The sequence below is a fragment of the Actinoplanes rectilineatus genome (genome assembly GCF_000962825.1).
GTDB lineage: Bacteria > Actinomycetota > Actinomycetes > Mycobacteriales > Micromonosporaceae > Actinoplanes > Actinoplanes rectilineatus.
Genome location: NZ_JZKF01000004.1, coordinates 1 through 56,578, shown reverse-complemented (window position 1 = coordinate 56,578; position 56,578 = coordinate 1). Strand labels below are relative to the sequence as shown.

The window sequence follows — 56,578 nt, the reverse complement described above, 5'->3', positions numbered from 1 at the left end:
CCAGCGCGAGGCCGGCGAACTTCTCGTAGGTCAAGACGGCCAGATCGAACTGCCCCTGCAGCAGCGCGGGAACGTCGTCGGCGGTCTCCCCAGTGGCCCGGATGGTCTGCAGCCCAATCGGCCCGTACGTGCGAGAGAACCTCGCGTACTGCTCGTTCACCAGCGCGCGCGTCGGCAGCAAGAACACCGACCGGCCGCCCAGTTGCGCGGCGCGGATCGCAGCAAGTTCACCGATCATGGTCTTGCCCGAGGACGTGGGGGCCGTCACCAGGAGGTTCTCCCCGGCTAGCAGCCGGCCCTGATTAATGGTGTCGACCTGGAGGTCGTTGAGCGCGTCGATTCGCGCCGCCCACGCGTCCAGAACCGCCTGAGGGATCCCGTGATCACGCAGGCTCGCGAGTTCCCGGGTGACCGGGGCGAGGACCGACGACGGGAACTGCGAGGAGTAGAGCGGGCCGGTATCGACGAAGATCGGCCACATCAGTTCCCCGTCCACCTGGCCGCGCAGGCTGGGATCCTGCTCCGCGGCGACAGTGCCGGACGCCTTTGCCTTGACCTCTCGGGTCACGAACGCCAGCAGGTCATAGAGGCGCAAGTGCTCACTGCTGCCTGCTGCGGCTTCGCCGAGCAGGGCCCGCAGCAGGTGGTAGGTGAGTAAACCGTGTCCCAGGTGCGGGTCCTCCCACGCCTCCTGCTCGCCGGTTGCGGCGGCGAGGATCAGCCGGCCGGTGCCCGCCATCCGCTCCAGCCGCGCGTCGGTGGATTCGGGCACGCCGTGCACGGCCCCGCGCGGCACCAGCGGTGAGTTGAGGACTTTCGCGCCCGCGCCGCCGGCAAAGCAACAGTCCAAGATCACGATCAACTGCCGCGCCGGGATCGCGCTGACCAGGTCGATGAACTCATCGAGCGGTAGCGCGGTCGAGGGCAGGTTGTTCGGGTCAGCGTCGTGGGTGACCAACTCGTGGGTGGTGCTGCCGTGGCCGGAGAACGAGATGACCACGATGTCGTCGGCGGTGCTGCGGGTTCGCAAGTCCGTGAGTGCGTCGACGAGGGCGGTGCGGGTCGCGTCACGGTCCAGGAGCAGCGTGGTGCCGGCATCGCCGAGGTTGTCGGAGAAGACAGCGTGCAGGGCCTTGGCGTCGCGAGCCGCTGATGCGAGCCGGCGTACTGTCTTGAAGCGATACTTGTTGATGCCGACGAAGAGACCATGAAACTGCCGGGCCGAAGCCGCAGCCGGTGTGCCCGACATTCACGCCTCACGTGTAAAGGAGTTCGTATTCAATTCAGGCGGACGCAGCTATCCGTCGCTCCGCTGCCGCACGCGCACACAGTCCTCGTAGAGGACAGCGGACAACCCTACCAGGCCACACGGCTACCGCCATGTCGCGGTACGGACAGCGCAATGGGACCCAATTTCGTGAAATTGCCTCGCGAATTTCGTTGCGGATCGAATGCAGTCGAGAATCCGATGGCGAAACGCAAAGATGCTGGCATGGTCCAGAAGCGACGCGATGGTGGACAGCACCATCGCGCCAAGCAGCAGATTCATTGGCAGGTCATCGACGCCGCCTTGGCCCCCTTCACCGCGGCCTCGGTGCGCGCGGTCCTTGCTGCGGCGATGGACGCGCCCGGCGCCGCACCGTGGGCGGCGCACCTCGCCCCGCTGTGGCTCCGGAGCCTGCGCCGGCCGCCCCGCGGCGACGTCGTTGCCAGCGCCGAGCACGTGGATCAACTCGCTGCCGCCGCGTTATACGCCGCCCCGGATACACCAGTTATGGCGTCACGGCCGCCGAACGATCCTCGCCTTTGCGTCGAATTCAGCGTCGGTGCTCGCCGCTGGCGCATCCATCCCGGCGATCACGAGCACCCCACGATGACGCTGCGACGCATGGCTGCGACCGCCCGCGCAGTCGACGAGGACGCCCTTCCGATCTTTGGGTTCAGTTTCACCGACGCCATTGAGGTCATTCTCGCCCACAGCCACCGCTCGATGACGGCCCTCGCGGTGTCCTGGCCAGCGCCCGAGAAGGGCGGCGCCGTACCGGGGCCTGGACTGGTGATCAGCGCTGCGCAGATCGAAGCAGCCGCCGAGGTGCAGGCAATGACGCCCGCCGAGCTGACGCAGCTGTGCAGCAACCCGCAGCACGCTGCGGCGGCACTCGCGTGGTTGACCTGTGACGCCCACAAAGTACAGGTGTTTGCGTTCACGCCGGCGCTGGGCGCGGTGCTGTTCGTCCGTAGCGCTAAGGCCACCATCGGGGTCCCAGCGAGTCTGACACTGGATGCGCTGGTCGCCGTCGGCGAGGCGATCCTGCGCCGCGTCGGCGGTCGGGCTCTGCCTCGGCAGCGGATTCAAGCGCTGACGCTGGCCCATGCAACTCACCTCTACTCGAAGACGGTTGTGGACCGGTCCGCGGAACTCCCGTCGCTGGAGGCGCCCTTCGTAGCCGGGCCACGGACGTTGATCACGCTCACCAGTGCGCTGACCCCGTCCACCCTGAGCGAGGCTCTCGACCATGCGGCCGACCGGCTCCGCGAGTACGCAAACGGTCATCAGGACAAGACCCGCGCGGACGCGGTGAAGATGGTGTTGTTCGGCGGGCCGCTGGCGCTGGGATTCCAGGCCGTGACCGATGTAGTCCTCGTCCACGTCGAAGAGCTGGTGGAAATCCTTGCTGACACCGGCGGCGACTGGACCGCAGTGGAACATTTCCTCGAGGATCTCGGCTGTCATAACGGCTTCGAGCGGGTCGAGTTTCTCGACCTGCTGGACGTGTGGGCGGCCTGGCGGTGGCACGGCCGGCTCGGTCCCGTTCCGGTCGAGCAAGACGCGATCCTCCAAGTGGCTCCCGACGATAGAGATGCCACTTGGGGCAACGCCGCCGCTTGGGAACCAGTCGATGCGGTCCTGACTGCGGCCCGGTTGCCCCCGCACCATGATTGGCCGGTCGGCGGCCTCACGCCGTCAGTCGGCGCGGACCTGTTCACCATGGCGGACGCCGATATGGCCATAGTCGGGGTTGATCCGCCAGTCGTCATCCAGCTCGACGCCTCCGACGGACAGGCGTTCGGCGTGGACCCAGACGCGATGCTCGGACTGGCCGACGGCGTCCGCCACAGCCTGTCCGGTCATCCGGAAACCGCTGAGCACGCACGCCTGGCCGATGGTGTCCCGCTGCGCATCGTCGTACGGCTTATCAACGAGGGCCCCGCAGGCAGCGAGAACGACCCTTGGGTACGCGTCGCTGCCGCTCCCGAGCATGCCGTGGTGGAGATCGGCTTCGGCGTGGGCGTGCTGGAGCAGTTCCTCGGCGACGGCATGACCGGACACCACACCGTGGGAGCCGCTCTGCACGAGATCATCCGCCGAGTCCGGGTCGAGCGAGGCGAAAGCTCGGGTCCGTCAGCAGAGGATTTTTTGGAGGGATGGCAGTCGACCGGACCGATCACCACGTTTTACACCCGCGCCGAAAGCCTGCCGCGGATGGCACCCGTCGACACGCTGCCCCGCACTGAGGCCGTGCGGGTACGCGCCATGCACCGCGTTTTCGACGTTATCCACCAGCGGAACCTCTCGGGAACATTCACCGGTGAAGAGGCTCATCGGCTGTGCCAGCAGCAGCTGATTCCCGCTATCGAACAGCAGCTGATCGACCAGCTCACCAGTGCCGAACCCGGCCTGCTGCGCCGGCTGGCGGTCCGGCTCAACGCCGTGCACGCCAGCCACTTCCAGCGTACTCGCCAGGTCGCGTATGCGCTTACCCGCCCGTGGGCGGCCAACTGGCATCACCTGGCCCGCGATAACGAGGCCATGATGAACGTCCGCGCAGCGGAGATCCTCTTCGAGTTCGCGCTGGCGCAGCCGCCCTGCGGCGACCGGCGCGCCGACGCGATGGCCGCCGCCGAACTCACCGCCTTGACTGAATTTCTGCTCACCGTGACCAACCTCGACCACGGCTACGAGCTTCAGTTGCACGACCTGCGCATCGACGTCCTGGCAGACGGAACGTTTGCCGTCCAGGCGATAGACGAGCCTGAAGGCGACCGGCAACTACCGGGCGTCGACATCGAGGCGTATCACCGGGCCTTGAGAGACGAGGAAATCGCCGCTGCGGCCCGCATCCCAACGCCCTTCCCAACTGCCGTCCCGGACAAGAACGGAGGGTCACCGTTTCGAGACAACGATCGGACGCCTGTCGACTACCGCCCGACCCGTGACGATCTGCCGCCCTCCCTGCGCACCGTCGACGATCACCTCGCTGCCGGCATGGACAGCATTCATGCCGTCCTCGGTGTCGCCGTGGACTGGCCGACCGGTGACGACGGTATCGCGGTCACCAGCGTCACGAATCTCATCACCGAAGCGATCTCCTGGTCGGGACTTCCCGAGGAACAGATCCGGGCTGCACTCGACACCCTCACGCTTAGCCCGGACGATCTGCCGGGGTTCCGGGACCGCGCATATCTCGAGGTCGAGCGCCGCGAAAACCGGAGCCCACTTCGGCCGCTACCCCTCATTGGCCGGGAAGTATGGATCATGCCCTGGGCCGCCCTCGCGACACAGCGTCTGCATGCCGCCTACTTCGGCAATTCTCGTCTGCCTTATCCCGACGCCTCGGTCGCCCCGCAGGCCACGCAAGCGATGGGGATGCACCGCAATGCGTCCAACATCGCGTTGGAGCACGAGGTCGAAGCGATCGTCAACTCTCTGGGTTTACCGCACCGGTTCCAATTCACCCAGAACCAACTAGCTGACGCGGGCATCGCCGATCCGGTCGGCGAGATTGACCTCCTCATCGCCGACCCGGCCACGCAGCGGCTGTGGCTCTGCGAGGTCAAGGACCCGATCGCCGCTTTCAGCCCAGTGACCCTACGAGTGCACGTCGGCAAATTCCTGCGGCCCCGCATGGGCCACGTCGCCAAGCTCCTCAAGAAGGCCGCGCAGCTCAGGCAGCATCCGAGCGAGGCCGCGGCAGCATGCAACGTTTACGACGACGGCACCTGGCGTGTCGTTCCGCTGATGGTCACCAGACGAGTCGAGCCCGCTGCCTACGCCACTGCGCCCCAAGTCGCTTTCGCTTTGCCGCACCAGCTCGTCGCGACGCTCACTAATCCCCGCGATCCCCAGCCCGGGCCACGCTCCTGAGTAGTTTCGACGGTGGCGGGCTCCACCATGTGAGATCGTGGAGCGCCTGCCGGTCGACACGCTCCTGTGGGACCCGGACCGCTTCGCGGAGCCGGAGGTGCACGGAGTCCGGCAGGCCAAGGCGCATTGCCGCGTCACGGATCATCGGTGCTCGTTCAGCGGTCACTGTCAGATCGTCGCCGGTCGGTTCGGCACGAGCGACCGCATCCCATAGGGGTAGAGCCATGCGGGCATCGAGCCCTGCGGTGGCGCACCCGTTCGCGAAGGCGGCGGCCAAGTAGACATCATTCGGGCTGAGGTGGCGGGATTGTCTGCGGTCCAGCCAGGCGTCGTCTTTCCGGACGTGACGACGCAGGCTGCCTCAGTGACCTCGGCCGCTCCGGCAAATTGGGCCGGGGCGACCGAGGCGGCACTACTCGTGGCGCAGTTCGTCAAGGACGTGCTGCGCAGATGCGACCAGGAGAGCCTGCGTGTTCAGCAGTTCAGTGGTGGCGCTGTTCACCGGGATGAGGGCGATGCTCAGGTAGAGGTTGCCGTCATAGGCCATCAGGTGTGGGCCGGTGGTGGGGTCGGTGTAGACGGCGGCCTGCTGACCGATGCCCGGCACATCGGTCACTGCGGTGGACCTCTGCTGGGCGCCGTGCATTCCTTCGTAGAACCCCTGCGCCGATCCTTCTTTGCTCGTCATGACCTCCACGGAGATCAAGCTGCGCATTCCTGCAGGTCCGTACTGATGACTGCAGGTGGCGAGCGAGGATGTCCTGCTGTCGCTGAACCGCGGTTGTCCCAGGTTGCCAGCGTTGACGCCGAGCGCCTGGGTCAGGCGCGTATGGTCCAGTGTGCCGCAGATGTCGCGCCGGTTGACATAGCGTGCCGCGGTGGTGGCGCGCGGCGGTCCCGGGCTTGCCGGCTGGGTAGCGGTAGACGCCGAGGCGCTCGCTCGTACGCTGGCCGTGGGCTGGGTGCTGCCTATGTCGTCACAAGCTCCCATTCCAAACGCCAGCAGCATGGCCGCGATCCCGCAGGCGGCACGGGCAGTCACGATGGTCGGTGAAAGGGACATGAGTCGCCGCCTTCGGGTTGAAGAGGTCGCGGTTACGGTCCCTACCACCGGTAGTCCGAGCCATTGACGGAGTTAATGACCATGCCCGTGTGGGTGTAGAAGTTCATCGCGGAGAACAGCGCGAAACCGATGCCCGCGACGGTCCAGGCCCAGTAGAGGACCTGCCAGCTGCGGCGGCTGCCGGGCCGGGCAGCGAAGGGAAACAGCAGGCAACCCAGCGCGGCGGGGCCATAGAGCGCAGCGGCGAAGAACGTGTTCTCGATGGCGGGGTGCTGGTGCAGCAGCCCGGTGATGGGTTCCTCGGCAGGTGCGGCGCTGATGACGTCGAAACGCAGAATCGCCAGGGTGCACCAGGTCATGACGAGTCCGAGGAGGAAGACGACGATGCCCACGGGGCCCAGAGCGTCCGGTAGCCGGTCGGGGGCTAAGGCCGGTGCAGTCCGGCTGATCCGCCACGCGGCGGCCAGCAGAAGCACACCGAGCAGAAGAGCTGGCTCGCCGAATATCGTGTCGATGTAGGGCTTGGCTTCGGCGAGCGGATGGGTGGCGGTCATGGCGCCGCCGAGCCCGGTCAGCAGCAGGCCGAGGACGCCGAACGCGGCGGCCCAGCCGCTGTGGTCGGCCGGTGCGCGCACCAAGGGCATGGGCATGCGTTCGTTGCGCAGCCAAGCCCAGTAACGCGGGACGAGGATCAGCGCTGCGCCCGCGGCGACGCCGATGGTTGTGTTGTACATGATCATGTTGACTCCTGGCCGGTAGAGGTCATCGGTGGTGTGCGGTGATGAGGAGCCGCAAGACGTCAATGTCGTTCCGGCTGGCGCCGGCATGGGTGTCGAGCAGGGTGTTGAGCTCAGCGATGAGCTGGCCGCGTAGCTGCTGGTTGAGTGCCCATCCCGCGGCAGTAGGCGCGAGCAGGGACCGGCGGCGGTCTTTGGTGGGGACGCTGCGGCGTAGTAGGCCGCGTCTGATGAGAGCAGCGGCGTAGCGGGTGACGGAGCCTTTGGACACCTGCGCCAGGGCGGCGACGACGCCGGTGTCGACGGGTCGGTGCATGACGGTCAGGTGCAGCACGTCGTAGCTGGTCCAGGTCAGGTTGGCGTCGCGGAGGACGGCGGCCTCGAGGTGGTGGCGGGCGAAGTTCGCGGTGCGGCACAGCTGCGCGAGGCGATCCAGCTGCCCCGACCCGGCCTCGGCGGCTGCGATATCCGGTACCGCCGGCATCGCCGGTTCGGCGATGCCGACGGCACTCGATGGCATTTCGCTCATCATCGGTCCCGGGCGCCCTGCTCAAGGAGTGCCATCAGATCCGGCTGTGCCCGGGTCTTGCCGTGGCGGTGGTGATCGCCGCTGGTCCAGTCAGCCAGCCGGCGTACGGGCCAGAACTGGTGCGCATCGTCGAGCCCGCCTGTGGTGGTGGGCAGGTGTCGGGTAGGCCGGGCGGCCCGGTGACTAGCCGCATGTGCGTGCATCATGGGGTCCTTTCCAGAGAAGTTCGCCTGTCGTGGTGGCTCTGCAGGTCCGCGCCGGTCATCACCGGCACGACGCGACCAGCGGGGGCGGTGCGCTGGTGGTCAAGCCAGGTGGTGATGGCCGTGAACGCCAGCCGGTGCAGATTGATCGAATGGCCCGGTCCGCGAGATGATCGCCGCGGCCAGTGGGGGCCGATCGGGAACGCGGTGTGTTCGCGCTGGCAGATAAGGCCACGAGGCGCCGTCCGGAGCCCTGCCGGGCGCGATGGGTATGGGTGGTGGCGGGGTTGGTGTGCATGGCGTGATTTCTCCTTGATCGTCTCGGTTTCGGGGAGCAGGCTGCGCGACGACTGCGGGACGGACCAGCAGTCGTGGTGGTCAGCGCTGGCAGGTAGTGACAGCAGGACGGGGCCCGGTGCGCGTCACCGTCCGGCTGATCCACCGGTTTGCCGCCGTGAACATCGCAGCCGCGCCGCGGTGCAGGTCGATCGCGTGCCCGGCGCCGGGCACCACGAGGGTGTCGACCGGTGTGCCGGGTGAGTAGAAGCCGTGAGTGCGCTGGCACAGCTCCGTTCCGGTGCCGCAAGGCCGTGTGGTGTTACAGAACAGCGAGTCGTGGCTGCCGACGATCAACAGGACGGGGATCGTGATCTGCCGGCTGGCGGCGATGTAGGCGTCCGCGGTCATCGTGGCGAGCTCGCCGCTGGTGCCGACCGCTTTACTGGCTTCCTGCCAGCGTGCCGCCCCTGGTACTGCGGTCGAGGTGTCCAGGAAGAAGCCTGCCCGGGTGCCAGGCGGGGTGGTCACATAGCCGTCCGGCACCCGCGAGCGGGCGAACTTCGGATCCGAGCTGGCCGGGTAGAGGCTGTTCTGGAACGCCTTCAAGCCCGGCTGGTTGTAGTCGAACAGCTTGCCGGTCAGCACCAAAGCGTTGAAATCACGGTGGGCGGCGGCTTCGGCGGCCAGGACAATAGACCCGTATGAGTGGCCCACGCCGATGACATTCGCGAACCGGGCGATGCGGCCGTCACGTAGTCCGGTGGCGATCTGGTGCAGCGCTTCGGCCTCGGTGCCCACGGTCACCTGTGTGGCGGGTGGCCGGTCACTGGCGCCGACACCGGGCCGGTCGATCAGGTACACGGCGTCGCCGTGCGCGAGGGCGCCGGCGGTCCAGTTCGTCGACGCGCTCAGCCCGGTCCAGTAGGTGTGGTCGTAGGTGAATCCGGAGACGAGCAGTTGCACGGTGCGGGCGCCGCCTCGAGGTATGCAGAGCCACCCGGCGATCCGGTAGTGCGGTGCGGTGCGCTCTGGGGTGAGCGTGATGCTGGTGTCGTGACGCTTGCAGGCCGCTTGTCCGGGATGCGGTGATGAGCGGGAATGTGCGTGGGCCGCGGACGTCGGGGCGAAGACGGCGGTGATCAGCAGCAGCGTCAGTGATGCGACGACTCTCAGCCGCTGAAGCCCTTGGGCGGTGGTGGACGTGTGCATGGTGTTCTCCTTCAGCTGTGAAGGGGGTGATTTCGGCTGCGAGGGCCGGGTTGCTCATGGAAGGGCCGGTCTGCCAAAGCTGCGGTCCTGCGGGCGTAGCCGCGGCGGCATCGCGCACGGATGGCCGGCATTTGGCGCAGCGACGGCGGCGACACCCAATGGCTTCTCGCTCATCGTCAGGCTCCTGTTCCCGGCGCGAGGAGCGCCGGCGGGCACGGCCGTGACCTGGTCTTGCTGTGACGGTGGTGGTCACCCCTGGTCCAGGCCGCCAGCGAGCGCACGGGCCAGAACTGGTGCGCGTCGTCGAGCCCGCCCGTCGTGTTGAGCAGGGAACGTCGGGCGAGTTGGTGGCTGGCCATGTAGGCGTGCATGGTCGTGCTCCTTTCCATAGAGGTTCGCCTGTTGTGGTGGGTCTGCAGGTACGCGCCGGTCATCGCCGGCACGACGACACCAGCGGCGTGGCCGGGGTGCTGTGCTGGTGGTGGAGCCAGGTGGTGATGGCCGTGGACGCCAGGGGTGCTGCGCGGTGCAGGTTGATCGAATGGCCGGTCCGCGGGATGGTCGCCGCGGCCAGGACCGTGCTGGGCGGGAAAGCGGTGTGTTCGCGTTGGCAGATGTCGGCTGGTGTGGTGCACGGCTGGCCGGTGGCGCAGAACAGGGTGTCGGTGGCGCCGATCACGAACAGGACGGGCACGGTGATGGCGCGGCTGTAGGCCAGCTCGTCGTCCGGGGTGAAGGTCAGTTCGCCGGTCGTGGCGGTCGTCTTGCTCTGCTCGTCCCAGTCGGCGGCGCCGCGGACGGCGGTGTTCGGGTCGAGGAAGTACCCGGGTCGGCTGCCGGGTCGGGTGGTCAGGTAGCCCTCCGGTGGGGAGGAGCTGGCGAACTTGGGATCGGCGGCGGCCGGGTACAGGTCGGTGGTGAAGCGGGTCATCTGGTCGACGCGGATGTCGTGGAGCAAGCCGGTGAGCACGAGCGCGTCGACGTCGCGGTAGGTGGCGGCCTCGGCCATCGCGATGACCGAGCCGTAGGAGTGCCCAACGGCAACGACGTGGGTGAACCGGCCGATGGTGCCGTCGCGCAGCGCGCGGATCACCTGGTGGGTGACGGTGGCTTCGGTGGTGGTGGTGACCTGGTCGGCGGGTGGCCGGTCGCTGGCGCCGGTGCTGATGCGGTCGATGAGGTAGGCGGCGTCACCGGCGGCCAGCGCCGTGTCGGTGTAGTTGGTGCGCTGATCGAGGCCGGTCCAGTAGCGGTGGGTGTAGGTGAGGCCGGGGATCAGTACCTGCACGGTCGTGGTGGTGCGGGCCGGCCGGCACAGCCATCCGGCGAGCCGGTACTGCGGCGCGTCGGGACTGGAGGTCAGCGTGACGGCCAGGTCGTGCCGGGCGCATCCCGGACGAGTCGCTGATGGCGGTTGCGCGTGCGCGGCGGGCGTGGCCAGCGTCAAGCCGGCCAGGATGAAAGCCACGGCCATCGCCAGCGGCGTAAGCAGACGACGGGTTTGGCGCCGAGCGTCTGAGTTGGCGGCCGGTGTGGTGTTGGACAGCATGCGCTGCTCCTTCGGTTTGTCGAATGAAGGCGGTCGGGTAACGGCGTTGTCACTCGACGCTGATGTGGACGTGGTTGGTGTGCCATCCGCTCGGGTCGTCGCCGCCGAAGGGGTTGTTGTAGGCGTGCCAGCCTTCGGAGCGGGTCCAGATGCGGCGGAACCAGATGACGTACTTGATGCCGAGGCGATCGGCATTGGCCACGGCCCATGCAGCCATGGCATCGCCGCGGGCTTTCTGGGCGCCGGAGGCTTCGCCGCCGGAGGTCATCATGAAGTCGCAGGCGCGGCCCTTGGGGTGCTCGCCGTGATCGTCGACGCGGTAGCAGCCTGGCTTCGGAAAGCCGGCTGCTTCGGCTTGTTGTACGAGGTGCAACGTGCGTGGTGTCAGGCAGCCGAGCCCGGTGGTGGGATCGGGTCGGATGCTGCAGGGCTCGTCCGGCCATGAGCCGTCGGGATTGCGCGTGACCGCGTCCGCCATGCCAGCCGTGGTGGCGGAGCAGTCCGGCGTGCTGCCGGGATCTGCGCCCATCTGTTGGCCTAGAGCGGTAGCGTCGTCTTCCCACTTCGCATAGGCGTTCGGGAGTGCGGAGCCTTGGACGGCTTGAGCGGCTTCGGTCAGTGGCATGGTCTGCCAGCCGCGGATCGTGGCGAGTTTGTCGTAGAACTTGCCGGCGGCATAGACGGGGTCGCCGATCTGGGATGGGGTTCCCCAGCCTTGGCTGGGGCGTTGCTGGAACAGGCCGATGGAATCCCTGTCACCACCGGGAAGGTTGCGCAGCCCGGACTCCTGCATGGCGGTCGCGAGCGCGATGATCTGCCCGCGTGCCGGGATGCGCTGTTCGGCGCCGACGCTGACGATCGTGCGGGCGTTGGCCAGTTGTTCGGCGTCCCACTGCCCTGCGGGTTGACTGCTGGCCGCCGACATCGCCGGCGCGGGGACGCACTCGTCGTTGACGGTGGTCAGCAGCAACAGCGGTCCGGCGAGGCAGCAGCCGACCAGCAGGAGGGCGCCCACGACCAGGGCGACGGCGCGGTTGGTCATGGCCGTCGCCGAGGCGTGTGGGCCGCACGGCGTGATGGACCGACCCCCGAGCCGGGTCTCGGTCCGGTGGTCCCGGTGACAAGGGTCGGTGGTGTCATGGTGTCGGCGCCGGACGAGCGTGGTCGATCAGCCATCGCCCGCCTGTGCTGGCGATGGTGACGCGGATGAGTCCGGCGTCGGTCGGCACGTCCGCGACCACGACGGCCGTGTTAGCCGACACTGCGCGCGGGCTGCCCGTCACCGCGTGGGCGGGAACCTGTGCCGGATCGGTGTCGGCGAGCAGCTGCGCGTAGGCCGGCGTCACCATCGGCTGCATGCCGGTGTACCAGGCGTTGCGGTCGAGCGTGGGCCGGGCCCACAACCGGATGTAGGTCACGGCGGCGAGCAGCGCGGCGTTGCGGCGTGGCCCGCCGATGGGAGCGGGATGACCGCTGGCGGTCGTGGCTTGTTCGCTCGGCGCGGTGGAGCTGTTGGTCGGGCTGCACCCCGCCGTTAGGAGGACGGCGAGACCGCAGACGGCGGCCAGTCGCCGGCAGTTCATGCTGTTCCGTCGTTGTGTTCGGGCCAGCTGCCCAGGGCGTCGTTGGCGGTGGCGGCCATGTCACGCAGCCGGGTGTGCAACCTGGTCATCGCCGTCTGGCGTTGCTGGGCGGTGTCGGCGGTGTGCGCCTCGAGCAGCGCGCTGTTGACCGCGGTGCCTTGCTCATCGAGCGCACGAAGGATGTCGAGGTAGAGCAGATAGCCACTGCCGGGCGGAGGGCCGGCGGCCGCATCATCCGTGGCGTCGCGGTCGTGGGCGAGGGTGGTGTGGCCGGGCATCAGTCCTCCAGGCCGGGGTCGTCGTCGACATCGGTGTCGTAGTCGCCGTCGAGACGGCCGTCGGTCTCGGCATCAAGGCGTACGCGTTCCTCATCGGCGTATTCGGCGGCGCGATCGTCGGCGTCGTACTCGGCGTCCAGGTCACTCACGGGTTCGGTCTCCTCTGGCTGCGGTGTTTCCTCATCGGCTTCGGGTTCGGTGATGCGCTGGAAGAGGTCGTCGACGTCGCGGTACATGGCCCGCAAAGTGGTGTTGAGGCGGTCCCAGGCGGCATCCGAGGTCACTTCGGCGGGCATGGTCATGACGTCGCCTCCTGCGGGCTGCCGGCCGGTTCGCCGGCCGTCCGGTCGTCGAGGTCGGCGTCGGCGACCAGGACGGCGGCTTCACGCCATTCCTCGGGCCAGGTGAGGTCGAGGTGCCGGTCGGTGTGGGTGCCGTTGCGGCAGCGGGTGTAGTCGTCCCAATCGCGCAGCCGCAGCCGGGCGCGGGCGAAGCGTTCGTGCCACAGCAGCGGCCCGTCCGCCGGCGCCGTGTCGTCGTACGCGGTGTGCCAGGCGGCGGCGAGCCCCGTCAGCTCTTCGATCAGCGGCGGGTGCTGGTACCAGCAGGCCGGGATCTCTTCGGCGAGCTGGTAGCGGTCGACGGCCCAGCCGACCCAGTCGATCAGCCACGCCCACACCTGCGCGGCGGCGTCGCGGTCAAGGTCGGCCCAGCGCAGCGGCCACGGAATGCTCGGTGGGGCCTTGCGTGGTCCGGCGTTCTGGCCGCGGGCGACGGTGTCGGCCAGGGCGAGGTGTTGCTGGTGCAAGGTGTCGACAGCCTGGGTCAGCCTGGCCATGGATGCGGCGAGCTGTGCGACCGCGACCATGTCCGGCGGCGGGTCTTCGGGAAGTTGGAAGTCGGAAGCGTCCATCAGGCGGCCTCGGCGAGTCGTTTGCGGAAGGCGTCGCGGCCGGCGGTCAGCTCGCCGGCGTCGGGGCGTTCCCACCACGCCGGTACGGCGAGCTCGACCGGGGGCATGTTGCCGACCAGGGCCAGGGCGCGGCCTTCGGGCAGGGTGCGCAGGTCGGCCACGTCCAGGAGGTTTTCGCGGCGGGTGCTTTCGTTGACCGAGGCCCGACCGCCGCCCCAGGAGTGGCTGGAGGTGATGTCGGTGACCTGCCCGGCCAGGGCTTGCGCGTCGCGCAGGCCGGTGACGTCGGTGCTGCCGCCGATGAGCAGCCGGGCGCTGGCGGAGTCGGCGATGGCCCGCCCGCCCTTGTCGCCCCAGCGTTCGCGGAGCTGGTGCAGGTTCTGCGCGAATACGCTGACGGCGATGCCGGAGCCGCCGCCCTCGTTCATCAGGCTGGGCAGGCTGGGCAGGGGTGCGATGTTGGTGATCTCGTCGCCGATGAAGTACAGCGTCGGTTCGATCCGCCCGCCCGGCGCGGTGAGCGCGAGGCGTTTGGCCTGGTAGATGATATCCTCGCTCAGCGCGGCGAGCAGTGGAGCGATCAGGGCTTGGGCGTCGCGGGTGCCGACCAGGTAGATGGTGCCGGACTCGCGCAGCCAGTCGACCGGCTTGAACTGGGTGCCGCGCGGTGGCGAGCAGGCCAGCAGGACGCGGGGGTCGTTGAACGCATCCAGGGCGCCGGAAACGACGGTTTGGATGGTGTCGCGGGCCCTACCGCTGGTTTCGCGGTGCCGGGCGAGGCGGTCGGCCCAGGAGTCGACACCGTGCGCGCGCAGGATCCGTTCCGGCCGGGAGTTGGACGGGTTCTGCGACCAGGCCAGGACGTCGAGCATGGTGGCGTGCTCATCCAGGGCGGCGGCGTGCAGCAGCCCGCGCAGGATGGTCGCGGCCTGGTCGCGGAACCACTTGCCGTTCTCCACCGACTCGTCGCCGATACCCGAGCCGGCGGCGAAGCCGTTGGCCCTGAGCATGGCGACGATCTGGTCGTCGGCGCCCTCGATCGGGGACCACGCCATGCGGGGCACGCCGCGGATCTCGCCTTGCGGCTCGAAGATGTGGGTGGGGCCGATCGCGGCGCGGCGGTCGTAGGTGATCTCCGCGACGTCCAGGCGAGTGGAGGTGGTGATGACCGCGCCGCGCGCGTCGGCGACCGCCGGGATCACGTACCGGGTGGTCTTGTTGCCGAAGCGCGGCACCGCGGCGGCCAACAACGTGTATTCGTTGGCCAGGTAGAGCGGCCGGCCGCTGGTGGCGTCGTTGCCCAGGAACCGGGCGACCTCGAGGGGGTCCCGGCGCCGAACGGTCTTCGCGGCCCGGGCGAGCTGGTCGTCGGCGTCGACGATCGTGAGCCCGGGGCGCACGACGTCGACGCGAGCGCGGACCGCGTCGGCAGTCAGCGTGCGGTGCAGGTCGGAGTGGGTGGCGAACCCGCTGCGGCGCATCCGGGTCTTGGCCACGTGCAAGGCCGGCGCGGCGATCCCGGCGAGGATGCCGAAGAAGGTCAGCGCCCACAGCGGATACAGCAGCCACGGCCCCCCGACCACCGGGCGGGCGGTGGCCGGCCACGCGTCGGCGGGCCGGTCCATGTGGCCGGTCAGGCGCACCACGATCCCGGGCGTCTGACCGATCGTGGTGTCCGCCCACTGGTGGTGGACCAACAGGGCGGACAGCTGCCCGGCCGCCCATAGCGACACCACGCCAACTACGGCGATCACGACGAAAAGCACGAGCAGGACCAGCCGGCCGAGGATGTCGGCGCGGGCCCGGCCCTGCCGGGGCGGGCGGTGACCGGGTGAGGACAGCGGCGGGCGGGCCATCACGCAGCCGCCGTCTCGGTGGCGGCGGCCAGCCGGGCGTCGTAGTCGGCGCCGTCGACCGGTGCGGCCGGCTCGTCGGCTTCCATGCGGCTATCGGTGTGCACCATCGCCGTCTCCAGCCGGGACAGCTGGTGTTTGACGACGAAGGAGCGGGTGCCGATCTTCCACAGGCCGACGCCCTGGCGCAGGTAGCGCATCAGGTCGGTCTCGACATCGGAGGTGCCGAGGAATTCGCGGGCCTGTTCCAGGCTGCCGGTGGCCTGGCGGTAGGAGACCCGCACACCGGAGTCCTCGATCAGGCCCCGAGCGATGCGGACCTGTTCGGAGTCAGCCGACCCGGACGCGGCCAGATCACTGAAGCGGTGGAACGCCAGCACGTTGGCGATGCCCAGCGCCCGGGCCAGCTTGAGCTGTTCACGCATGCGGCGGATCAGCGGCAGGTGCCGGGCGATGAGCGCGAACTCGTCGTAGAAACAGACCCGCGGCGGGGCGTCCGGCGCGGACAGTTCGGTCTCCAGCCAGGACTGGGCACAGGTCATCGCCATCGCGGTCATCTGATCGCTGGCGCGGATGGTGCGCAGGTCCAGGATCGCCCCGGGCTGGGTGAAGTCCAGGCGCGCGTTGGATTCGACCGGGCCGTCGAACACCCCACCCAACGCTCCACTGATCAAGCGCTCGAGGGCCAGGCGGACTCGGCGCGAGTCGGTGACGAACGTGTCGACGGGGTAGGCGAGCTGGTCGAGGCGGTGCTGCCACAACGTCGGGTCGCCGGTCGCGGCGAGCACCGCGGACAGGGTGGGGGTGGCAAGCCGGCCGGCGGAGGCGTCGTGTTCGCGGGTGACCGCGTCGACGGCGTACTCCAGCAGCGAGCGTTCGGCTTCCTGCAAGGGTCCGCCGAGCTGGATCTCCAGGAGTCCTTCGAGCAGCAGCAGCCGGCGCGAGCGCTGCAGTTGCCGCCACTGGGCTTCGGTCTGCTGCGGGTAGCGGCGGATCCCGGCCAGGGGGTTCATGATCACGCCCAGGCCGGGGCCGATCCGCACCGGTGTGATGCCGGCTGCGGCGGCGAGCTGTTCGTATTCGCCCTTGTAGTCGGTGCCGTAGAACCGGGTCCCGAACGGGATCCCGCGGAACGCGAGGGTCTTGAGCAGCGACGACTTCGCCGAGCCGATCTCGCCGGTGACGACCATGTTCGGGGCGGTGATGATCTTCGCCCGGTACAGCTCGTGCAGGCTGAAGGTGAACGCCGACCTGCTGTAGACCTCCAGGCCGATCAGGGGCCCGTCGACGGGCAGACCCGGGTCGGACACGAACGGATACACCGAGCAGAGCTGGGCGGAGGTGGTGGTCAGCGGCGGCAGTTGCATCTGCCAGAACACCCGGCCGGCCGCCCGGCCGTAGGCGCCACGCCGTCCGACCGGCACCGGGCCGAGCAGCCGGTCCTCCTGCCGGGCCACCGCCGCTTGTTCGCGTTCCAGCGCGGCCTGTGCGTGGGCAAGGTCGCGGGCAGCGGCCCGCTGCTCGATACGGTCCGCGAGAGAACCCTCCCGGCGCAGGACCCGGCGGCGGCTCACGCGGACCACCCCCGGGCGGGCTTCAACCCGCGCGCCAACGGCAGCGCCCCGGCGGCGAACGCCTGGTCCTGCTCCCCCGCCAGGACGATGGCCTCGCAGCCAGCCCGCGAGAGGATCCGTTTGACTGACCGCACATCACGATCGAGGTCCGGCATGGTGGCGGCGGTGACGGTGACCAGCAGCGCGTACCGGTAACGCACGTGCCCGGCGGCCTGCTCCCGGTCGATCTGCTCGACCGCGCGGGCCTCGTCATCCTCCCGAGCCGTCCGCACGAGGCGCAGTTTGCGTTTGGTGACCTCGTCGCCGGCGCGCGACACCTTCTCCCGGCGGGTGGCCAGCTGCGCCACCGCGGCCGGGACCGGCTGCGCGACCAGGCTGACGGTGCGCCGGGAGGTGGTGCGCATGTAGAGCGGGCTCAGCCACGTCGCGGCGACCAGCTGCCGGGGCATCTGCGCCACCCACAGCGTTCTCGAGAACGCGGAGTCGTGCTGGTAGGTGTTCCAACCGACCGTGCGGGCGGCGATCGGCCCGGCCAGGCGCGGTTCGACTCCCGCCGCCGTGGGGCCGTCGCCGGCCGCGGTGGTGCTGGCGCGCAGGTCGACGACTTCCTGATCGTCGGGGTCGAACTGGGTGCGGATGATCGCGGCGTACGCGCGCGGCGACAGCCACCCACCGGTGGTGATCCCGGCCTCGGTCACCGCGGACTCGATACCGGTCAGCCGGTCCAGCACCACCGCGGCGATCGCCGCGTCCGTCCCGCCGGCCTGGGCGATCTCTCCGGACAGCCGGGCGATGTCGAACACCACTGAGAGGTAGATTTCGTGGCGTTGCGCCGCGGGCGCCGCGGCGGCGGTCAGCTGGGCCAGGGACCGGTACGCCGCGGAGCTGGTGTCGACGGCCCGGTTGACCAGGTAACGCTGCGCGGCGTTGCCGGTGTCCGGCACCGCCCGGGAGGTCACCGACCAGCGGATCAGACCGGCGTCGGCGTACTCACTGCCAAGGATGTTGAGCAGTTGTGCCCAGTCGCTCAGCCGCTGGCTCTGCACGTCGCGGTCGGCCAGGATGAGGTTGGTGCCGAAGCACGTCAGCGCCGCGGTCACGGTCTTCTCGCGGCGATGGTGCAGCAGCCCGATCTGTGTGGTGCCATCGGAGGCGGTCGCGTTCAGCCACACGTACGCGGCGGCTGGTCCGGGCAGGTCCATCCATTGCTCGACGCTGCTCGGCGCGTACGGGCCACCGCGGTATTCGGCCTGCCCGGCACGTCGCTGCAGCAGAGCTCCGCCAACGACCGGTGCCCACTCGGTTACCCGGCGGCCTTTGAACCGCAGCAGGCCCAGCGTCACCAGCAGCACGCAGCCGGCGAACGCGCTGATCGCGGGTCCGCGATGGCCGGCGACCAGCAGGTTGAGAGCCACGACAGCGGTGATGACACCGGCCATGACCAGGGCGATCTGGGACCAGGCGAACCCGAGGACCGCTCCGCGCGTCGAGCGCGGCGGGAACTGGAATTTCATCGGTTCTTCTCTCCGTCACGGTCTATCTAGATCGGCACGATGGGCACTTCCGAGGCAGCGGCGGCAGCACCGTCGCCGCTCGCGCCGCCGCCTGCGCGGCCACCGGACTGCTCGCCGTCGGCCGATGGGTTGTGCTGCGGCGGGCTATCCGGCCCCGCTGTCAGAGCGGCTCCTGATTGCTCGCCACCCGCCGACGAAACGCCTGCTGGGTCACCGCCCGCAGCAGCGGGAGACAGTCCGCCGGCCGCATCAGGCATGGGGGAGGTACCGGCTGCAGCGCCGCTGGTATCCGTCCCGGCGCCGGTGAGGTCGCTGGTGAGGCCACCGGTCGGGTCGGCGGTCTGCGCTCCGCCAGGGGTGACCGGTAGCGACCCTTGTGAGCCAGTGGCGTCGCCGGGGGCGGTGAGCTGCCCGGATGCGACGTCGTGCTGCGCGCTTTGCGCGCCCGACTCGATGCCGTTGGCTTCCTCGCCGTTTGGCGCCTCACCGGCGCCGTCCTGGCCTTGTTCGTCACTACCGGCGTCTTGGGCGGGCTGCCCGACCTGGCCGCCGTCGGCACCGGTCGAGGCCGCATCGCCCACCTGCCGGCCGGTGCCGTTACCGACCCCGGCTGCTCCCTCGGCTGCCTCGACCGGTGTGGTCGGCACGCTCGCGGCGTTCTCGTCCATGACGCCGGCGGCACCAGAACCTGGACTTCCACCACCACCTGTGTCGGTGGCTCCGTTGCCGCTGGCGCTGCTGAGGAAGTCGGCGCCCAACTGCAGCGGATTGCCGGCAGTCGACAGGATGCCGTAGGCGTTGACGTCCGAGAGATAGCCGTCCCACAGGGTCGTCAGCCGCAGCAGGATCCACGGCGCCACCACCATCAGCCAGATCAGCAGCACCCCGCGCAGCGCGTTCATCAGGTCGTCCGACCCGTACGCCGACCGGGATCCGTAGATCCACAGCTCGGCGATGAAGAACTTCGACGACCCCAGCGCGTTGACCGTCCAGAACCAGCGGCGTCCCCAAGACCGGGTCTCGTGCATGGCCTGCCCCGACATCGCGACCGCCCCGAACAGGGCGGCGCCGGTGGCCAGCAACCCGCGGAACAGCATGATGACGAACAGCAGGAGCAGGCCGATCGTGGCCAGCACGGACAGCAGCAGCGCGATGAACATCGTCCCGGCGCCGCCGGTGAGGTTGCTGAAACTCTTCACCAGCGCGGACGGGTCGTACAGGGTGCGCGCGTTCGCGTCGATGACCGCGTTCGTGGCCTGGTCCCACGCCGCGACGATCGTGTAGGCCAGCCCGCCGGCGAACGTGACCCCGAGCACTGCCCGCACCAGGCCGCCCAGCGATGCGACCGGGCTGGGCCCGGCGGTGGTACGCAGCCCGTTGATGACCGTGGAGATGATGAAGAAGATGAAGACCAGCCCGACCATCACGCCGGCGACGGAGTTGTAGGTCGAGTAGAACGCTTCGTCCGGCGCCGAGATAGCGGTGACCTTGAAGACCCAGCTCGCCAGTTGGGACAGCAGGAACACCACGCCCTGCACCGCCACGTCCACGAGCCCTTGAATGCCGGCGCGCACACCGGTGTCCAGCGCTTCCTGGGCATGGCGCTGCACCTTGCAGTCAAGGTCAGCGACCGGGCAGTCCGGCGGTTTAGGGTCCGGGTCGTACATCTGGGCGGCCAACGTGGAGACCTGCTGCTGGCAGAAGTTGTATTTGGGCTCGACGGCCGGCTCTGTGTGCGAGTTGGGGTTGTAGCCGACAGGGAGCTGGGCAGCGCAGTTGACCAGCCCCTTGGGGCCGGCGCCGGTGCTCGGGCCGTCCATCAGCACCGACGCGGTCCCGTCGCGCGGGCTATTGCTCAGGGTGATCGACGCGGCGGCGCAGGACTGTTTGTCGGCGTCGCTGGTCGCTTTGCTGCACTGCGTGACCCAGTGCGAGCGCCCTTGATCGGTGGGCTTGTCGACGTGTACGGCCCACGGCATGCACCACGCAACCGACCCGGGTGCTTTCGCCGCGCACGCCGCGTCGACGACCGGACTCGACGGTGCGGGGCTCGGGGCGGGGGCCGCCTCGGCGCGGACCGCACCGCCGAGCAGCATCGCGATGCAGGCACCGAGCAGAAGCAGCCCCCGCGCGATGCCCGACCGGCGCATGAGGCGGTGGCCTGAGCCGATCGGTGGGGCCTGGGTCGCTTGCATGGCCGCGCTCACAGCACCAAGAGGCCGGCGATGATGGCCGTGGCCGAACCGACGATGATCGCCACCAGGCCGTTGCGCCACATCATGCTCTTGCCGCGGTCGGAGACGATGTGGGCGCCGAAGATCGGGCCGACTCCGAAGGCGATTGCTCCGGCTACCAGACCGCAGAAGGCCGCTACGATGCCGAGCCACATGACCGACCGCATGATCGTGTAGAAGATGTCGGATTTCGGGATTTCAGAGCCGTCAGGATGGATTTTGGTCCAGTCGAACCCGCCGGGGCCGTTCGACGGCGTCGGCGTCGGCCCGGGTGCTGCCAGCACGTGCTGGGCGACATCGGGTAGCCGTACGGCGAGCCAAGCAGTCAGCGTGGAGATCATCAGGCGCGCTCCTTTCGGGCAGCGATGGGTAAGGCGACCCGGGGATCGGCGCACCGTGCGATGACGGCGTCGGCCAGCTGCACCAGCGCGGTCCGCGTCTGCTTCTTCAGGCGCCGCGCGTCGACCGGCTCGGGCCGGGCGAGCTGGGGGTCATAAGGAATCGAGACGACGTCAGCGACGACCGAGGCCGCCTGCTGCAGGACGGCGCGCACCGTGCGGTCGGTAGCCGGCGACGCGGCCACGACGGCCAGCACTGCCCGGTCGACCACGGCGCCGTTTCCGGCCGCCCGGAGGTGGGTGAGCAGCCGCATCGTGTGGTGCAGGCTGTCGGTGGTCGCTCGCGCGACCAGCACCGGCGCGTACGCGGCGGCCAGGGTGCGCCAGACGCCTGTGATCATGGCGGGCATGACGTCGCAGATCGTGAGCGGGTAGAGCCGGCGCACCGCCTCGACGACCGCTGCGGCTTCGTCGTGGCGTGGCGGGCGGCGGCCCTGCCCTTCGGTTTCCCCGACCAGCGCCAGCAGCCCCGAGGGGCTGCGCTGGGTCCACCGCTCGACCTCGTAGCGGCCGGTCAGGGTATGCAGGTCGCGAACCGCGTCCCACATAGTCCCGGCGTTCGACCGGCCGATGCGTTCGCCGAGGCCACCCCAGGGCACGGGGTGCATGTCGACGGCAACGACCGGTCCGGGCACAGCAAGGGCGAGCAGGTCGCCGAGGGCGGCGACGAGGGTGGAGCGGCCGACTCCGCCGTCGGCCGACGACATCGCGATCATCGCGGCGGGGTGCAGGGCGGCGGCTTGTAGCCATGTCCGTTCCGCGATGTCTGCGGGTCCGAACTCGCTGGGAACTGCCCGTGCTCGTACGACGAGCGGCTGGTTCACCGGCCCCTCGTGGCTGCGCTGGTCAGCTGCTACCGGATAGGCCGCCCGTTCCGTGCCGCTCTGCGGCGATGCGGAGTCCCCGGCAGCCACCATCACATCGAGGGGTGGCGCATCGGGCGCGGCGATCGAGAGCACCATCCATCCCCTTGGATTAGTTTCGAGTGTCGTCACGTTGTTGGCTGACCACGTGCGATTGATGGGGGCAATCGCACGTGGTCAGCGAAAGGCAGCCGACAGGTACCGGCCGGTGACCCGAGCAGCACGGGGAATTCGCCCGACTAAATCGTCGGTGAATCACTACCCGAGGCGACGATCGACGCCCCCCTCGGACGCATATCCATCGCTCGTCGCCCGATCGCAATACTTTTCGCGCAAATGCGGATCGGTCACGCCATCTACCCTGCCTGGGCTGTTATGGCAACGGCAGTTGTCCGGGGCTGTCCAGCGCTGTCCTTCGCTAACCCGCCACCGGTTTCCATGGATGGCCGGCCGCAGTTGTTTCTCGCCGAGGACGTAACGGCAGGTGACCCGGCCGGCCGATAGGGGCCGGGCAAACAGGTGGTGGTCCTGCCGGGCTGGGCGCTGCGGCGATAGCGGTGGACCGGCTTGCCGGTGACGGCTAATCTCGACCGGTGGCCTTCTGGCGGCGCCGAAAAGCGCCTTCTACCGTCGAAGCGCGGCTGCGCCGCCGCGTCGAGAACTATGTAGACCGCCATGATGCGGGTGCAGCCCTTGAGAGCGAGGCGCTTGTCGATACATCACAGGCACTCGATGCCATCTTGCAGCAGCGCCGTCAGGGTGTAGCGCTGCCAGTGGGTGTTCTGGCCGATGTCATCGTGGTGCATCGTCTGCGTGCGACGAAATTGGCAAGCGCGGAGGACGCTCACGCGTATGTCGCTCTCGCCGTGTGGATGCATGCCGCAAACGGCGGTGACGTCGCACCTCAGCTACGCCGAGAGGTCGATGACGCTATCGCGCGCGGCGCCGAGACGGACGAGCCGACCGCTTTGCTGCGTGCCCTGCAAGGCCATGCCTCAGCCGTCCGCGCACACTGGCTGAAGACTCAGGATCCGGCACTGGCAGACGCTGTTGTTGCCGTTTTCGTGCGGCTGCTCGACCACACGACGGACGACGATCCTGCCTACGCCATGAGGTTGCTCGACCTTGCCGGCGTCACCGCGTCGCGCAGCCGGGTCATGCCGTCTGCGGCGGGGGCTGACCTCGATGACGCCATCGATGTGGCAGAACGCGCTCTAGGCCATCCGCGGATTGTCAACTCCGCCGTTCGGCGGGCTCACCAACTGCTTGGGCCGCTGCTGGTAGCACGTCTCGAACGCGACGGTGTGCGCGCGGACTTCGATCGTGCGCAAAAGTCGTTCAGCACCCTCGTTGACCTTGCCTCAGATGAGCGAGAACGAGAACTCTGCCGACAGGATCTTATTATTCTGCGTCAGCAGTACGCACAACGCGGTCAGTAAAAGACCGCCGCGGAACGTTCGCGCTTCGATTTCATCGTTTCCCTCGCTCTCGCGGCATGCGATGAATAGGGACTCGGGACCTCTTATTTATTGTGAGTTACGGCCGTATGCGGCCAGCGTGTCGACCAGTTGGTCGATGTGCGACGTCTCGACGCCGGGCATGCAGATGATGTGTGACCAGTCGCCTTCTGTCGGCAGGGGCCAGACGGTTGCCATGTTGGCGGGAAGTCGCCTGAGAAGCACGGTGAAGGACAAGGGGTTGCGCCAAGCCGGCCACCCGATGTGGTGCAGTCGTTGGACGGCGTAAGCGGCGACCTCACGAGCTCGCTCGGCACGGGCGGCGTGCCCGGCCGCCCCGAGGGAGGTGGTCGCGTGCCACAGCATGGCTGCGGCAAGGCCGTTGCGAGATCCGCTGATGGTGGTGTCGTGCGTGTTGAGGTACGGCACGGTGGGGCTGAGGTCATCGGGCTGGCGGCGGGTCAGGACGATTCCGCAGACCACCGGGGTTCCGAAGAACTTGTGGCCGGACACGCTGATGCTGTCGGCGCCGTCAGCCAGATCGAAAGCGGGCCGGCTGACGGTGGTAGCGAGCGGGACGCCGGCCATGGCGGCATCGCTGTGCACCTGGCGGTGCCGGATCCCGGCGACGTCGAGGGCGTGGTGGACGTCGGTGACGTCGTCGACGGCCTCGGTCATGGTGGTGCCGATGGTCGCCACGACGATCGCTGGCCGGCTGCGGTTCCGCGCGGCTTTGCGGGTCAGGTCGGTGTAGTCGATCTGACCGCTGGCCATCGTGGCGACCTCGACGGCGGGCAGGCCGAGCAGGTGGCACGCCTTCGGCACGCTGTAATGCGCGGCGCTGGAGTAGTACGCGACGGCGTTCGGGAGTTTCGTGCGCCCGAGCCACAGGCCGTACAGGTTGCCCTCGGTGCCGCCGCTGGTGAGGTAGCCGCTCCAGCCGGGCGGGGCGCGGAACAGTTCGGCGGTGAAGTCGAGCACCTCGCGTTCCAGGTCGTGTACGTGGCCCGGGTACAGCGGGTCGATGCCGGGGTCGCCGACGTTGTTGAGCAGATGACCCAGCAGCGGCGCCAGCGGCCGGTAGTCGATGTCACGGGCAGCGGGAAACCCGATGTTCGTCGGGGCGGCGGCGGCCAGCCGGGCCTCCACAGCGCGCAGGCACGCGTTCATCGCTCGCCCGGCGCCCGGGGACCGGAGGACGGAACCGGCCGGGCGGGTGTCGGTCATGCCGTGTCCCGTCATGACCGCGGCCCCGCGGAGGTGCCGTGCGCGACCGGGCACCGGCCGGCCGGGTGCTGCTGAACCGGCAAGTTGGTGAGCTGCCGCAGGGCCGCGCTGGTCTTGAACTGCTGCCGGAACCCCGGAGCCAAGGCGAGATCCGGCAGCCGGCGGGCCAGCGCGCGCAGCGCGGTGGTGAGTTCGAGGCGAGCCAGGGCGGCGCCGACGCAGTAGTGCGGGCCGGCGCCGAAGGCCAGGTGCTGCCCGGCACGACCGCGGCCAGGATCGAAGACGTCGGGTTCGGCATAGACCGAGGGGTCGTGGTTCGCCGCGCCGATCAGCACCAGGCAGCGACTGCCTGCGGGGATGGTGACCCCGTCGAGGGTTACGTCGGCGGTGGTCAGGCGCAGCCAGCCGTCGATGGCGGGGCTGTGCCGCAGGGTTTCCTCGACGTGCAGGTTGAGGTAGTGCTCGTCGTCGGCCAGCGACGCCCACCGGCCGGGATCGGCCAGGGCGTGGGCGAGGGCGTTGCCGAGGGCTCCGGCGGTGGTGATCCAGCCGGCGCCGACGATGTTGAGCGCGAGGGCGGCGACCTCGGCGACGGTGAGATTGCTGTCGTCGTTGTTGCGGTAACGCAGCAGCTCACCGATCAGACCGGGGCCGTAGTGGCCGCTGTCGACGCGGCCGGACACGATGTCGGTGCAGAACCGCCACAACCTCACGCTGGAGTACGCGTGCTCGATCTGCGCTTCGGGGGTCGGATTGCCCCAGACGAGGTCGGCGAAGGCGTCGGTCCACGCGCGGACCTGCTGCGCAGTCGCGGTCGGCAGGCCGAGGACATCCTGGATGACCAGCAGCGGCAGCTGCACCGCGAAGTGCATCAGGTCGGTCGGCTCATGCACTTTCATGTCGGTGATCAGATCGTCGGTGCGGGCCGCGACCAGCGGCCCCCACTGCTGTTCGGCGCGGACCGCGGTGGTGGGCATCAACGCTCGCAGGATCGTTCGGGTGCGCAGGTGCTGCGGGCGATCGGCGGCAACGGCCACCGCCGGGGCGTCGAGACCGGCCAGGATGTTACCGGCGTCGGCGGTGAGCGCGGTGATCGGCAGCATGGTGGCGGCGTTGCTGAAGTTCGTGGTGTCGGACAGCACGGCGCGTACGTTGTCGTGTCCGGCGATCAGCCACATCTCGAGGTCGTCGTCGTAGCTGACGGACGTGGCGGTGGCGTTGATGCGCCGCCAGGTGGTGGCGGGGTCGCGGCTGTAAGGGCCGCTGAACGGGTCGAGTCTCATCGCATGCTCCTGCAGAAGGAATTCGCAAAGGGTCGGTGGGTCAGGTGAGCGAGATGTGGTGGCGCCGCAACCACGCGTTGACGTCGACGAGGTACGCGACGGTGGCCGCAGGGCGGTCGCTGACCGGACCGGCAGCCCCGGTGAGCAGGTCAGCGACGCGGTCTCGGTCCAGCAGCGGGCGCAGCGGTGCATCAGAGTCGTCCAGCACGTCGCGCAGCTGCGCGAAACGGGCATGCTGCCACCCATCGAGCAGATCGGCGCTGGGGAACTGGCGGGGCCGAAGCCAGGTAGTTCCGGCCGGAAGGTAGTCGGCGACGGCGTGGCGCAGCAGCCCGTTCGGTACGCCGAGCAGGTGCCGCAGGCCCGTCGGTGTGTTGAACAGGTAGGCCGCGAGTAGCCAGTCGGCGAACGGGGTGCGCAGGGTGACCTCGGCGGCGTCGGCGAGCTGGCCGAGGCGGGTCAGCAGGTGCGGCAGATATCGGGTGAGGGTCAGATACGCCATCGTGCGTCGGCGTCGCCCGAGTGCGTCGGCGCCGGTCAGATGCGGCACCCCAAGGGTGGCTTCTTCATAGCGGTGCCGGCGGTACACCCCGGGCATGAGATGGCGGCGGGCGTCGGCGTTGAGCAGGTCTGCGGGGTCGCCGACGCCGGGCCAGGGGAAGTCGTCGGTGGCCAGGGTGAGCGGGTCGTGCAGCCACCGGTAGCCGCCGAAGACCGCATCGGCGCCGTCACCGGTCACGACGCTGGTGCTGCCCGCAGCCGCGATCCGCCGAAGCCCCGCAAGCAGAACGGCATCCACGTCGGCCTCCCCGGGGAAATCGAGGGCCTCGTGCGCGGCGTGCGCAGTGTCGAGAAGCGTGTCCGTGTCGAAGGTGAGCACGCTGTGGCGCAGGCGCAGGTGCTCCGCGGTGCGCTCGGCCTGGTCCACGTCCGCGCCACCGTCGGGTGGCAGGTCCGGCGGGTCGGTCGGGGCGAGGGTCCAGGCGGCGGGCCGGTGTCCGCGGGTTCCGGCGGCGTAGACGGCCGCGGCGGCCGAGGCGATGCCTCCGGACAGCAGCACCGCGCTCGCCGGGCGGGTGCGGGTCGCCGCGGTGGTCTCGGCCAGTGCACGACGGACGACCTGCACGGCGGTGTCCGCGTCGTGGCGAGGGTCGTCAGCTTCGAGGTACCAGTAGCGGCGCCGGCGCAGTCCGCCCGGACTCGCCTGGATGAGTTCGGCGGGCAGGACCTCGGCCACCCCGTCCAGGACGCCGTGGCCGGGGGTGCGAACCGGACCGAGGGTCAGCAGTTCGTTGAGGCCGTCGGCGTCGACGACCGGTTTGACCCCCGGGTGGGCCAGCAGCGCGGTGGCCCGGGTAGCGAACACGATTCCGCCGTCCACCAGCGTGAAGAACAGGGTTTTCGCGCCGAGCGGGTCACGGGTGAGCAGCAGCTGCCGGGTGAGGTTGTCCCAGATGGCGATGGCGTAAGCGCCGTCGATCCGGTCGACCAGGCTGGCTCCCCATGCCCGGTAGGCGTGCAGGAGCACTTCGGCGTCACCCGCCAACGGCCGCGGTTGGCCGTACAGCTGTTCCTCGAGGTGCTGCCGGTTGGTGAGCTGCCCGTCGATGGCCGCGGCCAGATCGGGATCGGGGCGTTCCGGGTGTCGCCAGTCGGCGTAGCCGCCGTCAATCCCGCGGTGGGCGAACGCGGTGCGCCGGGCCAGCCGGACGACATCACGGCGCAGCACCGCGGGGTGCAGGCGGGCGGCCATCGCGTTGACCGTGGCTCGTTCGTCGCGCAGGTCGCGGGTGTGGTGGATCCAGCCGGTGAGGGCCACGGCAATTTCCTCCCGTGAACAGGTGGTGGTCAGTTGACGTCGGGGGGCCAGAGCTGGCTGGGCTCGCCGGGGCTGGTGTCGATGTGGACGAGGCAGCCAGGCGGTACCGCCTGCAGGGCGGACATCGCACTGTCGGGAACGCGGATACCGCTGCGCTCGCCGGGCTCGCCCAGCGGTGCTGAGCCGGCATGGATGGTCAGCAGACCCGGGTCGCGGTCGTTGATGGGCACGGCCAGGCGCAGCAGCACCGGAGCGGTACGGGGCGCTCGGCGCACGCAGGAGAGCAGGAAGGTGCGCCCGGCCGGGACGGACCCGGGTGCTGCGCCCAGCGTCGCCGGCCAGGTGCCGGCGGCCCGGCTGTCGCGCAGCAGCCGCAGCTCACCGGCGCGAAAGTCGAGGTGGATGGTGTACGGGCTGCCGGCGAGGGTGACTCTGCTGACGTCGAGCCATCCGGTAGTTCCGGGATGTGACGGCAGCAGCACCCGCGCCCAGCCGGGCTGCTGCTCGATGACCGGCAGCCAGGTCTCCGTGCCGTGCCAGGCCGGACGGATCTGCGCGAAAGCGGTTCCGGCCACGGCGTCCAAGACCGGCAGCGGAGCGCGCGGGTGAACGATGAGGCCCGCGGTGCCGCGGTCGGGATGATCATCGGGCGGTGCTCCGGCCAGGGTGGTCTGGGCGGTGACCTCCGGCAGTTCCTGCAGCGTCGCGGCCGAGATGAACGGCACCGGCATCGCTCGGGTTCGTGCCCGGCGATCGTCGGAGGGGCTGCGGCGGCCGGCGGCGGCGAGCAGGGCACCGAGCCCTGCGGCCGTCAGCCCTTCCGTGGTGCGGCGGTGTGCGCCTGAGCGGCGCGGGTCAGCCGACATCGGCCACGAACGTTCGTCCGGGGGCGCCCAGCCCGGTGACCGGATCCCAGCCGCGGCCGGCGTGCGGCTCGGCCGCGTCGGTGCGCACCAGGTACCCGTCCGGCTCGGCCGGCGCTGCGGACATCTGCGGCGTCCACACGGCGGCGTCAACGTGCTGGATGTCGGTGAGCGTGGTGGTCGCTGGGTCGCGGGTCCACAGCTGCGGGGTAATCAGGCCGGCCGGTTGGCCGCTGCGGGCCTGGGCGAGCGCGGCCAATGACGCGACGATCGGCGTGGCCAGTCCGGTGCCGCCAACCGGTCCGGCGCCGTACCGGCCCTCGGTGGTAGTCCCGACGAACAGGCCAGTGTTCGGGTCGGCGAGTGCGGCCAGGTCGGGCACCTGCCGCATCGGGTTCGCGGCCGGTTGCCATCCGGGACGCGGCTCCCGCACGCTGGTTCCGCCGCCGGCACCGGCCACCGCAGGGGCGTTGCTTTCGGCGGTGCGGGTGTTCAGTGCGGTGGCGGAGCTGGCCCAGCCGGTCTGCCACAACACCGTGTTGCCGGCACCGACGGCGCTGGTGGTCCCGCCGACGGCGGTGGTCCACGGTGACGACGCCGGGTAAGCGCGATCCGGGAGCAGCATCCCGGTGCTCGTGGCCGAGCCGTATACCCCGGAGGCCGTGTACGTGCCGGTGCCCAGCACCGCGGCGCGGGCGAGGATGGCGTCGGTGGCGGCGAGTTCGTCGTTGCTGAGCGCTTCGGCCGGATAGCCCCACGAGTTCGACACGACGCTGCCGCGCAGCTGCGGGTCGGCGACAACCTGGGCGAGGGTGTCGCTAAGCCGGGTGCAATCGCCGGCTGCGGCGTAAACGATCTTCGCGGCCGGGGCGAGGGTGTGGGCGGTCTGCACGTCGGTGGCCTGCTCCTGACCCCAGGCGGCGGTGTCGCATCCGCGGGCCCGCGCCCCGCCGGCCGGGTAGGTCTTGACCTCGTACCGGTTGGCGGGCAGCGCGGCGACGCCGTTGAGGGCGAAGGTGGTGTTGGCGTCGCGCAGCGTGGACGCCTGGTTGTAGGCGCCGACGATCACGATGGTCTGCCCGGCGCCGTCGTCGGCCGCGCGCAGCCCGTACAGCGATCGCAGCTGCGGGCCGGTGTAGCCGCACAGCGGCATCGACACAGACCCGGCCTTGCGGCCTTGCACCGGTGCGGTGTCCGGGCTCGCCCAGGACGTTGCACAAACGCCCGAGCTCCGCACCGGGAGCTGTGGGGGCACCTTCCACCCGTCGAGCCTGCCGTTCACCACGGCGCCGGTGGTCCCCGACACGTCCACGACCGGCCTGCGCCCTGTTGCGGTGGGCTGCTCGACGTCGGGACGAGCCAGGCAGGGCGCCAGGACCGCGGCTGCCGTTGACGCGGAAAGACAGCTGCCACGGCTGCTGTTCGGCGCTGTCGTGGGTCTTAGGCTCATCGGCTGGGCCGGTTGTTCGTTCAGGCCGGTGACGGCTGCGACATCAGCCGCGATGCGCGGCGGCAGCCGGACGGCGGTGGCCACCCGCGCCCTGATCCCGTCCTGCACGGTGTCGTACAGGGTGGCGCCGAGTGCCGTCCTGACCGTGGCTACGGTGCCGGTCAGCGGGAGACGGGTGCCGGTGGCATCCAGCGCGCCGACCGTGAATCCGGCTCCGCGGGCCCACCGGCTGACCCGCGTGACGGTGCTGGGCTGGGCGCCGAAGCGTTGCCGTAGCTGAGCCGTCGTGAGGTAACGCCCGTATTGGCTGTTGCCGGGCGTGGACACGGCGGTTGCGTACGAGCGCAGTTGCTGCTCGCTCGGGCCATGCAGGCTGATCGTGACGGCGACCGTTGTCGTGGCGGCGGTCGCGGTTGAGGCGTCGGGGCGAGGCGGCGAGGCGGTGGCCGGGGCCGCCGTTGTCGCGGCAATAGGCGCGGCGGCCAGCAGGCAGGCCATGAGATGGCGCAGGCGCATGGTCAGAGGGACCTTTCTTGTCGGAACCAGAGGAGATGCCCAGGGACGAAGCCCGGCCTGATGAGTCAGCCCGTTGAGCGGGTGCCGGCTTCTGCGCGACGGCAGGCCAGGATGAGCAGGCGTCGAACGACTGCGGCACGGTGGCGCCGGGGCACGCTGGCCAGCGGCGACACGGTGCGCGTCGGCCTCGGTTGCACGGCCCTGGGGCTGTGAACGTCCACACCCGGGTTGGGGGGTGCACAAAATCCGGAGGGGTGCGCGTCTAGAGTCGGTCGAACGTTTGCCACGAGTTCGACCCTCGGCGACATCGTGCGTTCGGGGTAGCTAACCGGGGCTGTCCGGGGCTGTCCTTCTGGCTAACAACTTGGTTTTCTTGACGCGGTGCCACGCGGCCAGATAAGTACCTTGCAATACTCTGCGAGTCCGCTGTGGATTGGCTCTCGCGGATTCCGGACGAGGGGAGACGGCCACAGATGGTGCCGACGACGCACCAGCTGTTGCAGCCCGATATGGGCCTACGGCTACCGGCAGACGTGCGAGCTTCACTGCTGGGAATGGGGACGGCATGCAATCTGGCCGCAGTCCACCTTCATCAGGCGATGACCTTCACCCTGCACGTCGAATCCGCGCTGGAAACTCAACGGACGGACCCCCGGTCGGGTCCGCTGATGTGTCAGGTCACCGGGGATCTCCAGCTCCTGGCCGATCAGCACTTCGAGCAGGCGATCATCGTTCTGGCGCGGGCCAGCACGGCCTATGCCGTGTACGCCTCACAGGTCGCGGCCGCGGTCGCGACCGGCGGACCAGCTCCCTTGCCAGGCTCGGAGCGCATTAGCCCGTCCGACGTCATCACCGCAGCCGGGTTGTATCTGCCAGACATCCGTTTCGCCGATGACGTCGCGGAGTCGCGGGTCGTAGCGGAGCAAAACGCGATGATGGCGCAGACCCGCCAGCATTTGCTGGATTTGATCACCAACCAGATGCAGGGCACTCCGTCGGCGTCATACGACGACATCGCCACCGTCGCTGCGGGCAACGACGGTGGCGAAAGCCGGCTCGTGGAGTTTCCGGATGCGTTGCACACCTACGCCAGCGTGCTGGTCTGGGCATTAGGGGTTTTCAGCGGCGTCAGCCAGGAGGGTTCTGGCGAGACCAGCGGCTGATAGCCGTCTCCCGCTGACCGTATGACGGCGCGGGGAGGCTTCGCCCGTGTGCGCGCTCGGCTAGAACACGAAGTCTTGATCGACGGGTAGCCCCAGGCTGGCCACATCGATTTCGAGCGCCGCGGCGATCAGGTGCAAGCTGTACTGATTCGGGTGCTTGCGATCGTTCTCCCACTTGCTGATCATGATGAGCAGAGAGTGCAGCGTTGCGGCGCCCCGACGCTTCTTACCGACGTCGCGCATGCGATACGCCAACTGCAACTGAGACCACTGCTTAGCCAGCCGGGCTCGGCGCAGCCGGCGGCCGTAGGTGAAGGTTTCCTCTGAGTCGTTGTCGGCCGCGCTGGCCGGGGCCATTCCGGCTTCGTCTCCTTCCCTCTCTGGCTCCGGAGCGGAACCGACTGAACTCAGTACCACATTGTCGGCGTACATGACCGCCGGTTTGTCGCAGGTGCCCAACACATCGTCCCCCATGGTGATGTCCGTTGATCTCTATGCCGCGGTTGGTGGCGCGGTTGGCTCAATGGCCCATGCCGGCACCTCCGTCCACCGGAAGCACGGCGCCCGAGACGTATGCGGCTCTGTCACTGGCCAGGTAGGACACCGCTGCAGCGATCTCCTCTGGCTGGCCCGCACGTCCCAAGGGAATCTGCGAGCGCATGTGCTCGCGTTGCTCGTCGGTCAACGACGCGGTCATCGCGGTCTCGGTGTAGCCAGGAGCCACCACGTTGGCCGTGATATTGCGGCTTCCCAGCTCGCGGGTCAGTGATCGAGCGAGTCCGACGAGACCGGCCTTAGAGGCGGCGTAGTTGGCTTGCCCGCGTTCTCCGCGCAGTGCCACCGCTGACGAGATGAAGATCAGCCGGCCCCACTTGGCCCGCAGCATCGCCCGGCTGGCGCGCTTGGCCACCCGGAACGCGCCGGCCAAGTTGGTGTCGACGACATCGGTGAAGGCGTCATCATCCATACGCATCAGCAGCTGGTCGCGAGTGATACCAGCGGCGAAAACGACGATCTCGACGGCCCCGAGTTCGCGTTCAACCTGAGCGTAGGCGTCATCCACAGCTGCTGTGTTACGCACGTCACATTGGACCGCCAGGACGTCAGACGGCGCGGGCGAGTCACGGTAGGTGACGGCAACATGGTGCCCGTCTTTCGCCAATTCGCGCGCTGTCGCAAGGCCAATTCCTCGCGCGCCTCCGATGACAAGTGCTGTTCGACTCACAGGTTCCCTTCCGCCAAGCGTGGCGGCCGAACCCTGGAACCGCTGGTCACAGTGTCTCTGGCCATCCGGGACGTCCCCCCACGCCATGATGAAGCCAATATCGTGCACCCTGCGGCTGGCTTTGCCTACACAGTGCGATTCTCACAGTGACACTGTCGGGATTACGAGTGACTACTCCTCATGCAGAGCACGCTGTGACGTCACCGAGAGCGAGACACCACAGTGGTCATCTCCAGAAAGGGTCTTTACCGATAGATCATCGCTGCTAGGTTCGACGTTTCCATGAAGGACTTTCACTCTTTGGGACCCATGGCGACCACGCCCGAGGAAGCGCGATGACCGCTCATCAGCCCCCGCCCGACGCGACGACTGTCCGCCAACCCCCGCCGGAGCTCAGCGATGACCTGGCGCGCCACGTCAAGGCCTGGCGGCTGCGCCTCAACCCCGACGAGATCCCCGGTCTGCACGCCGAACGGCCCCGCACGCGCCGCAATCGACGCGTCAGCAAAGAGACCGTCGCGGCGCTGACCAGCTACAGCGTCGGGTGGTACAGCGCGCTCGAACGCGGGGTACTGCAGAACTACTCCGACGACTTCCTCACCCGCGTCGCCTACACCCTGCGCCTGAACGAGGCCGAGAAGAGCATGTTGTTCTTCCTCGCCACCGGGCACGCGTTAACTATCACGGTCCACCAGTCCCGCATGCGCTCCACCCCGACGATCCAGCGCATCGTCGACGCACAGCCGTGGCCGGCCTACGTCAACGATGAAGCCTGGGATCTGATCGCCCACAACGAGCACATGAGTAAGTGGTTCCCCTGGGTCGAAGCCCACGAGAACAACATCATGCGCTGGGTCTTCACCTTCCCCGAGGCCCGCACGCAGCTGCACAGGTGGGACACCGACTGGGGACCACAGATGTTCGCCCAGATGCAGTTCGCCCACGCACGCCAGCCGGAGAACAAGCGGCTGGCCGATCTGATCGAAGAGATCCTCGACGTCAACCCCGACGCCCGGCTCTTCCAGCAACAACCCATCACCTACCCGCACCCCGACGGCGACCACCGTTACCTTCACCTGCCCCTGCACAAGCGGCTGCAGCCGATAGAGCTGATCGCGTTCGCTCCGATGCGCGCGCAGGCGAGCCGGATGATGATGCTCGTACCGATCGAACGCGACGAGGTGAAGAAGCCGCAATAGCTACTTCGGTTCGGCGTCCGCGACCTTCGCGAGAACGTCCATCAGCTCATGCGGCTCGTCACCCAGCTCCCGATACGCAGCGGCCATGGTGATCACCAGCCGTTCCGGGTTGCCCCATCCCGCATACGCCGCATGCACCTGCGCCGGGTCGCCGGCCTCCCAGTACGGCAAGCCGGCTGCGTACGCCTTCTGCGCCCGGTCGGCCACCCACTCGAGGTAGCCGCGAAACACGGCGACGCCCGCCTGGTCCGTGATAGGCCCATGTCCCGGCACGACGTGCTCGGCGCCGGTCGCTGTGATCCGTTCACAGGCCACGATCCAGTTCTGCAGCGGTCCGGTCCACATGATCGGATGCCCTCCGATGAACAGGATGTCGCCGGCGAATACGACCCCCGCGTCCGGCACGTACGCGATCACGTCGCCGTCAGTGTGTGCCGGCCCGACTTCGAAAAGCTCGACCAGACGATCTCCTACTGTCAGATCCAGTCGGCCGCTGAACGTATGCGTCGGGGGTGTCACGTCGATGCCCTCGAAGTCGAAGACGCCGAAGTGCCGCCGCATGTAATCGCCCAGGGCCGTGTCCGGCGACCTGGAACCGCTCAGCGCCGCCAGGTCGGCTGGCTGGACCTCTTTCGCCATGTCGTGGCTGCACGCTGACGAGCCGACCACCTCAGCCCGCGGCAGGAGCTGGTTTCCCCAGCAGTGGTCGCCGTTTGCGTGGGTCGTCACCACCGTACGAATCTCCACGCCCGGTGCCACCCCGGCCACAGCGGTCAGCAACTCCCGCGTCAGCGGCAGATCGAACTGCGTGTCGACCAACAGCGCATCAGCGCCCGAGACGAGCAAGCCGCAATTGCTCCAGCCCCACGTACCCGGTGGGCTGAGATAGGCCCACGTGCCTCGGCCGAGCTGATGCATTCCTCGCCGGTATTCCAGACCCCCCATGCCGGACATCCTGATGCAAGATCCACGCACGACACAACCCGGAGTATCGGCAACGATCACTGAATGCGGTGTCGGGTTCCTGACAGTGCCATCGCGGGTGACAGGTGACAGATCATCCAGCAATTGCCAACTGAACGGCATCGTGCGCGCACCACATGCCCGCGCGCCCGCGCGCGCGATAGCCGTCAACCGGGAAAGCGCGGAACATCTGTCACCTGTCACCCCGACCCGGCCAGAACTGCAGGTTCTCGCCGTCGATGGCGGTTTCTCACGATCTTGGCGGTCGCGTTGACGGTTCCACCATGATCATGCGAATCGACATTGCGCGGATAGCGACCCCGACCCACGGCCGAACCGCGCAACCCCAGCAGGGCCTTGGTCAAGCCCCCATGACCGCTCGCCGACGGCTACCGGCGAGAAGCGAGCGCCTCCATCAACGCATCGGCCTGAGCAGGCGAAAAGACGAACTCGACATAGTCCGCCTCATCCGGGGCGCATCCAGCCGAACCGACGCCGAGGCTAAACAGCACGCTCCCATCAGGGTCACCGGTGACCTCCAGATTCCCTGACACGATCCCCGGCTCGCCATCAATACTGGAACCGGGCCAATCGTTCGCAATCTCAAGCAACACGCGTCGTTCCGTCACCCGGCGCACGCTATACGCCTTGAGACCGGAGTCCAAGACGCAGACCCGCGACGGCCCAACCGCGGGCCGCCGACGATCAACCCGGCACTCGGCACCCCACCACCGCCGCTCGCTGTCGGCCAGAACCGAAGAAACCGCCATCAGCATGAGAACCGGCACCGCCATCACGGTGAGAATCTCCGACCGAATCCAGCTCTTGCCATCCTCTTACCGCCAAAGACGGCGAGAACCTACAAGAACCAGTGCAGCGGATCATGACTCGACGAGCAGGACCGCCTGGGGATCGTCGACGTCCAGCAGAGCGATGCCCGTGTAAAAGCGCTGCCCTTTGCCGCCCCGCGCATCAGCCACACCGAACCGGCTCTGCAGCTCCTGGGTCAGCCGCTTCGCCGAAACCGGCCGCTCGCCCAGCTGCTCGCACCACTGCTCGTACGCATCACGCAGCACACTCACAGCTGTTCGCACCCCAGCCGACCCTGGCTGCCGATGACACTGCTCGTCCACGAATCGACCGACCGTGTCCTGATCCCTCGCGTAGGCCTCAGTCGCCGACGACACCGACGCCGGCTCCCGAAGACCGCCCTGGTGATACGCCGCAGCCCCGGCGACAATCCACGCCAAAACTGCGGGCGCGTCCTCCGCCAGGCGCTCACCCAGCTTCTTGTCCTGCCTCTCCGGCCGCACCACCCGATTGAACGGCAGCACCCGGATCCGCCGCCAGAACGCAGGCCCACCGGCACGTGCTGCCGGTAGGTGATTGCCGAGCAGCCACAGGGTGTGGCTGGGCTCGAACGTGAACCAGTCCCGCCGCATGAACCGCGCCGACAACGAGTCGCGGCCGGTCAACTGTTTGACCCGCGCCTCGGCGAAACGCTGCCCCTCGTCGAGCTCCGCGCAGACCACCAACCGGGCACCGGACAGCTGCGCCAGCTCGGCGGGATGCTCCGCATGCTTACGCACCATCAACATCTCCGACGAGCCCGCCCGCGCATAACCGTCGTCGCCGCGGCCCAGCGCGTGCATCGCCGCTTCCAGCAGCGTGGACTTGCCGTTGGCGCCAGGACCCACCGCGAACGGCAACAGCTGTTCAAGCACACAGCCGATCGCCGAAACTCCCACCAGCCGCTGCACGTAGCCAGCCAGCTCCGTGTCATCGCCGAACGTGTCGTGCAAGAACGCGTCGAAAACGTCCGACCGCCGCTCGAAGTCCGGCGCTACAGCTGTTGATCGAGTGTGCAGCAGCTCCGGATCGGCAGCACGAATCTCACCAGTTCGCAGGTCCACCACACCCACGGGCGTGTTCAGCTCGTACGGTCGAGCATCAAGTGCCGCCAAGGACACGGTTACGGCCGGGTCGGAACGTGCCAGCCGCACGACGCCGGATACCCCGCCGGCCGAGAGCGCCTGCGACCGGAAACGCCGCCAACCCCCGGCGGCCGGCAACTGCCGAGCCAGTCCTCGCACGAACTCACGATGCCGTTCCGCGTCGTCCCAGACCCATCTATGCCCCGACCACAGCAACCAGGCTCCTCGCTGAGGGCAAAACCTCAACTCGTGACCGTGGTGGGCGACCAGGGCTCGCGCGAGTCCATCTTCGGTCGGACCCCACGCCGCAGGCGGCGACGTCGCCTCTGTGGTAACCCGCGCCATCGCGGGCGCTTTTAACTCCGACTCTCGCTCTGCCGAGCTGCCTTGCAGGGAGTGCCTGTCAAGCCCTTGGCCGTAGCCGTCCTGCCGTAGCGCTCGGGCAGCTGCGCTGTGATCGCCAGCGTGATGCAACACCGCAAAAACGTGGAACTTGGTCAGGGGCGTATCCGTCTCGAGCATCGTGCTGCTGCTGAACACGAAGAGGCGGTCGCGGTCGTCGGCGCGTCCCGTGGTTGCGGAGATGCCAGAGCGCTTCCCTGGACGTCGCCAATACCGCGTACGACCTACCGCGTGGACGAGCGTCCATCCGACCGGACCCAGAATATCGATCCAATCCGTGCGGCGCTCGAAGTCATCCCCGGGCGTAAGGTCCTGTCCAACCTGCGGCGCAGGAGGATGATGCAACGCGACGGCTGGTGTAACCGGCATTTCGTCCAGCGCTCGCACCGCATCCAATAATGCCCCGCGTTCATCCGAACTGATTGTGGGAATGCGTGCTGGCGTTGACCCGTTCAGGGCAACCCAGGGACGCCGGCTTTCGTGGACAGTCCCGTGGGATGGCGCGACGATTGTGTACCCGCCCTCTCCTCGGGTCTCGGCGAGTGTTTTCACCTTATCGGTCGGGTCAATCGACAACTCATACTCAGTTGCTGGACGCCGTGCGAGCTTCAAATTCCCATCGAACCCGGCGTCGGAAATCCTGTACAGAATATGAACTCCGCCGGACGGCGTCCTCTCCCAATAACCGTCGAAGGTCAGCCTCTTCCATAAGTCGGCAAGGCCAGCTTGGGAAAGGAGTTCGATTAGCGCCTGGCCCAGCCCTTCGTCGACGGCGCGACCCTCGAGCTCAAGCATTTCGAGCCCGGCGGAGGCGCTCCCGCAGATGATCGCCAGCCCTGGAGGGTTGCCCGTGAACCATTGTTCTACTTGTTTGCGATCTGGCGGCGCCTGTCTATAGCCACGCCAGGAAACAAGGGGCGCTTTACTCCCATCGGCGCGAATGGGAATGACTGCGCAGCCTGCATGGAACCATGACATTGATGCGGAAATTGTGTCAGGTGTGCTATTCACTTAGTCCCCATTGATTTACTGCAAGCGGCAACGGCGGAGGGCCGCCGGTTTGCTGGCGGCAAACATGCCGCTGAGATAGAGTTGCCCTACGGATCAGGCGTCCGTCTATAGGCCAACTTGCGGGCAGGAACGCGCGACCCCCACAGAAATTCTTGTGGGAGTCAGACGTTTCCCTGATTCCATTCACATAGGCATGAAGCGTTTCTAGCGTCGCTGTTGCGCGCGCTCCCGACGCACGCGCTGCACCGCCCGCTCATGACCCCGTTCTTGCTCGCGAACCTCCGCGGGCTTGACCGTGTGGCTGTCGAGCAGCTTCTGAACCTGCTCAGGGGTGAACTTGCGTTTCCTTGCGAGATGCACATGCTCGACGTGGCCATCACGGCACTGATCAGCGAGCCATCGTGCGGAAACCCTCAACCGGCGCGCCACCTGCTCCACGGAGTAGTACAGGTCCTGCTCGTCGTTCTGGCTTGGTGCCTGCGGATCATCCTGCCTTGGCATTCGTTCCTCCCCGTCGTCATGCACGTCAGCGACGCAGCCAGTGGAGGGCGGGCGTAGGGCTGCACCGTTGCGAAGATGTTTTCGACCTCCAGCAGGAGCCTCTATGCGGGCTCCTGCCGGCTCTTGCAAGCCTTGCCCAACCAGGCGGCCGAGGGGAGCTGCTGAGGCCCTGACTGGCGCTGTCCGAGGCTGTCCCGCTGCGGCCCGCCAGCCGGGCAGCAGAACGGTCAGGTCCCCGGGAAGGGCGGCGACTTTAGGGGGTTGGCGTTGGACCCCGACCGCCTGGATCGGCGTGTGATTTGGGTCACTTAATACCAGATCTTAGACAGCTCGAACGCGGGCGCCGACGTAAGGCAGATCCGGCAATTCTGAGGAGTTTTCCCAGCTCAGGGGTCGTATGGAGCCTAGAATCCAACGCCTTCATGGCGCAGCGGCCGGGACACGCCAAGATCGTTTGGTGTGCACATGTGTGCGCAAAAAAAATCGCACCGTCCAACTTGGAGAGTTGGACGGTGCGTTTTGCCTGCTCAAACGGGTGGAGCTGAGGGGACTCGAACCCCTGACCCCCACACTGCCAGTGTGTAGGTCTTCTCCAGGCCACGAGTCATGCGAGGCACCATGCGCCTCGCATGAAGAATACGTGACGGGATTGCGCTATCCGCCCGAGGATCACATCAGGCGGCGATACTCCTTCCGCGCTTCTTCCCGGACCACTTCGCAGAACCGCGCGTCGATCGATGCGTCTCCGTCGTCCGTGTCGACGTACTCCTCGTACACCAGGCGGCAGCCGCGGATTCCGGTGAGCAGGTCCTCGAGCAGATCGAGAGCTGGCCGTTGCGGATCCAGCGGAGTCAGCCGCACCGGAGCCGCCTCGTCTTCAGATTCCCCGTCATCTCCCGGGTCGCGCGCGACCAGCAGCGCGCCGAGGTCATCGACGACGCCTTCCGCGACGAGCATCGCGCCGGACACCATTTCCACCACGATCCGGTAGGCCGTCCTGCTGAAATCGAACAACTCCAAGACCTCACTCGGCGTCTCCACCGGCAACGCCTCGACGTCGTCCGCGGCGAACAGCACCTGGGCCGCCGGCATCCCCGACACCTCCGAGACCACGTCCGCGGCCGCCTTGAGCCAGTGCGCAGCCGCGACAGACGCCGCCGTGGGGTCGAGGTCAACGAAGAGCCGTTCACCACCCAAGGGATCCTGGGCCAACACGGCGTCGGCCGCAGCGACCTGGACCGGACTCACGTCGCTGCGGCTCAACACCACTGCCTGCTGAGCCCGCCCGCCCAGGTCCCCACGTTCAGCGGACTCGACCGCCTGGATCTCTGCGGCGACGTCCGCGCTGATGGCCTCGATCAGCTCAGCGTCGTTGATCGCATGCAACGCGCGACCTACTTGATGTGCCCGTTCCTCGACCGAGTCGTAGCTCTCGAGGATCGACCCGTCTGCGTCGGGCAGATTCGGCTGCCGCAGGGACGCGACCACCTCCGTAAATGCCTCGCGCGTCTGCTCCCGGCGCCACCCTTCACCGTTGGCATCCGGGTCGTCAGTAGCGCGACCTGGATGGGTGTAGCAACGCCACAATGCCTCGGACAGAGATGTCAGCGTGGCCGCGAGCCGCAGCTGGTCATCCACCCCGACGGTGTCGGGGAGCGTGCTCACGACCGCCGCTCGCTGACCACGTCCGGTCGGCCACGTTCGCAGCAGCGTGCTGGTGTCCTCGTCGACGGCGTAGCTGGTCACCATAAAATCCTCTCTCTTAAGTAGACGAGCACCATGTCGCCCTCCCGATCTCGCACCACGGAGCCACTCTGATGGTCGCGCAGGACCGCTGAACAGGCCCGAACCGGTCCCTCGAACGAGGCATCAGTCGTCACCACCCGCGGCTCGAGCCCGCGCCTTCGCCGAACGCTCCGCCAGCTGCAACATGTACGCGCGCCGCGCGTGCTGCGCCATCGTCGCGCGGATCTCCGGCTCCAACACCCCGAGCGGATCGACCTGCTTCTCGAACCGCGCCAAGAACGACGCCGTCGCCGACGCCGTGCGGCCTTGCCGATCCGCTGTGTTCGCCCACGACGCGTGCGCGGCGATCCGCGCCCGCCGTGACCGCTGCTTCGCCGTCAACGCCATAGGTTGCCTCCCCCGTTCAGACTCGTTCGCCGATCCGCAGCCGCGCGTGAGTCAGCTGTGCGCGCTCGGCCGCCGCCGACGCGCCGTAACGGCGCGGCATGTCGTCCGAGGACCAGCCCAACACCAGCATCAAGTCGCCGGTATCACCGCCGGCGAGTTTCCACTCGTGCGCAAAGTTGTGCCGCCACCGATGCGCATGGACGTTGTCCACTCCGGCCAGGCCGCCGCGCCGTCGGAGCATGATCTTGATGCCGTTGCTCGACAGCGGCGTTGCGCCGCGAGCCGGCAGCCACATCGCCGTCGACAGGGCCGCCTTGCGCCGGCTGCGAGCCCGGAGGAACTTGGTCAGTGCATGTCCGGTCTTGGGGCCGAACCGCACCCGGCGGTCCTTCATGCCCTTGCCGTGAAACAGCAGCGAGTCGTTGTTGAGGTCCACGTCTTCCAGCTGCAGTCCGGCGACTTCCGACAGCCGGGCCCCAGTGTTGTAGAAGAGCCGGATGATGGCCTCGTCGCGCAGTGACAGATAGTCCTTGCCTTTGCAGGTGGCGAGGATCTTCGCGGTGTCGTCGTCGCCGAGGATCGGGATCAGGGTCTGGGCGGTCTTCGGCTGCCGGACGCGGGCCAACGGGGAACGCTCAAGGTCTTCTTCCTCAGTCAGCCACCGGAAGAACTGCTGCAGCCCCTTGTGCTTGTTCAAAGCCGTCGACGCCGAGCGGGTACGCACCATCCACGCTTGGAACTCCTCGATGTGGCCGCGCTCGACTTCGGTCGGATCCTCCGCTGCGTCCTCGGCGCCCAGCCGCTCGGTGTTGTCGACCAAGAAGCGGCTCAGCTGCGCACCGGCCAGCAGGTAGCTGTATCGGGTGGTCTCCGGGTAGTTCCCGGAGCGAAGCATCCGATCCCAGTCCCGCAGGTAGTCGAACCAGGCGGGCGGCAGACCGTGACAGACCTTCTGCAGATCGAGCACTTCCACCTCGCAGACGTTCGCCGGCCGGTACGTGGACTCCTTGACTACACGCAAGGGCACGTAACGCACCGCGAAGCCGTACGCGCGGCGCTCGTTCGATCATCCGAGCTACGACGCAACGGGCGAAAGCTGTCTGCGGCTGTCTTCCCCTATCCCCTGCCACTCCCCTCGGCTTGATCCGGCTGCGACGGCGAACCTATCCGCCGCAGCCGGTAAGCCGATCAGATCCGCTCGCCGATGCCCATCTGCACCTGCAGCTCCTGCGCCCGCTCCGCCGCCGCACTCGCGCCGTACCGGCGCGGCATGTCCTCCGAAGCCCACCCGAGCAGCAGCATCAGGTCCCCGGTATTGCCACCCTGACGGTGCCATTCGTGGGCGAAGTTATGCCGCCAGCGGTGCGCGTGCGTATCCGATACTCCGGCGGCGGCACCTCGACGTTTCAGCATCAGCTTGATGCCGTTCGGCGACAGCGGCTTGCCGCCTTTCTCGGCCATCCACAGCTGCGGCACCTCGGCGGCGCCTTTCCGTTTCACCCGTGCCCGCAGATACCGTGCGATCGCCCGGGAGGTTTTCGGCCCGAACCGCACCCGCCGGTCCTTGGCGCCTTTGCCGTGCAGGTGCACCGATTCGGTGTTCATGTCCAGATCGGTCAGCAGCAGGTTGCCGATCTCGGACAGCCGGGCGCCGGTGTTGTAGTACAGCCGGATCAGCGCCTCGTCCCGCAGCGACATGAAGGTCTTGCCCTTGGTGCCGTCGAGCAGTTTCTTCGTGTCGTCGTCGCCCATGATCGGCACGAGTTTCTGCGGGGTCTGCGGTTGCTTCACCCGGGCCATCGGTGATTTGTCGATCTCCTCTTCCTCGAGGAGGTACTTGAAGAACTGCTGCAGGCTCTTGTGCTTGTTCAACGCGGTCGACGCCGACCGGGTCTCGATCATCCATGCCTGGAACGATTCGATGTGTGCCTTGGTCACCAAGGTCGGGTCCTGCCCGGCGTCATCAGCGTCCGGGTCCGGTGATTCGGCGGTCAGATATTTCGCCAGTTGGGCGGCGGCCAGGAGGTAGTTGTAACGGGTGGTCTCCGGGTGATTTCCGGCCCGTAGGGCGCGGTCCCAGTCGCGCAGGAAGCCGGCCCAGTCGCCCTTCTCCAGGCCGTCGCACAGTCGGTCGAGCTTTAGTAGGGGCATCTCTCGTCACCTGCCGAGTCAAGGGGTCTACAAGCGGCGTGCTCGATCCCGGTGACGTCGTCAGACACGAAAAAGGGGTCCTCGCAAGTCTCTGACCTGCGAAAACCCCTTCGCTGTCGGGCTGACAGGATTTGAACCTGCGACCCCTTGACCCCCAGTCAAGTGCGCTACCAAGCTGCGCTACAGCCCGATCCCGCCCCGAACCTCAGCCCGGCGCGACATCTCCTAAAGCTTAGCAACCTCACCCATGCGCTTTTCCGCGGCCCCCCGGCCCCGTCTTCTTGCGGGGCTTGACGGTGACCTCGACCGGCGAGCCTTCGAAGCCGAACTCCTCGCGGAGCTTGCGTTCGATGAAGCGCTGGTAGCCGGCGTCGAACGGGCCGGTGGTGAACAGGACGAAGCGCGGCGGGGCGATGCCGGCCTGGGTGGCGAACAGGATGCGTGGGGCGCGTCCGCCGCGAACCGGGTGGGGGGTGGCCTGCGTCAGAGTGGTCAGCCACTGGTTGAGGGCACCGGTCGGGATGCGCTGTTCCCAGGAGGCCAGGGCTCGGCGGATAGCCGGGGCCAGCTTGTCGACCGCTCGGCCGGTCTTTGCCGAGATGTTCACCCGGACGGCCCACGTGACGCGTTTCAGGTCGCGGTCGATCTCCTTGTCCAGGTAGAACCGGCGGTCTTCGTCGACCAGGTCCCACTTGTTGAAGGCGATCACCAGGGCGCGACCGGATTCGATCACCTGGGTGATGACGCGCTGGTCCTGTTCGCTGATCACTTCGCCGGAGTCCAGCAGGACCACGGCGACCTCGGCGGCTTCGACGGCTCCCGCGGTGCGCAGGGACGCGTAGTACTCCGTACCCGAGGCCTGGTTCACTCTTTTGCGCAGGCCGGCGGTGTCGACGAACTGCCAGATGTCGCCGTCCATCTCGACCAGGCTGTCGACCGGGTCGACGGTGGTGCCGGCGACCGAGTCGACGACCGCGCGTTCTTCTTTCGCGACGCGGTTGAGGAGGCTGGACTTTCCCACGTTCGGGCGACCGACCAGTGCGACCCGGCGGGGGCCGCGCACGTTGCCCTCGAGCATCGGCGGGGTGGGCGGCAGCGCGGACAGGATGTCGTCGAGCAGGTCGCCGGAGCCCCGGCCGTGCAGCGCCGAGATGGTGTGCGGCTCGCCGAGGCCCAGGGACCAGAGCGACACCGCCTCCATCTCGAGGTTCTGGTTGTCCGCTTTGTTCGCGACCAGGATGACCGGTTTGTGGCTGCGACGCAGCATCTTGACGGCGGCCTCGTCCACGTCCGTGGCGCCGACGGTCACGTCGACCACGAAGATGACGACGTCGGCGGTCTGCACCGCGATCTCGGCCTGGGCGGCGATGGCGGCGGCCCTGTCGCGAGCGTCGGGTTCCCAGCCGCCGGTGTCGACGACAGTGAATCGGCGGCCGTTCCACGACGCGTCGTAGGGAACGCGGTCCCGGGTCACCCCGGGCACGTCCTCGACGACCGCCTGGCGACGTCCGATGATGCGGTTGACCAGCGTCGACTTGCCCACGTTGGGGCGTCCGACGACGGCGACGACGGGCACCGGTCCTTCGAATTCCGGGGAGTCGGAATCCGGGGAGGAACCGGCGGAGAGATCGAAACCACCCTCGAAATCGTTGATGTCGAGGCCGGCGGGAAGTTCAGTCACTTACTTACCTTGCTGTTCAGCAGATGCAGGAGGTGCGCGACGACCTCGTCGATGCCCATGCCGGTGGTGTCCACCTCGAGAGCGTCGGAGGCCTGGCGCAGCGGGTCGGTGGCCCGGCTGGAGTCGAGCTTGTCGCGGCGGGCCAGGTCGGCCTCGGTCGCGGCGACGTCGGATCCGTTCTCGCCGCTGCGCCGGGCGGCGCGGGCGGCGGCGGAGGCGGTCAGGTAGACCTTGAGGTCGGCGTCGGGAGCGACGACCGCGGCGATGTCACGGCCCTCGACGATGATCCGCGGATGCCCGTCGATGATCGCTTTCTGCAGCGTGACCAGGTGTTTGCGCACGGAGGGGACGGCGGCGACGGCGGACACCGCGCCGGTCACCTCCGCGCCGCGGATGGCCTCGTCGACGTTGGTGCCGTTGGCCGCGAAGTGCGGCGCCAGCGGGTCGGTGCCGATCGACAGCTCGGTCTCCAGCGCGATCTTGGCGATCGCGTCCGGGTCGCCGAGGTCGACGCCGGCGTTGAGCACCGCCCAGGTGACCGCGCGGTACATCGCCCCGGTGTCGAGGTAGACGCCCTCGACGGCCACGGCGAGCCGCCGGGAAACGGTGGACTTGCCCGATCCGGACGGGCCGTCGACGGCCACCACGCACGTTTCGGGCCGTTCCTGAAGCTCCACCGTTCCTCCTGCAGGTCCCCAGACAATCAACCCTCCCATTGTGCCCGCCGACGCGACGGCCGACGAACCGGGGCTCGTGCCGGAGAACCTTCAAGATCAAAACCTTCATCTTGTACGCGTGAACGGCCGTCCCGGACACCCCACACCTCCCGGACTGATCGCGATCCTGTGCCACGCAGGCCCGGAGCCGCGACCGGCGGCGGCGATCCCGGGTCGATGACCTGCGGTAACGCCGCACGTAGTACCTGAGGGCCAGTCCCGGGACGGCTCCCTGGCAGCACTCGGACCCGCCGGATCAGCCCCTGCTCTCCGGCTCAGCCCCGTATCCGGCACCGGAGGTCGGGAAGAACCGTCGATTCTCGGCGTGGTTCTCGGTCACTGGCTGGTGACCGCACTCGTCTCCGGCGACGGGGTTCTCACCGGCTCCAGTCCTCTGCACCATCTGCCGGAACCGACTCGGCATCTGCCGGAACCGACTCGGCCGCGGATCGGGACGGCGGTGGTGACGGCGTACCTGCTCGCCATGAGCATCTTCCTGTGACAGCAGACCGCGGTCACCACCCTCGGCCGGATCGTGGGCGACCGTCCGCTGGCGGGCCGCCTGCACACCGTTCCGGACTCGTACGCCCGGCTCGCCGCCCGGCTGGTCCGGCTTCCGCTCTTCGCCCTGGCACCGATGCCCTGCCGCACCCTCGTCAGAACGGGATCGTCTGCATCCCGCTCCGTCCACCCGACGCGACCAGTGTCCCGTCGACCCGCAGAATCCCGTGCTCACCACTGAGCTCGAACTGCCCGGAGTCCCCGGCCGGGACGATCTCCCAGATCTGGGCGGTCTCCCCGTCCCGGCACGGCTGCAGCGCCAGCGTCACCGGCGACACGGCCGTCACACAGCTGTCCGGCCGGGCCACCGGAATGATCAGGACCTGGTTCTTCACCATCACCGGCGCGGCCCGCAACGACATCCGGGTCGACGCGTCCTTCGCCGTACCGGTGAAGTCCACGCCATCATCGGCGCCGATCTGCATCCACCTGTCGGCGCCGTCGTCCGCCACGTCGATCAGCGTGCCGGTTCCCAGATCGACGCCGATCCGGTCCAACTGGCTGACGTCCGAGCTCAGCGGCGTACCCGGCGTGTAAGGAATGATCGAAGCGCTCGCCGACGGTCCTGCCGGAAGCACCGGCTGATTCTGATCACCGCGGTCGAGCGTGAGCCCGACGCCGGCCGCCGCGACCAGCACCGCGGCGAAAGTGCCCCCGGCGGCCCGGTTGCGGCGACGACGGTCACCGCGGCGGCGGATCTCCGTGGCGGGCGCCATCGTGGCCCCCCGCTGCAGATGATCGGCGTACGCCTGCAGGCTGGACTGCATCTCGTCGTCAGGCATCGCCGCGATCACCGTCCTTTCCTGAGAGCTTCGACGCCGGTGAGCCGCCCTTTTCTGAGAGCGCTGGCGAACCGTCCTTTTCTGAGAACGCTGGTGGACCGTCGGTGAGATGGTCCGCCAGTGCGCGCCGGCCCCGCGCCAGCCAGGTACTGACGGTCCCGGACGGGATCCCGGTCTCCTGGTGGATCTCGGCGACGCTGAGGCCGACGAGATGGTGCAGCACCACGACCCGCCGCTGGCCGGCGGGGATCCGGCGCAGGGCGGCGACGATGGCCACGTGGTCGGGGCCGAGCGCGGCCACGTGACCGTCGGTGGTGTCCCGGCGGTGGGCCTGGAGCCGGTTGACGGCTTTGCGCCAGGTGCTCACCGCGTGGCGGTAGGCGACCTGGCGTACCCATGCCTCGGGGTTCTCGTATCTGCTGATCTTGTGCCATCGGTTCCAGGCGCGCAGGTACGCCTCGGCGACCGAGTCCTCGGCCTCGGCCGCACCGCCCACCATCATCGCGACGTGGGCGAGGACCCGGCGCGACGACGTCGCGTAGAACGCGTCGAAGTCTCCGGCATCACGCATGTACTCGTTCTCACTGCGCGTACTTGATGGTCTGCAGGCCGGTGCGGCCCTTGCCGCTCGTCGTGAGTTTGCCGTCGTCGACCCGGAGGATGCCGTACTTTCCGCGAAGTTCGAACTGGCCGGAGTCGCCGGCCGGCACGACGGTGAAGATCTGGGTGGCTTTGCCGGACTTGCAGGTCTCCAGCTTGAGCGGGGCGCCCTTGGTGTCCGCGACGCAGTAGCCGGCGCCGAGGTCCTCGTTCCAGAACGGCGGCTTGATCACCACCCGGTTCTCGGCGGCGACCGGCGCGGCCTGCAGCGACATCATCGTGGTGTCGGTACGCCCGGTGCCGGTGAAGTCGACCTTGCCGTTCTTGCCGACTGCGAGGAAACGGTCCTTGCCGTCGTCCGCGACGTCGATGAGGACGCCGGCGTTGATCGTGATGCCGAGCTTCTTGAGCCGGCTCAGGTTGGACTTGACGGCCTTCTTGGCCGGTTTCGCCGCCGCTACCGGCTCCATCTGCGGGGTTGCCTGCGATGGGGCGGCCTGCGGCAGGGCGGCCTGCGATGGGGCTGCCTGCGGCGTGCCGGCGCATCCGGTGAGCGCGAGGGCGGTGGCGACGGCTCTGACGAGGATCAAACGCATGGGGGCTCCTTCACGGTGTGGCTTGTTGATGTGCCACGGACACGCGCCGGGAGCCCGGCTGATTTCAGCCTTCGGCTAACGAAAAGGTAACGACGGATCGGCCTGGCCGACGACGACCGCCACCGGGGACGGCCGAGGGGACGCGACCGCCGGTCGCGTCCCCTCGGTTTCTGCTGATGTGTCAGGCGGCGGTCGGCAGGCGGTACCCGGTGGCCAGCCACTCGCGCAGCGACTGGACCTCCGGGGTCAGCTCGCGGACCCGGGCCGGGTCACGCGGGCCGGTGAACTCGTCGGCGAAGTCGGTGTAGTACTGCAGCATGTTGCCGTACTCGTCGGCGCCCGGGAAGCCGAAGGCCCGGAACTGGTCGTGGGTGACCGGCCGGTACTCGACCGGCTCGCCCAGGGCTTCGCCCAGTGCCGCGGCGATCTCGGTGCCGGTCAGGACGTCACCGGCGATGCTCACGGTACGGCCGATGTACGCGTCCCCACCCCGGAAGATCGACAGCGCCACCCGGCCGATGTCACCGGATGCGATCCCCGCCAGCGGTGCGTCGCCCATCGGGATGGTCAGGACCAGCCGGCCGGTCTCGTCGCGGGCCGGGGCCAGCGCGTCGGCCAGGTTCTCGTAGTAGAAGGTGGTGCGCAGGAACGTGGTCGGCACGCCGGCCGCCCGGAAGAACTCGTCCGCTTCGGCTTTCGCGTCGAAGTGCGGCACCTTGTACCGGCCCAGCAGTGTCGGCATCCGCGGGTCGTCGACCGGGATCAGTTCCCGGGTGTCCTCCAGGGTCGACCAGACGACGTGTCGCACGCCGGCCTTCTGCACCGCGTCGATCAGGTTGCGGACGTACTCCTGTTCCTTTTCCGGATCCATGTGGGTCCAGAAGTCGGTGACCAGGAACGCCCCGTCCGCGCCGGCGAACGCCTCGGCCAGGCCCTCCGGATCGGAGTAGTCGCCGGCCACCACGTCGGCGCCGAGTTCGGCCAGCTCACGGGCCTTGGCCGAGGTCACGTCCCGGGTCAGCGCCCGTACCGTGAACTCGTCTCCGCCGGCGGCCAGGACGGCCCGCACCACACCGCTGCCCTGAGCACCGGTGGCGCCGACAACAGCGATCGTCTTGCTAGCCATGGGAACCACTCCTCGATCTTCGCGGTCCTGTGTGGATCGCACGTCCGCCACAACCGCACCCCCACCCACTCTATTTCAAATCTGAAATACATGTGCTGCCGATCACTTCGCCGGCAGACTCGACAAGATCGACGCCCGCATCCGCGACCTGGACCGTCCGCGCTCCGCCCTGGCACTACGGCCGCCGAAGGGACCGGCCGGCACCCCTGCCCGATGCCGGCAGCGCCGGCCGACTCCTAGACGAGCCAGGCCGTGGCGGCCTGCTGGACCATGGCCAGGCGGGCCACGGCGGCGCCGGGAACAGGACCCGACCACGAGTGTCACGCCATCGATCCGCCGGGATGCGGCGACGCGGCTCAGGCCGCGAACACCGGCGGGACCATCATCGCGGCGGCACGACGGGCGCCCATGTCGTGCCGATGTGCATGGTGGTTCGCCGGTCGAGCCGGTGCTCCGACCGCCCCGGAGCACCGGCCCTCGCGACCCGGATCCGACGCCAGGTGTAGCCCCCGGAGGACCCTGCATGATCGAGTCCCCGGGTGGCGGCCGGACCGAGGCTCGGGTTACGCCAGGACGGCGGACGAGACCACGTTGTCGTTTTCCGGGGTGAAGTATCCGATGGTGTGCGGATCAATCCGGAAATTCCGACCGGGGACGTAACGGTTGTAGCTGCTGTTCTCGTAGAGGTACAGCGCCTTGTCCGTGTTGTTCACGACCGACGTGATGGAGTCGTTCAGGTCCATGCCGTTGGTGTACCGGTAAACGCGAAAATCCGACACCGCGCCGAGAAAACCGCCGCTTCTCGGGTTGAGTGCTCCGAGGACGGCCACTGTGCCCCTGGCAGCATCGTTACGATACAGGCAGACCCATCCTTCCTGGCACTTCCACGCCGCCTGCGCGGGTGCCGGCAGAACGGCCAGCGTGCCCACCACGGCCGCGGCCGTACCGAGAATCGCATGAAGGATTCTGCGCTTCTTCATCGTCTCCCTTTCTCCCCAAGTTCCACCTTCGGGTATTCCTCCAGCAGGAAACCCGGGGGAAAGGTAATGCCTTCGACTTGATCTGCAATTGATCGCCAGGCCGCCGACGAACAGATCCCACCGAACTCGTCCAGCGGCACCGGCCACGAGTCAGCAGATGGCGGACAGCTGGTTGTCGATGTTCATGCGCGGAAACGGCCCGGACGCCGGGACGTTGCTCAGATCGGCGACGCTCTGCTCCGAAGCCAGGATGTACGTCGCGGGCGTGCTCTGCACCGGCTCGGGATCCACGTACAGCTGCAGGGAGTTGTGCGTGTTGTTCTTGATCGAGGACGCCCGATTGTCGAGGCTCTGCCCGTTGTACAGGGTGTTGTCCCGGAAGTCGAGGTCACAGGGGTGCCGTCCGTCCGGGCGCTTCGGAACCTTGTAGACCGACCCGGTGTAGTCGTGGGTCTGATAGATGCACAACTCCCCGTCGTAACAGGTGGCGGCCGCCTGGGCGGCCGACGCCGCGAACACGGTCGCCGTCGAGGCGACCACCAGGGAGGACAGGAACACCGCAGCGCGGCGAACAGACTTCATGGATCACAGACCTTCCCACCGGCCACCCATCGCGGCCGTCGATCCCGACCGTAAGAACGCCTTCTTGATTTCCACTGAACGGCCATCTCACCGCCGTTCCCGTAGCGCCGAGCGGCCGGGCCGGACGTGCGGGGCCGGACTAGCATCCGCGCCATGCTGTTACGCAACCTCGGAGCCGGCGGCGCGATCGGCGACACCGACCTGGTCGTGGCCGCGCAGCACGGCGACGCCGAGAGCTTCGCGATGCTGTACGCACGGCACTACGCCGGCATGCGGGCGGTCGCCGTCCGGATCCTCGGCCCCGGACCGGAGGGCGAGGACGCCTGCCAGGACGCGGCGATCACCGCACTCACCCGGATCGGCGAGCTGCGCGACCCGGCGGCAGCCCGGGCCTGGCTGCACCGGATCGTGCGGAACAACTGCAAGATGATGCTGCGGGCCCGTCGGCCGATCCCGGTCGGGGTCGCCGGGGAACACCTGCCCGCCCCGGACACCGACGACCCGGCCGCCGCCGTCGAGCGCAGCGCCCAGCGCGACTGGGTCTGGCACGCCATCGGGCAGCTCACCCCGGCCACCCGGCTGGTCGCGATGCTCCGGTACTTCACGGCGCGCAACACGTACGAGGAGATCGCTCTGGCCTGTGGGACGCCGGTCGGCACCGTGCGCAGCCGTCTCAGCGAGGCCCGGCGCCAGCTCACCGCCGCGCTCCCCCGGGTACGCGACGCCGACCACGACGATGTCGCGGCGCTCACCGTCCGGCGCCGCGAGGAGGCCGCCGAGATCCTCACGGCGCCCCGCAACGCCGTGTCACTGCCGCTGGTCCACCAGCGCTGGGCGGACGACGCGCGTTTCCTCTGGCCGGACGGGCTCAACACCGATCTGGACTATCTGTTCCAGGTGTTCCGCCTCGACCTCGAACACGGCCTCACCTACCGGCTGACCGAGGTGGTCGCCGGGCCCGGGATCACCGTCTGGTCGGCTGACTTCCTCTACCCGCCGGACTGGTCCGCGGACCTTCGCTCACACCAGGAGGGGGTCGACAAGCCGCCGTCCGCCGTCTGGCTGCTCCGCGAGGACCAGGGCCGGGTGACCGAATGCCGGTTCAGCTACACCACGTGACATGACCAGATCAACCCCTTTCACCAGCTCTTTCGCGTACGCCCGGACGAGCACATGCATCGAGATGTGCCCGGCCGCATCCTCGGCCACCAGTGACGACGCCACCAACTCGGCCAGGTCGGCGCCGCCGCGGCGCGGACCCCGTCCCGCCCCCGCAGCCAGCAGCCGGAAGAGCCGGGCCGCGTCCGGGCTCAACCGCCGGTAGGACCAGGAGAACGCGGTACGCGGATCGTGGACGCCACGGCCGCCCTCGAACGCCCGCAGCGGACCGGCGTCGTCGCGCAGCTCGGCGAGCACCGTGCTCACCGACAGGGCCGGCCGGGCACAGAGGCGTGCCGCCAGCACCGCCAGGGCCAACGGCAACCGCCCGCACCGCTCGACGATCTCGTCGGCCACGGCCGGGTCCGCAGCGACGCCGGCCGCCGCCGCGGCGAGACGCCGGCCTAGCAGTTCCCGGGCCGCGGCCCGTCCGGGAACGTCGACCCGCATCAGGCGGGCGCCGTCGAACGTGGCCAGATCGGTCAGCGGTCCGCGGCTCGTGACCAGGACGAGGCTCTCCGCGGAGCCGGGCAGCAGGCGGCGCACCTGAGCGACGTCCCGGACGTTGTCCAGCAGAATCAGGAAACGCTTGCCCGCGGTGAGACTGCGGTACATCCCGGAACCCGCGTCGGGGGTGTCGGGGACGTTCGCGGCCGGCATGCCCAGGGCGTACAGGAGAGGTCGCAGTGCCTCGCCGACCGGGCGGCTCTCCTCGTCCTGGTCGCCCCGCAGGTCGAGGTAGAGCTGCCCGTCCGGGAACCGGGCCGCGACCCGGTGGGCGAAGTGCACGGCGAGCGTCGACTTGCCCACCCCGGGCATCCCATGAAGCGCGATCACCAGCGGGCCGGCCCGCCGCCCTTCCGCGCGGCCGTGCGCGCCGGCCAGCGCCGTCAGCGCCGCCGTCTCGTCCGCGCGGCCGGCGAACAGGGGCAGGTCCGGCGGCAGCTGCGCGGGACGGACGTACGGGACCGGCCGCGCGGGTCGTGCCGGCGCCACCGCCGCCGGCACGACCCGGGTGAGCACCCGGCGGTGGGCCTCCCGCAGGTCGGTTCCGGGGTCGATGCCCAATTCCTCGACGAGACGGTCACGAATGGCCTGGTAGACCATGAGCGCCTCGGCCTGGTGCCCCAGGGCGGCCAGCGTGGTGATCAGCCAGGCGTGCACCGGCTCGTTCAACCGGCTCATCCGGGCCGCCAGCCGCAGCGGCGCGAGCACCTCGGCCGGACGGCGGAGCCGGACGGCGAGCGCGGCCGCACCGACCACCGCGTCGAAGAACTCGCCGTCCACACCGCTGAACACCGCCGTGGCCGCGGTGCCGTCGGCCAGCGCCTCGCCGGCGTTGCCCTGGCAGCGCCGCAGCGCACGGACGTACCGATCGAGCGCCTCACCGGGCAGGTCCCGGCGCACGCTGGTCTGCGCCGCGGCGACCAGGCGCCGGAACGTGACCAGGTCGAGTTCCGCCGGCCCCGCCGTGAACCGGTATCCGGGGCCGTGCCGGACGATGTGCGCCCCGGAGACCCGCGCCGGCAGACCGGGTTCGAGCAGTCGGCGCAGCGCCCCGACGTACTTGTGGATGACGTTGACCGCGCTGGCCGGCGCGTCCGGCCCCCAGATCAGCGTGATCAGGTCGGCCGTGCTGATCGGGCGGCCCTCCCGCGCCATCAGCAGGGCCAGCAGGCAGCGCTGCTGGCGCGGGCCGGCGTCGAGTTCGACGCCCGCCCGCCACACCCGCAGCGGGCCGAGAACCTGCAGGTGGACCCCGTCGCCAAGCTCCTTCTTGTTCGGCACTGCCATCGACCCCTCGCGTCTCCTCGTTCACGGCCGGCGCCCGGACGAGCGCACCGAACACCGGATGCGCCCCGCGAGCCGAAAGTTCGATCCGCGACGAGAAAACTTCAGAGCCGTTCAGTCCCCGGTAAGAGTGCATTCGTAGCCTTGGATGGACACAACGAGGAAGGGACCCTCACTTGCCCACGAAACGAACCGCCTCCGGGGCCGGGATCACCGCGATCGCCGCCGTCGCCGCCCTGCTCACCACCGGTACGCCCGCCCTGGCCACTCCCGCGGGACCGGGCGTCAGCGGCGTGATCCTCTCGCAGCGCACCGTGCACGGCACCGACTACATCCTGCGCGAGATCACCATCCCGCCGGGCCAGGCCACCGGCTGGCACAGCCACCTCGGTCCGCTGTACGGCCGGGTGAAGCAGGGCACGCTGAGCCACTACGACGCCACGTGCGAGTCCGACGGCGTCTACCCGCGGGGCAGCCTCATCCAGGAACCGGCCGGCGCCGACAACGTCCACATCGGCGTCAACCACGGCGACGTCCCGATCATCCTCGACGTCCTCTACGTCCTGCCGGCCGGTTCCGCCCTGTCCGTCGACGCCCCGAACCCGGGCTGCGACTTCCAGTGAACGGTCCGCCCACCCGGCGCCGGCTTCCGGTCCTCACCAGTCGGTCCGCCGGCCTCCGCTCTCGTCCCCGATTTCACGGATCAAGGCGTCCGGCCAGTACCAGACCCGGGCCGCCTTGATCCACAAATAGATCGCGACCGCCTGGGCCCACCCGTACTCGATCAGCATCCGTTGCAGCGACCCCTCATCCGGGGCGAGGAGCAGATTCGGCACCAGGGCGGCGACGATCAGAGCAGCCGACACCCACGCCAGCGGGCGCACCCGGAACCACAGGGCCACCAGCATCGGAAGGGTGACGAGCCCGAAGAGGAACCCCATCGGCATCACCCGCGGATAATCGTCGGTCTTGCCGCTGGTCGCGCCGAAGACCACGACCAGGGTGGCCAGCGCCAGCCGCACCTGCAGCATCCGGCGCATCCGGAACCGCTCGCCAGCCTCCGCTTCCGCCCCGACCTCGGGGTGACGCAGCGTCCAGAAATGGTGAAGCACGCCCAGTAGGCCGAAGTAGACCTGCGCGTACAGGAACGCGCCGATCGTGATGGCCGTGGCATGCCAGTCGTCCGGCGGATTCCACCACTGCGGGGCCGGCCCGGACAGCAGCACGATCGCGCCGGTCCCGACCACCCACACCGTCGTCCACGTATCCCGCAGCCCCCACACCGCGACGGAGACAGCCAGCACTGTCGTAGGCACGCTGACCAGCACCACCAACGGCCACCACCCGGTGGCGTGCATCAGCAGGGTCAGAAAGACCAGCACCGGCAGCCACAGCGCCATGGCCACCCCGAACAGCACCCACGGATAGCGTCGGCGAAGTTCACCCATCATCCGGTCGGCGACGTCCAGTAGGAAATCCATGTCCATCATCGTCGCGCCACGGCGCCAGCGGCACGCTCCCCCACGGGCGTCGCCCTCACCCGGCATGCCGGTCCGACCTGCGCCGTCGGCTACAGCTGTTTCAGCCTCAATTACCGCGCCCATGACTTTGCTGACCACCGTGCTGGCCGTACCCGTGCTGACCGTACCCGTGCTGGCCGTACCCGCTGGATCCATGACCGGGATCAGCGGGCGGAATCGGGCCGGCAGCGGAACGCAACATCGCAGCCTGAGACTGCGAACCATATGAGGTGCCCGGCATCGCGGAAGGCCCAGAACCCGCACCCGACTCAGCCCTCGCCTGTTCCTGCGGAACATAGCCCGCCCATGCGCCACCGACTCCCCCGGGCGCGATCTGCGAGCCGGACGGCCCGGCAACCGACGGACCAGAAGGGTAAGACGGAGATCTCCCTGCAGGAGCCTCCGGACGCGGCTTGATTGCCAGTCGGGATCTCATTCCTCGCGCCGTTTCGGCAGTTACCAAATGTTCGAGAATGTAATGCTGGTCATCCGCACCGAGGTCGTTGAACACGCCTTTTCGAGTGGTTCCACTGATAACATTCTGCATGGTTGAGTAGGCAACACCTGCTTTAGTGGAAGCATACTCCTTCAAACCGCTTACTTGCCCACTCTGACGCTGTCCGATGAACGCAAGGATATGATGCCGCCAAAACGCATCCGTGCCGCTCATCGGCGCTGCTACCGCAGCCAAAGAAGTAGGCTGCGGGCGCGGCTTCACCGCCAAGACTCCGCGCATTTCTATCGCCACAGAAGGAAGGACAAGGCGATCGAGGATGTAATGCTGCTCGCGCGCGCCGAGGCTGTTGAAAATTTCCGGCCGGAACCTTCCACTGACAATATTCGACATGGTCCTTGCATTGACGCCTTCTTGCGAAACCGCATACTGTTCCAGGTTCCGCAATTCTCCGGACTGATGCTTCCGGACGTAATCCTCAATGTGCTCCGCCCAGAATCGGTCGGTCTCCTGGGTCTTTGTCTTCATCGGCCTCGGCCCCATGTCGGGGGCGAGGTTCGTAGTCGGTGCAGGATGCCCGGATCCGCCCGGCAGGTGGCCAATCATCTGCGGTCCCGCTGAGACGGCAGGGGCATACTGCATGTTCTGCGGCGCCGCGAATGACGGCTGCCTCCATCCGCCGGCCGAAGGCACCGAATTCGAACCCGGGGCAGGCAGTGCCCCATCGGTGCCCAACGCACCCAAAAGCTCCGACCGATACGGCACCGCCGGCGCCATCCGCGGCTGAGGCCTGACCGATGACGCCTGCG

General features: G+C 68.5%; 51 protein-coding genes and 1 tRNA gene (1 of these 52 cut by a window edge). 7 read left to right on the top strand and 45 right to left on the bottom strand.

Annotation, left to right across the window (positions count from 1 at the left end; translation table 11 throughout):
• A protein-coding gene (locus tag WH85_RS03925) for a DEAD/DEAH box helicase (RefSeq protein WP_045740272.1) crosses the window boundary here: on the bottom strand, window positions 1–1,249 show its start. 1,904 nt of this gene lie to the left of the window's left edge; only the first 1,249 of its 3,153 coding nucleotides appear in the window; the start codon lies at window positions 1,247–1,249; the stop codon falls past the left edge of the window.
• A gap of 219 nt (window positions 1,250–1,468) precedes the next feature.
• Between WH85_RS03925 and WH85_RS03920 the strand changes: the two genes are divergently transcribed.
• Window positions 1,469–5,146, top strand: a complete 3,678-nt coding sequence (locus tag WH85_RS03920) for a hypothetical protein (RefSeq protein ID WP_169792406.1) — start codon at window positions 1,469–1,471, stop codon at window positions 5,144–5,146.
• Window positions 5,147–5,558: 412 nt separating this feature from the next.
• On the opposite strand, the gene WH85_RS49930 is transcribed toward WH85_RS03920, so the two are convergent.
• The 17 genes from WH85_RS49930 to WH85_RS03835 form a co-directional block, all read right to left on the bottom strand.
• Window positions 5,559–6,209, bottom strand: coding sequence for a hypothetical protein (locus WH85_RS49930; protein ID WP_157410734.1), 651 nt, complete (start codon window positions 6,207–6,209; stop codon window positions 5,559–5,561).
• 41 nt (window positions 6,210–6,250) lie between these two features.
• Window positions 6,251–6,949 carry a DUF981 family protein gene (locus WH85_RS03910; protein ID WP_045740269.1) on the bottom strand — a complete coding sequence of 233 codons (699 nt, stop codon included), beginning with the start codon at window positions 6,947–6,949 and terminating at the stop codon, window positions 6,251–6,253.
• A gap of 22 nt (window positions 6,950–6,971) precedes the next feature.
• Entirely contained in the window at window positions 6,972–7,466 is a 495-nt protein-coding gene (locus tag WH85_RS03905; protein ID WP_052720128.1) for a MarR family winged helix-turn-helix transcriptional regulator, read from the bottom strand.
• Between the two features lie 590 nt (window positions 7,467–8,056).
• Window positions 8,057–9,166: an alpha/beta hydrolase gene (locus WH85_RS46635; RefSeq protein ID WP_052720127.1), complete on the bottom strand. Its 1,110-nt coding sequence runs from the start codon at window positions 9,164–9,166 to the stop codon at window positions 8,057–8,059.
• A gap of 176 nt (window positions 9,167–9,342) precedes the next feature.
• Window positions 9,343–9,537: a hypothetical protein gene (locus tag WH85_RS03895; RefSeq protein WP_157410733.1), complete on the bottom strand. Its 195-nt coding sequence runs from the start codon at window positions 9,535–9,537 to the stop codon at window positions 9,343–9,345.
• Window positions 9,538–9,596: 59 nt separating this feature from the next.
• Entirely contained in the window at window positions 9,597–10,640 is a 1,044-nt protein-coding gene (locus tag WH85_RS03890) for an alpha/beta hydrolase (protein ID WP_169792405.1), read from the bottom strand.
• Window positions 10,641–10,764: 124 nt separating this feature from the next.
• Window positions 10,765–11,757, bottom strand: coding sequence for a VldE C-terminal domain-containing protein (locus WH85_RS03885; protein WP_045740267.1), 993 nt, complete (start codon window positions 11,755–11,757; stop codon window positions 10,765–10,767).
• A gap of 94 nt (window positions 11,758–11,851) precedes the next feature.
• Window positions 11,852–12,298 carry a hypothetical protein gene (locus WH85_RS46630; protein WP_052720125.1) on the bottom strand — a complete coding sequence of 149 codons (447 nt, stop codon included), beginning with the start codon at window positions 12,296–12,298 and terminating at the stop codon, window positions 11,852–11,854.
• Window positions 12,295–12,576 (bottom strand): hypothetical protein, encoded by a 282-nt coding sequence (locus WH85_RS03875; RefSeq protein ID WP_045740266.1) that lies wholly within the window; start codon window positions 12,574–12,576, stop codon window positions 12,295–12,297. Before WH85_RS03875 ends, WH85_RS46630 begins: the two co-directional genes overlap by 4 nt.
• A complete protein-coding gene (locus WH85_RS03870) occupies window positions 12,576–12,878 on the bottom strand; it encodes a hypothetical protein (protein ID WP_157410732.1) in 303 nt (100 codons plus the stop codon). The genes WH85_RS03875 and WH85_RS03870 overlap by 1 nt, the downstream gene beginning before the upstream one ends.
• Entirely contained in the window at window positions 12,875–13,489 is a 615-nt protein-coding gene (locus WH85_RS03865; protein ID WP_052720124.1) for a hypothetical protein, read from the bottom strand. Before WH85_RS03865 ends, WH85_RS03870 begins: the two co-directional genes overlap by 4 nt.
• Window positions 13,489–15,345 carry a type IV secretory system conjugative DNA transfer family protein gene (locus tag WH85_RS03860; protein ID WP_045740395.1) on the bottom strand — a complete coding sequence of 619 codons (1,857 nt, stop codon included), beginning with the start codon at window positions 15,343–15,345 and terminating at the stop codon, window positions 13,489–13,491. The genes WH85_RS03865 and WH85_RS03860 overlap by 1 nt, the downstream gene beginning before the upstream one ends.
• Window positions 15,345–16,916, bottom strand: coding sequence for a hypothetical protein (locus tag WH85_RS03855; RefSeq protein ID WP_245673809.1), 1,572 nt, complete (start codon window positions 16,914–16,916; stop codon window positions 15,345–15,347). The genes WH85_RS03860 and WH85_RS03855 overlap by 1 nt, the downstream gene beginning before the upstream one ends.
• Window positions 16,913–18,430 carry an SCO6880 family protein gene (locus WH85_RS03850; RefSeq protein WP_045740264.1) on the bottom strand — a complete coding sequence of 506 codons (1,518 nt, stop codon included), beginning with the start codon at window positions 18,428–18,430 and terminating at the stop codon, window positions 16,913–16,915. Before WH85_RS03850 ends, WH85_RS03855 begins: the two co-directional genes overlap by 4 nt.
• Window positions 18,431–18,456: 26 nt before the next feature.
• Entirely contained in the window at window positions 18,457–20,625 is a 2,169-nt protein-coding gene (locus WH85_RS03845) for an ICP22 family protein (RefSeq protein ID WP_157410731.1), read from the bottom strand.
• A gap of 8 nt (window positions 20,626–20,633) precedes the next feature.
• On the bottom strand, window positions 20,634–21,005 hold the full coding sequence (locus tag WH85_RS03840; protein WP_245673808.1) for a hypothetical protein: 372 nt from the start codon (window positions 21,003–21,005) through the stop codon (window positions 20,634–20,636).
• Window positions 21,005–22,024 carry a MinD/ParA family ATP-binding protein gene (locus WH85_RS03835; RefSeq protein WP_157410730.1) on the bottom strand — a complete coding sequence of 340 codons (1,020 nt, stop codon included), beginning with the start codon at window positions 22,022–22,024 and terminating at the stop codon, window positions 21,005–21,007. The genes WH85_RS03840 and WH85_RS03835 overlap by 1 nt, the downstream gene beginning before the upstream one ends.
• Window positions 22,025–22,518: 494 nt before the next feature.
• On the opposite strand from WH85_RS03835, the gene WH85_RS49925 reads away from it, so the two are divergent.
• Window positions 22,519–23,364 (top strand): hypothetical protein, encoded by an 846-nt coding sequence (locus WH85_RS49925; protein ID WP_157410729.1) that lies wholly within the window; start codon window positions 22,519–22,521, stop codon window positions 23,362–23,364.
• A gap of 87 nt (window positions 23,365–23,451) precedes the next feature.
• Here WH85_RS49925 and WH85_RS03825 read toward each other — a convergent pair whose 3' ends face one another.
• From WH85_RS03825 to WH85_RS03805, 5 genes are read right to left on the bottom strand one after another with little or no spacing between them, the layout of a single operon-like run.
• Window positions 23,452–24,609 (bottom strand): histidine decarboxylase, encoded by a 1,158-nt coding sequence (locus tag WH85_RS03825; RefSeq protein WP_045740392.1) that lies wholly within the window; start codon window positions 24,607–24,609, stop codon window positions 23,452–23,454.
• A gap of 11 nt (window positions 24,610–24,620) precedes the next feature.
• Complete coding sequence (locus WH85_RS03820) at window positions 24,621–25,892, bottom strand: cytochrome P450 (protein ID WP_045740260.1); 1,272 nt, start codon at window positions 25,890–25,892, stop codon at window positions 24,621–24,623.
• A gap of 40 nt (window positions 25,893–25,932) precedes the next feature.
• Window positions 25,933–27,711, bottom strand: coding sequence for an asparagine synthetase B family protein (locus WH85_RS03815; protein WP_045740259.1), 1,779 nt, complete (start codon window positions 27,709–27,711; stop codon window positions 25,933–25,935).
• A 29-nt stretch (window positions 27,712–27,740) separates the two neighbouring features.
• A complete protein-coding gene (locus tag WH85_RS03810; protein ID WP_157410727.1) occupies window positions 27,741–28,577 on the bottom strand; it encodes a hypothetical protein in 837 nt (278 codons plus the stop codon).
• Window positions 28,567–30,540: a S53 family peptidase gene (locus WH85_RS03805; protein WP_083448767.1), complete on the bottom strand. Its 1,974-nt coding sequence runs from the start codon at window positions 30,538–30,540 to the stop codon at window positions 28,567–28,569. The genes WH85_RS03810 and WH85_RS03805 overlap by 11 nt, the downstream gene beginning before the upstream one ends.
• Before the next feature lie 599 nt (window positions 30,541–31,139).
• On the opposite strand from WH85_RS03805, the gene WH85_RS03800 reads away from it, so the two are divergent.
• Entirely contained in the window at window positions 31,140–31,703 is a 564-nt protein-coding gene (locus tag WH85_RS03800; RefSeq protein WP_045740257.1) for a hypothetical protein, read from the top strand.
• A 60-nt stretch (window positions 31,704–31,763) separates the two neighbouring features.
• On the opposite strand, the gene WH85_RS03795 is transcribed toward WH85_RS03800, so the two are convergent.
• Together WH85_RS03795 and fabG are read right to left on the bottom strand one after the other, a co-directional pair.
• The gene (locus WH85_RS03795) at window positions 31,764–32,177 is read right to left on the bottom strand and encodes a helix-turn-helix domain-containing protein (protein ID WP_045740256.1); all 414 of its coding nucleotides are present in this window, start codon (window positions 32,175–32,177) and stop codon (window positions 31,764–31,766) included.
• Between the two features lie 46 nt (window positions 32,178–32,223).
• Complete coding sequence (gene fabG, locus WH85_RS03790; protein ID WP_045740390.1) at window positions 32,224–32,928, bottom strand: 3-oxoacyl-ACP reductase FabG; 705 nt, start codon at window positions 32,926–32,928, stop codon at window positions 32,224–32,226.
• Between the two features lie 335 nt (window positions 32,929–33,263).
• Between fabG and WH85_RS03785 the strand changes: the two genes are divergently transcribed.
• Window positions 33,264–34,127 (top strand): MmyB family transcriptional regulator, encoded by an 864-nt coding sequence (locus WH85_RS03785; RefSeq protein ID WP_045740255.1) that lies wholly within the window; start codon window positions 33,264–33,266, stop codon window positions 34,125–34,127.
• Here WH85_RS03785 and WH85_RS03780 read toward each other — a convergent pair whose 3' ends face one another.
• The 11 genes from WH85_RS03780 to cmk all read right to left on the bottom strand — a co-directional run bounded on the left by WH85_RS03780 (window position 34,128) and on the right by cmk (window position 45,580).
• Window positions 34,128–35,072 (bottom strand): MBL fold metallo-hydrolase, encoded by a 945-nt coding sequence (locus WH85_RS03780; protein ID WP_045740254.1) that lies wholly within the window; start codon window positions 35,070–35,072, stop codon window positions 34,128–34,130.
• A 407-nt stretch (window positions 35,073–35,479) separates the two neighbouring features.
• Window positions 35,480–35,884 carry a hypothetical protein gene (locus WH85_RS03775; RefSeq protein WP_157410726.1) on the bottom strand — a complete coding sequence of 135 codons (405 nt, stop codon included), beginning with the start codon at window positions 35,882–35,884 and terminating at the stop codon, window positions 35,480–35,482.
• A gap of 87 nt (window positions 35,885–35,971) precedes the next feature.
• Complete coding sequence (locus WH85_RS48070) at window positions 35,972–38,404, bottom strand: phage/plasmid primase, P4 family (protein WP_045740252.1); 2,433 nt, start codon at window positions 38,402–38,404, stop codon at window positions 35,972–35,974.
• Between the two features lie 237 nt (window positions 38,405–38,641).
• The gene (locus tag WH85_RS49920) at window positions 38,642–38,938 is read right to left on the bottom strand and encodes a helix-turn-helix domain-containing protein (RefSeq protein ID WP_045740251.1); all 297 of its coding nucleotides are present in this window, start codon (window positions 38,936–38,938) and stop codon (window positions 38,642–38,644) included.
• Between the two features lie 669 nt (window positions 38,939–39,607).
• Window positions 39,608–40,684: a hypothetical protein gene (locus tag WH85_RS03760; protein WP_157410725.1), complete on the bottom strand. Its 1,077-nt coding sequence runs from the start codon at window positions 40,682–40,684 to the stop codon at window positions 39,608–39,610.
• 123 nt (window positions 40,685–40,807) lie between these two features.
• Window positions 40,808–41,071 carry a hypothetical protein gene (locus WH85_RS03755; protein WP_045740250.1) on the bottom strand — a complete coding sequence of 88 codons (264 nt, stop codon included), beginning with the start codon at window positions 41,069–41,071 and terminating at the stop codon, window positions 40,808–40,810.
• Between the two features lie 16 nt (window positions 41,072–41,087).
• Entirely contained in the window at window positions 41,088–42,107 is a 1,020-nt protein-coding gene (locus WH85_RS03750; RefSeq protein WP_245673807.1) for a tyrosine-type recombinase/integrase, read from the bottom strand.
• A 152-nt stretch (window positions 42,108–42,259) separates the two neighbouring features.
• A complete protein-coding gene (locus WH85_RS03745; protein ID WP_045740249.1) occupies window positions 42,260–43,222 on the bottom strand; it encodes a tyrosine-type recombinase/integrase in 963 nt (320 codons plus the stop codon).
• A gap of 116 nt (window positions 43,223–43,338) precedes the next feature.
• Window positions 43,339–43,412, bottom strand: a tRNA-Pro gene (locus WH85_RS03740).
• A 51-nt stretch (window positions 43,413–43,463) separates the two neighbouring features.
• Window positions 43,464–44,903 (bottom strand): ribosome biogenesis GTPase Der, encoded by a 1,440-nt coding sequence (der, locus tag WH85_RS03735; protein ID WP_281179036.1) that lies wholly within the window; start codon window positions 44,901–44,903, stop codon window positions 43,464–43,466.
• Window positions 44,900–45,580 (bottom strand): (d)CMP kinase, encoded by a 681-nt coding sequence (cmk, locus tag WH85_RS03730; RefSeq protein ID WP_045740248.1) that lies wholly within the window; start codon window positions 45,578–45,580, stop codon window positions 44,900–44,902. The genes der and cmk overlap by 4 nt, the downstream gene beginning before the upstream one ends.
• A gap of 364 nt (window positions 45,581–45,944) precedes the next feature.
• Here cmk and WH85_RS49915 point away from each other — a divergent pair, with 364 nt between their 5' ends.
• The gene (locus WH85_RS49915) at window positions 45,945–46,121 is read left to right on the top strand and encodes a hypothetical protein (protein ID WP_157410723.1); all 177 of its coding nucleotides are present in this window, start codon (window positions 45,945–45,947) and stop codon (window positions 46,119–46,121) included.
• Between the two features lie 154 nt (window positions 46,122–46,275).
• Here the strand turns inward: WH85_RS49915 and WH85_RS03725 are convergent, their stop codons facing one another.
• The 6 genes from WH85_RS03725 to WH85_RS03700 all read right to left on the bottom strand — a co-directional run bounded on the left by WH85_RS03725 (window position 46,276) and on the right by WH85_RS03700 (window position 50,846).
• The gene (locus tag WH85_RS03725) at window positions 46,276–46,962 is read right to left on the bottom strand and encodes a hypothetical protein (protein ID WP_045740247.1); all 687 of its coding nucleotides are present in this window, start codon (window positions 46,960–46,962) and stop codon (window positions 46,276–46,278) included.
• Entirely contained in the window at window positions 46,955–47,533 is a 579-nt protein-coding gene (locus WH85_RS03720) for a SigE family RNA polymerase sigma factor (RefSeq protein WP_045740246.1), read from the bottom strand. The genes WH85_RS03725 and WH85_RS03720 overlap by 8 nt, the downstream gene beginning before the upstream one ends.
• Before the next feature lie 10 nt (window positions 47,534–47,543).
• Window positions 47,544–48,158 (bottom strand): hypothetical protein, encoded by a 615-nt coding sequence (locus tag WH85_RS03715; RefSeq protein WP_045740245.1) that lies wholly within the window; start codon window positions 48,156–48,158, stop codon window positions 47,544–47,546.
• Between the two features lie 181 nt (window positions 48,159–48,339).
• Complete coding sequence (locus WH85_RS03710; protein WP_045740244.1) at window positions 48,340–49,284, bottom strand: NmrA/HSCARG family protein; 945 nt, start codon at window positions 49,282–49,284, stop codon at window positions 48,340–48,342.
• A gap of 563 nt (window positions 49,285–49,847) precedes the next feature.
• Window positions 49,848–50,264 (bottom strand): peptidase inhibitor family I36 protein, encoded by a 417-nt coding sequence (locus WH85_RS48425; protein ID WP_083448765.1) that lies wholly within the window; start codon window positions 50,262–50,264, stop codon window positions 49,848–49,850.
• A 150-nt stretch (window positions 50,265–50,414) separates the two neighbouring features.
• Window positions 50,415–50,846 carry a peptidase inhibitor family I36 protein gene (locus WH85_RS03700; protein WP_083448764.1) on the bottom strand — a complete coding sequence of 144 codons (432 nt, stop codon included), beginning with the start codon at window positions 50,844–50,846 and terminating at the stop codon, window positions 50,415–50,417.
• A 153-nt stretch (window positions 50,847–50,999) separates the two neighbouring features.
• Here WH85_RS03700 and WH85_RS03695 point away from each other — a divergent pair, with 153 nt between their 5' ends.
• On the top strand, window positions 51,000–51,965 hold the full coding sequence (locus tag WH85_RS03695; RefSeq protein ID WP_045740241.1) for an RNA polymerase sigma factor: 966 nt from the start codon (window positions 51,000–51,002) through the stop codon (window positions 51,963–51,965).
• On the opposite strand, the gene WH85_RS03690 is transcribed toward WH85_RS03695, so the two are convergent.
• Window positions 51,867–53,798: an AfsR/SARP family transcriptional regulator gene (locus WH85_RS03690; protein ID WP_083448763.1), complete on the bottom strand. Its 1,932-nt coding sequence runs from the start codon at window positions 53,796–53,798 to the stop codon at window positions 51,867–51,869. The two genes, WH85_RS03695 and WH85_RS03690, sit on opposite strands and share 99 nt — an antisense overlap.
• Window positions 53,799–53,971: 173 nt before the next feature.
• Here WH85_RS03690 and WH85_RS03685 point away from each other — a divergent pair, with 173 nt between their 5' ends.
• Entirely contained in the window at window positions 53,972–54,418 is a 447-nt protein-coding gene (locus tag WH85_RS03685) for a cupin domain-containing protein (RefSeq protein ID WP_245673806.1), read from the top strand.
• Window positions 54,419–54,451: 33 nt separating this feature from the next.
• Here the strand turns inward: WH85_RS03685 and WH85_RS03680 are convergent, their stop codons facing one another.
• Entirely contained in the window at window positions 54,452–55,276 is an 825-nt protein-coding gene (locus WH85_RS03680; protein WP_045740240.1) for a hypothetical protein, read from the bottom strand.
• 106 nt (window positions 55,277–55,382) lie between these two features.
• A complete protein-coding gene (locus WH85_RS49910) occupies window positions 55,383–56,297 on the bottom strand; it encodes a hypothetical protein (protein ID WP_157410722.1) in 915 nt (304 codons plus the stop codon).
• Window positions 56,298–56,578: the final 281 nt, after the last annotated feature.

What these genes read in the sequence shown, in the direction of transcription:
- WH85_RS03745 (WP_045740249.1), bottom strand. Translation starts at nt 43,222, where the DNA reads ATGCCCCTACTAAAGCTCGACCGACTGTGCGACGGCCTGGAGAAGGGC.
- WH85_RS03715 (WP_045740245.1), bottom strand. Translation starts at nt 48,158, where the DNA reads ATGCGTTTGATCCTCGTCAGAGCCGTCGCCACCGCCCTCGCGCTCACC.
- WH85_RS03805 (WP_083448767.1), bottom strand. Translation starts at nt 30,540, where the DNA reads ATGCGCCTGCGCCATCTCATGGCCTGCCTGCTGGCCGCCGCGCCTATT.
- WH85_RS48070 (WP_045740252.1), bottom strand. Translation starts at nt 38,404, where the DNA reads ATGTCATGGTTCCATGCAGGCTGCGCAGTCATTCCCATTCGCGCCGAT.
- WH85_RS03690 (WP_083448763.1), bottom strand. Translation starts at nt 53,798, where the DNA reads ATGGCAGTGCCGAACAAGAAGGAGCTTGGCGACGGGGTCCACCTGCAG.
- WH85_RS03700 (WP_083448764.1), bottom strand. Translation starts at nt 50,846, where the DNA reads ATGAAGTCTGTTCGCCGCGCTGCGGTGTTCCTGTCCTCCCTGGTGGTC.
- WH85_RS03795 (WP_045740256.1), bottom strand. Translation starts at nt 32,177, where the DNA reads ATGGGGGACGATGTGTTGGGCACCTGCGACAAACCGGCGGTCATGTAC.
- WH85_RS03835 (WP_157410730.1), bottom strand. Translation starts at nt 22,024, where the DNA reads ATGGTGCTCTCGATCGCCGCGCCCGATGCGCCACCCCTCGATGTGATG.
- WH85_RS49910 (WP_157410722.1), bottom strand. Translation starts at nt 56,297, where the DNA reads ATGAAGACAAAGACCCAGGAGACCGACCGATTCTGGGCGGAGCACATT.
- WH85_RS03875 (WP_045740266.1), bottom strand. Translation starts at nt 12,576, where the DNA reads ATGCCCGGCCACACCACCCTCGCCCACGACCGCGACGCCACGGATGAT.
- WH85_RS03785 (WP_045740255.1), top strand. Translation starts at nt 33,264, where the DNA reads ATGACCGCTCATCAGCCCCCGCCCGACGCGACGACTGTCCGCCAACCC.
- WH85_RS03865 (WP_052720124.1), bottom strand. Translation starts at nt 13,489, where the DNA reads ATGGACGCTTCCGACTTCCAACTTCCCGAAGACCCGCCGCCGGACATG.
- WH85_RS48425 (WP_083448765.1), bottom strand. Translation starts at nt 50,264, where the DNA reads ATGAAGAAGCGCAGAATCCTTCATGCGATTCTCGGTACGGCCGCGGCC.
- WH85_RS03885 (WP_045740267.1), bottom strand. Translation starts at nt 11,757, where the DNA reads ATGACCAACCGCGCCGTCGCCCTGGTCGTGGGCGCCCTCCTGCTGGTC.
- WH85_RS03895 (WP_157410733.1), bottom strand. Translation starts at nt 9,537, where the DNA reads ATGCACGCCTACATGGCCAGCCACCAACTCGCCCGACGTTCCCTGCTC.
- WH85_RS03860 (WP_045740395.1), bottom strand. Translation starts at nt 15,345, where the DNA reads ATGGCCCGCCCGCCGCTGTCCTCACCCGGTCACCGCCCGCCCCGGCAG.
- WH85_RS03720 (WP_045740246.1), bottom strand. Translation starts at nt 47,533, where the DNA reads ATGCGTGATGCCGGAGACTTCGACGCGTTCTACGCGACGTCGTCGCGC.
- WH85_RS03845 (WP_157410731.1), bottom strand. Translation starts at nt 20,625, where the DNA reads ATGCAAGCGACCCAGGCCCCACCGATCGGCTCAGGCCACCGCCTCATG.
- WH85_RS03905 (WP_052720128.1), bottom strand. Translation starts at nt 7,466, where the DNA reads ATGCCATCGAGTGCCGTCGGCATCGCCGAACCGGCGATGCCGGCGGTA.
- WH85_RS03820 (WP_045740260.1), bottom strand. Translation starts at nt 25,892, where the DNA reads ATGAGACTCGACCCGTTCAGCGGCCCTTACAGCCGCGACCCCGCCACC.
- WH85_RS46630 (WP_052720125.1), bottom strand. Translation starts at nt 12,298, where the DNA reads ATGAACTGCCGGCGACTGGCCGCCGTCTGCGGTCTCGCCGTCCTCCTA.
- WH85_RS03780 (WP_045740254.1), bottom strand. Translation starts at nt 35,072, where the DNA reads ATGGGGGGTCTGGAATACCGGCGAGGAATGCATCAGCTCGGCCGAGGC.
- WH85_RS03695 (WP_045740241.1), top strand. Translation starts at nt 51,000, where the DNA reads ATGCTGTTACGCAACCTCGGAGCCGGCGGCGCGATCGGCGACACCGAC.
- WH85_RS46635 (WP_052720127.1), bottom strand. Translation starts at nt 9,166, where the DNA reads ATGCACACGTCCACCACCGCCCAAGGGCTTCAGCGGCTGAGAGTCGTC.
- WH85_RS03725 (WP_045740247.1), bottom strand. Translation starts at nt 46,962, where the DNA reads ATGCCTGACGACGAGATGCAGTCCAGCCTGCAGGCGTACGCCGATCAT.
- WH85_RS03810 (WP_157410727.1), bottom strand. Translation starts at nt 28,577, where the DNA reads ATGTCGGCTGACCCGCGCCGCTCAGGCGCACACCGCCGCACCACGGAA.
- WH85_RS03755 (WP_045740250.1), bottom strand. Translation starts at nt 41,071, where the DNA reads ATGGCGTTGACGGCGAAGCAGCGGTCACGGCGGGCGCGGATCGCCGCG.
- WH85_RS03870 (WP_157410732.1), bottom strand. Translation starts at nt 12,878, where the DNA reads ATGACCATGCCCGCCGAAGTGACCTCGGATGCCGCCTGGGACCGCCTC.
- WH85_RS03890 (WP_169792405.1), bottom strand. Translation starts at nt 10,640, where the DNA reads ATGGCCGTGGCTTTCATCCTGGCCGGCTTGACGCTGGCCACGCCCGCC.
- WH85_RS03850 (WP_045740264.1), bottom strand. Translation starts at nt 18,430, where the DNA reads ATGAAATTCCAGTTCCCGCCGCGCTCGACGCGCGGAGCGGTCCTCGGG.
- WH85_RS03910 (WP_045740269.1), bottom strand. Translation starts at nt 6,949, where the DNA reads ATGATCATGTACAACACAACCATCGGCGTCGCCGCGGGCGCAGCGCTG.
- WH85_RS03680 (WP_045740240.1), bottom strand. Translation starts at nt 55,276, where the DNA reads ATGGATTTCCTACTGGACGTCGCCGACCGGATGATGGGTGAACTTCGC.
- WH85_RS03840 (WP_245673808.1), bottom strand. Translation starts at nt 21,005, where the DNA reads ATGATCTCCACGCTGACTGCTTGGCTCGCCGTACGGCTACCCGATGTC.
- WH85_RS03825 (WP_045740392.1), bottom strand. Translation starts at nt 24,609, where the DNA reads ATGACCGACACCCGCCCGGCCGGTTCCGTCCTCCGGTCCCCGGGCGCC.
- WH85_RS03710 (WP_045740244.1), bottom strand. Translation starts at nt 49,284, where the DNA reads ATGGCTAGCAAGACGATCGCTGTTGTCGGCGCCACCGGTGCTCAGGGC.
- WH85_RS49930 (WP_157410734.1), bottom strand. Translation starts at nt 6,209, where the DNA reads ATGTCCCTTTCACCGACCATCGTGACTGCCCGTGCCGCCTGCGGGATC.
- WH85_RS03920 (WP_169792406.1), top strand. Translation starts at nt 1,469, where the DNA reads ATGGCGAAACGCAAAGATGCTGGCATGGTCCAGAAGCGACGCGATGGT.
- WH85_RS03775 (WP_157410726.1), bottom strand. Translation starts at nt 35,884, where the DNA reads ATGGCGGTGCCGGTTCTCATGCTGATGGCGGTTTCTTCGGTTCTGGCC.
- WH85_RS03800 (WP_045740257.1), top strand. Translation starts at nt 31,140, where the DNA reads ATGACCTTCACCCTGCACGTCGAATCCGCGCTGGAAACTCAACGGACG.
- WH85_RS49920 (WP_045740251.1), bottom strand. Translation starts at nt 38,938, where the DNA reads ATGCCAAGGCAGGATGATCCGCAGGCACCAAGCCAGAACGACGAGCAG.